The sequence below is a fragment of the Paraburkholderia strydomiana genome (genome assembly GCF_046030495.1).
Classification (GTDB): Bacteria; Pseudomonadota; Gammaproteobacteria; order Burkholderiales; family Burkholderiaceae; genus Paraburkholderia; species Paraburkholderia strydomiana_A.
In genome coordinates this window covers 1-56,634 of sequence record NZ_JAQQCJ010000015.1, presented here as the reverse complement: position 1 = coordinate 56,634, position 56,634 = coordinate 1, and the positions used below count along the sequence as shown (strand labels likewise).

General features: G+C 64.5%; 52 protein-coding genes and 1 pseudogene (1 of these 53 only partly in view). 28 read left to right on the top strand and 25 right to left on the bottom strand.

The annotated features are described in order from the left end of the window. Nucleotides 1-1,910, top strand: partial view of an alpha/beta fold hydrolase gene (locus PQQ53_RS20445; RefSeq protein WP_408325740.1) — the 3' portion only. 1,510 nt of this gene lie to the left of the window's left edge; only the last 1,910 of its 3,420 coding nucleotides appear in the window; the start codon falls outside the window, past its left edge; the stop codon is at nt 1,908-1,910. Between the two features lie 193 nt (nt 1,911-2,103). Continuing rightward, nucleotides 2,104-2,886: a substrate-binding domain-containing protein gene (locus PQQ53_RS20440; RefSeq protein ID WP_408325737.1), complete on the top strand. Its 783-nt coding sequence runs from the start codon at nt 2,104-2,106 to the stop codon at nt 2,884-2,886. 90 nt (nt 2,887-2,976) lie between these two features. Here PQQ53_RS20440 and PQQ53_RS20435 read toward each other — a convergent pair whose 3' ends face one another. Together PQQ53_RS20435 and PQQ53_RS20430 are read right to left on the bottom strand one after the other, a co-directional pair. Then, on the bottom strand, nt 2,977-4,413 hold the full coding sequence (locus PQQ53_RS20435) for an FAD-binding oxidoreductase (protein WP_408325734.1): 1,437 nt from the start codon (nt 4,411-4,413) through the stop codon (nt 2,977-2,979). Then, entirely contained in the window at nt 4,410-5,399 is a 990-nt protein-coding gene (locus tag PQQ53_RS20430) for an isopenicillin N synthase family dioxygenase (protein WP_408146689.1), read from the bottom strand. Before PQQ53_RS20430 ends, PQQ53_RS20435 begins: the two co-directional genes overlap by 4 nt. Before the next feature lie 287 nt (nt 5,400-5,686). Between PQQ53_RS20430 and PQQ53_RS20425 the strand changes: the two genes are divergently transcribed. From PQQ53_RS20425 to hutC (PQQ53_RS20405), 5 genes are all read left to right on the top strand, one after another. Continuing rightward, nucleotides 5,687-6,514, top strand: coding sequence for a transporter substrate-binding domain-containing protein (locus tag PQQ53_RS20425; protein WP_408154851.1), 828 nt, complete (start codon nt 5,687-5,689; stop codon nt 6,512-6,514). A gap of 83 nt (nt 6,515-6,597) precedes the next feature. After that, nucleotides 6,598-7,248, top strand: coding sequence for an amino acid ABC transporter permease (locus PQQ53_RS20420; RefSeq protein WP_408146685.1), 651 nt, complete (start codon nt 6,598-6,600; stop codon nt 7,246-7,248). A 24-nt stretch (nt 7,249-7,272) separates the two neighbouring features. Beyond that, the gene (locus PQQ53_RS20415) at nt 7,273-7,935 is read left to right on the top strand and encodes an amino acid ABC transporter permease (RefSeq protein ID WP_408146683.1); all 663 of its coding nucleotides are present in this window, start codon (nt 7,273-7,275) and stop codon (nt 7,933-7,935) included. 13 nt (nt 7,936-7,948) lie between these two features. Continuing rightward, the gene (locus PQQ53_RS20410; protein ID WP_408146681.1) at nt 7,949-8,818 is read left to right on the top strand and encodes an amino acid ABC transporter ATP-binding protein; all 870 of its coding nucleotides are present in this window, start codon (nt 7,949-7,951) and stop codon (nt 8,816-8,818) included. A 62-nt stretch (nt 8,819-8,880) separates the two neighbouring features. Then, entirely contained in the window at nt 8,881-9,684 is an 804-nt protein-coding gene (hutC, locus tag PQQ53_RS20405) for a histidine utilization transcriptional repressor HutC (protein WP_408325731.1), read from the top strand. A 41-nt stretch (nt 9,685-9,725) separates the two neighbouring features. On the opposite strand, the gene hutC (PQQ53_RS20400) is transcribed toward hutC (PQQ53_RS20405), so the two are convergent. The 9 genes from hutC (PQQ53_RS20400) to PQQ53_RS20360 form a co-directional block, all read right to left on the bottom strand. Next, nucleotides 9,726-10,532 (bottom strand): histidine utilization transcriptional repressor HutC, encoded by an 807-nt coding sequence (hutC, locus tag PQQ53_RS20400; RefSeq protein WP_408325728.1) that lies wholly within the window; start codon nt 10,530-10,532, stop codon nt 9,726-9,728. Between the two features lie 91 nt (nt 10,533-10,623). Beyond that, nucleotides 10,624-12,273 (bottom strand): HAL/PAL/TAL family ammonia-lyase, encoded by a 1,650-nt coding sequence (locus PQQ53_RS20395; protein ID WP_408325726.1) that lies wholly within the window; start codon nt 12,271-12,273, stop codon nt 10,624-10,626. A 38-nt stretch (nt 12,274-12,311) separates the two neighbouring features. Further along, a complete protein-coding gene (locus PQQ53_RS20390; RefSeq protein ID WP_408154841.1) occupies nt 12,312-13,103 on the bottom strand; it encodes an ABC transporter ATP-binding protein in 792 nt (263 codons plus the stop codon). A 47-nt stretch (nt 13,104-13,150) separates the two neighbouring features. Beyond that, nucleotides 13,151-13,906, bottom strand: a complete 756-nt coding sequence (locus PQQ53_RS20385; protein WP_408146671.1) for an ABC transporter permease — start codon at nt 13,904-13,906, stop codon at nt 13,151-13,153. Between the two features lie 14 nt (nt 13,907-13,920). Continuing rightward, the gene (locus PQQ53_RS20380) at nt 13,921-14,643 is read right to left on the bottom strand and encodes an ABC transporter permease (protein ID WP_121321560.1); all 723 of its coding nucleotides are present in this window, start codon (nt 14,641-14,643) and stop codon (nt 13,921-13,923) included. A gap of 88 nt (nt 14,644-14,731) precedes the next feature. Then, nucleotides 14,732-15,556, bottom strand: coding sequence for a transporter substrate-binding domain-containing protein (locus PQQ53_RS20375; RefSeq protein WP_408155055.1), 825 nt, complete (start codon nt 15,554-15,556; stop codon nt 14,732-14,734). 312 nt (nt 15,557-15,868) lie between these two features. After that, on the bottom strand, nt 15,869-16,549 hold the full coding sequence (locus tag PQQ53_RS20370; protein WP_408154839.1) for a methyltransferase family protein: 681 nt from the start codon (nt 16,547-16,549) through the stop codon (nt 15,869-15,871). A 33-nt stretch (nt 16,550-16,582) separates the two neighbouring features. After that, nucleotides 16,583-17,419: an arylamine N-acetyltransferase family protein gene (locus PQQ53_RS20365; RefSeq protein ID WP_408325723.1), complete on the bottom strand. Its 837-nt coding sequence runs from the start codon at nt 17,417-17,419 to the stop codon at nt 16,583-16,585. 206 nt (nt 17,420-17,625) lie between these two features. Continuing rightward, nucleotides 17,626-18,306, bottom strand: a complete 681-nt coding sequence (locus PQQ53_RS20360) for a hypothetical protein (RefSeq protein ID WP_408146665.1) — start codon at nt 18,304-18,306, stop codon at nt 17,626-17,628. 345 nt (nt 18,307-18,651) lie between these two features. On the opposite strand from PQQ53_RS20360, the gene PQQ53_RS20355 reads away from it, so the two are divergent. From PQQ53_RS20355 to PQQ53_RS20330, 6 genes are all read left to right on the top strand, one after another. Beyond that, on the top strand, nt 18,652-20,175 hold the full coding sequence (locus PQQ53_RS20355) for a carbohydrate porin (RefSeq protein ID WP_408325720.1): 1,524 nt from the start codon (nt 18,652-18,654) through the stop codon (nt 20,173-20,175). Nucleotides 20,176-20,275: 100 nt separating this feature from the next. Then, nucleotides 20,276-21,427, top strand: a complete 1,152-nt coding sequence (locus PQQ53_RS20350; RefSeq protein WP_408325718.1) for a hypothetical protein — start codon at nt 20,276-20,278, stop codon at nt 21,425-21,427. A 44-nt stretch (nt 21,428-21,471) separates the two neighbouring features. Next, nucleotides 21,472-22,785, top strand: coding sequence for an iron uptake transporter deferrochelatase/peroxidase subunit (gene efeB, locus PQQ53_RS20345; protein ID WP_408154831.1), 1,314 nt, complete (start codon nt 21,472-21,474; stop codon nt 22,783-22,785). Nucleotides 22,786-22,847: 62 nt separating this feature from the next. Further along, the gene (locus PQQ53_RS20340; RefSeq protein WP_408146657.1) at nt 22,848-23,879 is read left to right on the top strand and encodes an iron ABC transporter substrate-binding protein; all 1,032 of its coding nucleotides are present in this window, start codon (nt 22,848-22,850) and stop codon (nt 23,877-23,879) included. Next, nucleotides 23,880-25,484 carry an ABC transporter permease gene (locus tag PQQ53_RS20335; protein WP_408146655.1) on the top strand — a complete coding sequence of 535 codons (1,605 nt, stop codon included), beginning with the start codon at nt 23,880-23,882 and terminating at the stop codon, nt 25,482-25,484. A 58-nt stretch (nt 25,485-25,542) separates the two neighbouring features. Next, nucleotides 25,543-26,598, top strand: coding sequence for an ABC transporter ATP-binding protein (locus PQQ53_RS20330; RefSeq protein WP_408325716.1), 1,056 nt, complete (start codon nt 25,543-25,545; stop codon nt 26,596-26,598). 40 nt (nt 26,599-26,638) lie between these two features. On the opposite strand, the gene PQQ53_RS20325 is transcribed toward PQQ53_RS20330, so the two are convergent. Next, nucleotides 26,639-27,514 carry a LysR family transcriptional regulator gene (locus PQQ53_RS20325; protein ID WP_408325714.1) on the bottom strand — a complete coding sequence of 292 codons (876 nt, stop codon included), beginning with the start codon at nt 27,512-27,514 and terminating at the stop codon, nt 26,639-26,641. 101 nt (nt 27,515-27,615) lie between these two features. Here PQQ53_RS20325 and PQQ53_RS20320 point away from each other — a divergent pair, with 101 nt between their 5' ends. Beyond that, nucleotides 27,616-28,536 carry a DMT family transporter gene (locus PQQ53_RS20320; RefSeq protein WP_408146649.1) on the top strand — a complete coding sequence of 307 codons (921 nt, stop codon included), beginning with the start codon at nt 27,616-27,618 and terminating at the stop codon, nt 28,534-28,536. Nucleotides 28,537-28,701: 165 nt separating this feature from the next. Here PQQ53_RS20320 and PQQ53_RS20315 read toward each other — a convergent pair whose 3' ends face one another. After that, entirely contained in the window at nt 28,702-30,000 is a 1,299-nt protein-coding gene (locus PQQ53_RS20315) for an MFS transporter (protein WP_408146647.1), read from the bottom strand. Between the two features lie 191 nt (nt 30,001-30,191). Between PQQ53_RS20315 and PQQ53_RS20310 the strand changes: the two genes are divergently transcribed. The 8 genes from PQQ53_RS20310 to mdcH are packed head-to-tail and all read left to right on the top strand — an operon-like array spanning nt 30,192 to nt 37,318. After that, nucleotides 30,192-30,965 carry a GntR family transcriptional regulator gene (locus PQQ53_RS20310; protein ID WP_408146645.1) on the top strand — a complete coding sequence of 258 codons (774 nt, stop codon included), beginning with the start codon at nt 30,192-30,194 and terminating at the stop codon, nt 30,963-30,965. 8 nt (nt 30,966-30,973) lie between these two features. Beyond that, a complete protein-coding gene (gene mdcA, locus PQQ53_RS20305) occupies nt 30,974-32,644 on the top strand; it encodes a malonate decarboxylase subunit alpha (RefSeq protein WP_408146643.1) in 1,671 nt (556 codons plus the stop codon). Between the two features lie 2 nt (nt 32,645-32,646). Beyond that, complete coding sequence (locus tag PQQ53_RS20300; protein ID WP_408325711.1) at nt 32,647-33,681, top strand: triphosphoribosyl-dephospho-CoA synthase; 1,035 nt, start codon at nt 32,647-32,649, stop codon at nt 33,679-33,681. Next, nucleotides 33,669-33,983, top strand: coding sequence for a malonate decarboxylase subunit delta (locus tag PQQ53_RS20295; protein ID WP_168664006.1), 315 nt, complete (start codon nt 33,669-33,671; stop codon nt 33,981-33,983). The genes PQQ53_RS20300 and PQQ53_RS20295 overlap by 13 nt, the downstream gene beginning before the upstream one ends. After that, complete coding sequence (locus PQQ53_RS20290) at nt 33,980-34,864, top strand: biotin-independent malonate decarboxylase subunit beta (RefSeq protein WP_408325708.1); 885 nt, start codon at nt 33,980-33,982, stop codon at nt 34,862-34,864. The genes PQQ53_RS20295 and PQQ53_RS20290 overlap by 4 nt, the downstream gene beginning before the upstream one ends. Then, nucleotides 34,861-35,676, top strand: coding sequence for a biotin-independent malonate decarboxylase subunit gamma (gene mdcE, locus PQQ53_RS20285; RefSeq protein WP_408325706.1), 816 nt, complete (start codon nt 34,861-34,863; stop codon nt 35,674-35,676). The genes PQQ53_RS20290 and mdcE overlap by 4 nt, the downstream gene beginning before the upstream one ends. After that, nucleotides 35,676-36,386: a malonate decarboxylase holo-ACP synthase gene (locus tag PQQ53_RS20280; RefSeq protein ID WP_408146635.1), complete on the top strand. Its 711-nt coding sequence runs from the start codon at nt 35,676-35,678 to the stop codon at nt 36,384-36,386. The genes mdcE and PQQ53_RS20280 overlap by 1 nt, the downstream gene beginning before the upstream one ends. Next, entirely contained in the window at nt 36,386-37,318 is a 933-nt protein-coding gene (mdcH, locus tag PQQ53_RS20275; RefSeq protein WP_408325703.1) for a malonate decarboxylase subunit epsilon, read from the top strand. The genes PQQ53_RS20280 and mdcH overlap by 1 nt, the downstream gene beginning before the upstream one ends. 32 nt (nt 37,319-37,350) lie before the next feature. On the opposite strand, the pseudogene PQQ53_RS20270 reads toward mdcH, so the two are convergent. Then, nucleotides 37,351-37,572 (bottom strand): annotated as a pseudogene (locus tag PQQ53_RS20270) (carboxymuconolactone decarboxylase family protein); the annotation flags it as partial. Then, entirely contained in the window at nt 37,508-38,836 is a 1,329-nt protein-coding gene (locus PQQ53_RS20265; protein ID WP_408325700.1) for an MFS transporter, read from the bottom strand. The gene PQQ53_RS20265 and the pseudogene PQQ53_RS20270, both read right to left, overlap by 65 nt. 196 nt (nt 38,837-39,032) lie before the next feature. On the opposite strand from PQQ53_RS20265, the gene PQQ53_RS20260 reads away from it, so the two are divergent. Continuing rightward, nucleotides 39,033-39,995, top strand: coding sequence for a GlxA family transcriptional regulator (locus PQQ53_RS20260; protein ID WP_408146793.1), 963 nt, complete (start codon nt 39,033-39,035; stop codon nt 39,993-39,995). A 266-nt stretch (nt 39,996-40,261) separates the two neighbouring features. Here PQQ53_RS20260 and yjfF read toward each other — a convergent pair whose 3' ends face one another. The 5 genes from yjfF to PQQ53_RS20235 form a co-directional block, all read right to left on the bottom strand. Further along, nucleotides 40,262-41,371: a galactofuranose ABC transporter, permease protein YjfF gene (gene yjfF, locus PQQ53_RS20255; protein ID WP_408146631.1), complete on the bottom strand. Its 1,110-nt coding sequence runs from the start codon at nt 41,369-41,371 to the stop codon at nt 40,262-40,264. Beyond that, entirely contained in the window at nt 41,368-42,411 is a 1,044-nt protein-coding gene (locus tag PQQ53_RS20250) for an ABC transporter permease (RefSeq protein WP_408325697.1), read from the bottom strand. Before PQQ53_RS20250 ends, yjfF begins: the two co-directional genes overlap by 4 nt. Further along, a complete protein-coding gene (locus PQQ53_RS20245; protein WP_408325694.1) occupies nt 42,408-44,042 on the bottom strand; it encodes a sugar ABC transporter ATP-binding protein in 1,635 nt (544 codons plus the stop codon). The genes PQQ53_RS20250 and PQQ53_RS20245 overlap by 4 nt, the downstream gene beginning before the upstream one ends. A 196-nt stretch (nt 44,043-44,238) precedes the next feature. Next, a complete protein-coding gene (locus tag PQQ53_RS20240; RefSeq protein WP_408146625.1) occupies nt 44,239-45,225 on the bottom strand; it encodes an ABC transporter substrate-binding protein in 987 nt (328 codons plus the stop codon). Nucleotides 45,226-45,438: 213 nt separating this feature from the next. Next, nucleotides 45,439-46,038 carry an alpha-ketoglutarate-dependent dioxygenase AlkB family protein gene (locus tag PQQ53_RS20235; protein ID WP_408146623.1) on the bottom strand — a complete coding sequence of 200 codons (600 nt, stop codon included), beginning with the start codon at nt 46,036-46,038 and terminating at the stop codon, nt 45,439-45,441. Nucleotides 46,039-46,201: 163 nt separating this feature from the next. On the opposite strand from PQQ53_RS20235, the gene PQQ53_RS20230 reads away from it, so the two are divergent. Next, nucleotides 46,202-46,786, top strand: coding sequence for a malonic semialdehyde reductase (locus tag PQQ53_RS20230; RefSeq protein ID WP_408325691.1), 585 nt, complete (start codon nt 46,202-46,204; stop codon nt 46,784-46,786). 58 nt (nt 46,787-46,844) lie between these two features. Here the strand turns inward: PQQ53_RS20230 and PQQ53_RS20225 are convergent, their stop codons facing one another. Beyond that, nucleotides 46,845-47,186, bottom strand: coding sequence for a hypothetical protein (locus tag PQQ53_RS20225; protein ID WP_408146619.1), 342 nt, complete (start codon nt 47,184-47,186; stop codon nt 46,845-46,847). A gap of 375 nt (nt 47,187-47,561) precedes the next feature. On the opposite strand from PQQ53_RS20225, the gene PQQ53_RS20220 reads away from it, so the two are divergent. Then, the gene (locus PQQ53_RS20220) at nt 47,562-48,725 is read left to right on the top strand and encodes a metallophosphoesterase (protein ID WP_408146617.1); all 1,164 of its coding nucleotides are present in this window, start codon (nt 47,562-47,564) and stop codon (nt 48,723-48,725) included. A 32-nt stretch (nt 48,726-48,757) separates the two neighbouring features. Here the strand turns inward: PQQ53_RS20220 and PQQ53_RS20215 are convergent, their stop codons facing one another. Next, complete coding sequence (locus tag PQQ53_RS20215) at nt 48,758-49,282, bottom strand: hypothetical protein (RefSeq protein ID WP_408154803.1); 525 nt, start codon at nt 49,280-49,282, stop codon at nt 48,758-48,760. A 639-nt stretch (nt 49,283-49,921) separates the two neighbouring features. On the opposite strand from PQQ53_RS20215, the gene PQQ53_RS20210 reads away from it, so the two are divergent. Next, nucleotides 49,922-50,629, top strand: a complete 708-nt coding sequence (locus PQQ53_RS20210; protein WP_408146614.1) for an MgtC/SapB family protein — start codon at nt 49,922-49,924, stop codon at nt 50,627-50,629. Between the two features lie 162 nt (nt 50,630-50,791). Beyond that, nucleotides 50,792-51,046 (top strand): GlsB/YeaQ/YmgE family stress response membrane protein, encoded by a 255-nt coding sequence (locus tag PQQ53_RS20205; RefSeq protein WP_084585457.1) that lies wholly within the window; start codon nt 50,792-50,794, stop codon nt 51,044-51,046. Between the two features lie 58 nt (nt 51,047-51,104). Here the strand turns inward: PQQ53_RS20205 and scpC are convergent, their stop codons facing one another. From scpC to PQQ53_RS20190, 3 genes are all read right to left on the bottom strand, one after another. Then, on the bottom strand, nt 51,105-52,619 hold the full coding sequence (scpC, locus tag PQQ53_RS20200; RefSeq protein WP_408325924.1) for a succinyl-CoA:acetate CoA-transferase ScpC: 1,515 nt from the start codon (nt 52,617-52,619) through the stop codon (nt 51,105-51,107). A 197-nt stretch (nt 52,620-52,816) separates the two neighbouring features. After that, nucleotides 52,817-53,041, bottom strand: coding sequence for a hypothetical protein (locus tag PQQ53_RS20195; RefSeq protein WP_408146611.1), 225 nt, complete (start codon nt 53,039-53,041; stop codon nt 52,817-52,819). 156 nt (nt 53,042-53,197) lie between these two features. Further along, nucleotides 53,198-55,378: an FUSC family protein gene (locus PQQ53_RS20190; protein WP_408325688.1), complete on the bottom strand. Its 2,181-nt coding sequence runs from the start codon at nt 55,376-55,378 to the stop codon at nt 53,198-53,200. Nucleotides 55,379-55,577: 199 nt separating this feature from the next. Here PQQ53_RS20190 and PQQ53_RS20185 point away from each other — a divergent pair, with 199 nt between their 5' ends. Further along, nucleotides 55,578-56,573: a LysR family transcriptional regulator gene (locus PQQ53_RS20185; protein ID WP_408325685.1), complete on the top strand. Its 996-nt coding sequence runs from the start codon at nt 55,578-55,580 to the stop codon at nt 56,571-56,573. Nucleotides 56,574-56,634: the final 61 nt, after the last annotated feature.

Here is a 56,634-nt window from a genome sequence, read left to right as displayed (position 1 = left end):
AACGTGGGGTGGTCGATCACCTGGGCCGCGTGTTCAGCGGCACGGCGGGCAATGCGGTGCATGACGGCCTCTATGTGATGGACGGCGCGGTGATGCCGATGTCGCTCGGCGTCAATCCGCTTCTGACCATCTCCGCGCTCGCCGAACGCAATTGCGCACTGCTCGCGGCCGCGCACGGCTGGTCGATCGACTATCAGTCCAAGGGCAGCGCGGCGACGCCGCCTGCCGAAAAAATCGGCCTGCGCTTCACGGAAACGATGGTCGGCACATACACGCCGAACGGCCCCGGCCTCACAGGCGAGCCCGCCACGAGTCCGATTGAGTTCACGCTGACTGTCGAATCGGACGACCTCGCCGATATGCTTGGCAATCCGCAGCATCTCGCCCGCACCGCCGGCACGCTGACCTGCCCCGCGCTCTCGGCACAACCGATGACGATCACGGACGGTACGTTCAACCTGTTCGTCGTCGACAGTTCGGACGTGGACGAGCGCGACATGAACTATCGCATGACGCTCAACGCCGCAGACGGAAAAACGTACTACCTCGCCGGTCAGAAGATCATCACACGCACGTCGCCGGTCAATCTGTGGGAGCAGACCAACACGCTCCATGCCGAGCTTCGCGACGCGCCGCAAGCCGACGCGCCGGTGATCGGCAAAGCCACGTTGATCATCACGCCGGAGAACTTCCTCAAGCAGCAACGCACGCTCGAAGTGACCCACGCGCCCGATCTGGAGACCCGCCTCGAATGGACGCTGAAGTTCGGCAAGTTCTTCGCGGGCGTGCTGTTCACCGAATACGGCGGCGTGGCCGGGCCGTTGCAATACTTCGACCCGAAGACGACCCCGCGTCTGAAACGGGCGCTGCGCGCGCCGGCGCCGCAGATCTTTTTCTTCGATACACCCGACGGCACGACCCTGCGGCTCACGCGCTATGTCGATCCCGCGCGTAAAACGGCGCGTCCGGTGCTGCTGATTCACGGCTCGGGCGTGTCGAGCCGCATCTATTCGACCGATCTGATCGCGACCAACATGGTCGAGTATCTTTGCGCGGCCGGCTACGACGTGTGGCTCGTCGATCTGCGCGTCAGCATCGAGATGCCGAGCGTGCTGGTGCCGACCAATGTCGACAAGGTGGCTCGCGAGGATATCCCCGCTGCCGTCGCGAAGATCCGCGAGCTGACCGGCGCGCAACAGATACAGGCGGTCGGCCATTGCCTCGGCGGCCTCGCGTTGAGCATGTCGCTGCTGTCCGGACTCGAAGGCGTGCGCTCGGCGGTCATCTCGCAGGTATCGACGCATCCGGTGCCCGGCACGTTGCAGAAGATCAAGGCCGGCCTGCATATCCCCGACATCATGCAGTATCTGAAGGTGCGCGATCTCACTGCGTACACGCAGGACGACACGTGGCCCGGGAATCTGCTCGACGAAGCGCTGCGGCTTTACCCGATCGATCACGACGAAGGCTGCGGCAACCCGATCTGCCATCGCGCGACCTTCCTGTACGGCCTGCTCTACGAGCATGAAAAACTCAACGAGACACTGCATGCGAATCTGCAGGAATTGCTCGGCGTGCATGACGTCGAGGTCTTCAAACATCTGGCGACGATGGTGCGCGCGGGCAAGGTCGTCGATGCCGACGGCAAGGATGTCTACCTCACGGGCACCGACGGCATGAAGGGGCTCGCGGGCATGCGCCTGCCGATCGGCTTCATCCATGGCGAAAGAAACGAAACCTATCTGCCGCAAAGCACTGAGCTGACTTTCGATATGCTCGTGAAGCACTTTCCCGAACAGCCCTACGAGCGGCATCTGATTGCGGGTTATGGGCATATCGACTGCATCTTCGGCAAGAACGCGTCGGTGGATGTTTATCCGGTGATTGCGCGGTATCTCGACGCGCATTGACGGCGATCGGGCGAAGCGTCTTCGCCGCATCGACCCTGCCTGTTCCGTTCCTGCACGCCGCCTGATCGCCGTGCACGGGTTCTCCTGCTGCTTCCATTCAGGTATGGTTCATCCTGCGCGGCATCAGCCGCCGCAGGATGCGCGCCGCGTTTCATTCCGCTTTCACCACCTTCGCACCACCCTACCTGTTCCGATGAAAATCTTCTTACTGTCCATGTTGACCGCCGGGCTGCTAGGCAGCGCGGTCGCCGCCCCGAACGTGCAGGCGGCGGAGCTTCGCGTCATGAGTTCCGGCGGGTTCACCGCCGCCTACAAGCTGCTCGGCCCGCAGTTCGCGGCGTCGACCGGCAATACGCTCGACACCATCCTCGGGCCGTCGATGGGCAAAGCGCCCGAAGCCATTCCCAATCGGCTCGAACGCGGCGAAGCTGCGGACGTGGTCATCATGGTCGGTTACGCGCTCGACGAGCTGATCAAACAAGGCAAGGTGATTCCCGGCTCGCGCGTCGAGCTCGCGGATTCGCGCATCGGCATGGCCGTGCGCACCGGTGCGCCGAAACCGGACATCGGTTCGGTCGACGCGTTGAAAGAGACGTTGCTGCACGCGAAATCGATCGCTTACTCGGACAGCGCGAGCGGCGTGTATATCCAGCGCGAATTGTTCAAGCGCCTCGGTATCGAAGATCAGGTGAAGGCCAAGGCGACGATGGTGCCGAAGATCCCGGTCGCGTCGGTCATCGCCAGCGGCGACTACGAAGTGGGCTTCCAGCAGGTCAGCGAATTGCTGCCGGTACAGGGCGCCACGTTCGTCGGCAAGATCCCGGAGTCGGTGCAATCGGTTACGCGATACGCGGCGGGCATTCCTGTCGGCGCGCAGCACCCGAAGGAAGCGAAAGCGTTGCTCGACTATCTCGCCTCGCCGGCTGCGCAGGCCACCGTCCGCTCGACCGGACTCGACTCCGTCAGCACGCATTGACGATTCACGCGGCGTGTGCCGGGCAGCCTCGGGCGTGTCCGGAACGCGCCGTGCGCTGTCCTGCCTCTCTGGTCAACCAGGCCCCCGCGCTCAGAACAGCTTCCCCGGATTCAGAATGCCATGCGGGTCCAGTGCATGCTTGATTGCGGCCATCGCCGCCAACTCCGCCGGCGACCGCGAGATCGGCAGAAACTCGCGCTTGAGCAAACCGATGCCGTGTTCCGCCGACACCGAGCCGTGCAACGGCCCGAGCATCTCGTAGACGAACGCGTAGACCGCATGGTGATCGACACCGGCGATCGAATGGCCGTCGACGGTCACATGCAGATTCGAATCGCCGATATGCCCGAAGAAATACGACGCGTTGCCGGGCCAGCGTCGATCGAGCGCCGCGCGGCAACGCTCGACGAACGCGCCAATCTCGCCGATCGGCAGGCTCACGTCGAAGTTGATCGCGTCGAGGCGCACCGGAAACTCAGCGGTGCATTCGCGAATCGCCCACAGTGCGCGCACGTCGGCCACCGATTGCGCGATCACCGCGTCGCGGATCGCACCCGCATCAAGCGCTTCGGTCAGTGCGGCGGAGAAGCGTTCGCCGTCGTCGCTCGCATCGAAGCTCGCGTGCTCGATCAGCGCATAGAGTGGATGCGCGTCGGCGAACGGCGAACGCGCGCCGGTCAGCTTCACGCCGAAATCGTAGAAGTCCGGCCACATGATCTCGAACGCACCGATGTCGTTGCCGAAGCGCATCGACAAACGGCGCAGCAGGTTCACGGCGGCGTCGTAATGGTCGAGCGCGACGAGCGCCGTATGACGCGCCGCGCGCTGCGGATGCAGCCGCAACACCGCGCGCGTGATCACCCCGAGCGTGCCTTCCGAGCCGATGAACCAGTGCTTCAGATCGTAGCCGGTGTTGTTCTTGACCATCTTGCCGAGCGACGTCAGCACGTCGCCATTGGCGAGCACGACTTCGAGACCGAGCACCTGATCGCGCGCGGTGCCCGACTGGATCACACGATTGCCGCCCGCGTTGGTCGCGAGATTGCCGCCGATCTGGCATGAGCCGCGTGCGCCGAGATCGAGCGCGAGTTCGAAGCCGGCGTCGGCGGCGGCTTCCTGCGCGGCCTGCAACGTGGTGCCCGCGCGCAAGGTTAGCGTGGCCGATGCGGTGTCGATCTCTTCAATGCCGCTCAACCGTTCGAGCGACAGCGCGATATCCGTAGCCCGCGCAATCGCCCCGCCCGCGAGGCCGGTCATGCCGCCTTGCGGCACCACCGGCTGATGCGCCGCGTGACAGATGGCGAGCGCGCGCGAGACCTCTTCGGTGGTGCGCGGCAATAGCAGCGCGGCGGGACGCGTCGGGTCGTGACGCGTCCAGTCGGTCAGCGCGCGTTCGCCGATCTGTTCGCCGACGCGCACCGAGTCGTCGCCCAGTGCCGCGCGTAACGCGTCGAGTGTCGATGTGAGCGATGCGGCGCCGCGAGTGTCTTCATGCGTTGCGCCATGCGCGCTGCCGTGATCTGTCATGCAGGGGTTCCTTGCGTTCCTTGAACAGCGTGTTTCTTCCGGTAGCCCATCGAATCGTTGATGCGCCCGAGGATATAGTCGCCCGCGGCGACAGGCTGATATTTGAGTTCGGCGTCGCTCGCCCCAAGCTCGCGCGGATCGACCGTCGCGCCGTAGGTCGGATCATAGAACGTTGCGATCGAATAGCGCTCGCGCCCCGACGCATTGATCACGCGATGCAGCGTGGAGCGAAAGCGGTCGTTGGTCCAGCGCGCAAGCAGATCGCCGACGTTCACGACGAAGCTGCCCTCCACCGGCGGCGCCTCCACCCAGGTGTCGTTGGCGATCTCGCGTACCTGCAGGCCGCCTACCTGATCCTGCCACAGCAACGTGATGCAGCCATAGTCGGTATGCGGCGCAACACCGAACTGATCGTCGTCCGACTGGGGAGGCTGCGGCGGATAGTAGACCATCTGCGTGCGCTGCATCCGTTTCGTATAACGCGGCGCGAAGAAATTTTCGTCGACGCCGAGGCTGAGCGCCACCGCGCGCAGCAGATCGGCGCCGCACGCCGCTACGGCCTCATAGTAGCCATACAGCGCGGGACGCAGCTCCGGCATGAAGTCCGGCCAATTGTTCGGCCCGCGCAGCGCCTGGCCCGCGAGTACGTCGGGATCGTCTTCGGGCAACTCCAGGCCGATGCTGAAAAACTCTTTATAGTCGGGCCGTTTCGCCTGATACATGGTGGCATCGCCGAGCGCGTTGAAGCCGCGATGCCGATGATTGACGGCCGCGCGCCGCTTGGTCTCCGGGGGGAACGCGAAGAACCGGCGCGCCGCGTCGGCGGCGGCATCGATCGACGCTTGCGGCACGCCGTGATTAACGATGTAGAAGAAGCCGATCGTCGTACACGCTTCACGGATTTGCGCCGCGACTCGCTGCAAGGCCTGCGGGTCGCCCGCGCGCACGCCGGCGAAATCGATGATCGGAATGCGGGTGACGGGCATCGCGTTGCTCCCTGAAGGGCGGTTGAATCGACGGACGAAACACGCGCATGAAGCGCCGCGCAGTGAGCGCGCCAAAGCGTTCGCGCGCTCACTGCATTGCCGTTGTATATACCGCCAAAAGCGTGCTCGCAAGCTGCATTTCGTCCGTTCATATAAGGGCTTTTCTCTAGCAGAACGTTTATTTGTTTTACGCGAAAAACGCGGTATATACTGCCTCGCATGACTCGCGCCGAACCCGTCGAACGCACTGCTTTCGCGCGACACCGCTTTGCCAACCGGAGAATCCCATGAGTATCCTTGCAGGCTGGAAGTGTCGTCTGGTCATGGTGGCGTTGTGCGCGGCAAGCGTCGCCGCACACGCGGAAGATCAGCTCGCCAAAGTGAAGAAAGCCGGCGAACTGGTGGTCGGCACCGAGATGCAGTTCGCGCCGTTCGACTTCCTCGAAAACGGCCAGCAAGCGGGCTTCAACAAGGACCTGTTCGCCGAGGTCGGCAAGGAAATGGGCGTGAAGGTGCGCTTCATCGACCTGCCCTGGCCGAGCGTGCTGCCGGGTCTCGAAGCGGGCAAGTTCGACATGGTGGGCGGTCCGCTGACGGTCACGAAGGCGCGCATGGAGCGCTACACGTACACGCTGCCGGTCGCGGACGCCACCGACGCGCTGCTCAAACGCGCGAACGATGCATCGCTCAAGCAATCGGCGGATATCGCGGGCAAGACGGTCGGCGCGGGCAAGGGCTCGGCGCAGCTCGATCAGTTGAAGGCCTACGTGGCCACGTTGCCGAAGCCGCCTGAAATCCGCGAATACGTCGACAACAATCAGGCTTATGCCGATCTCGCCGCCGGCCGCATCGCGGCGGTCGCGAACTCGATGACCAATATCGCCTACGTGGCCAAGCAGCGACCGGAGACGTTCGCCGTCGTGCAGCCGCCGTTCGGCGCGAAGGTGTACTTCGCTTACGCGTTGCGCAAGGATGCGGACAGCAAGCCGCTCGCCGACGCGTTCAACGCCGCGCTCGTGAAGATGCACAACGACGGGCGCCTCGCGGCCTTGCAGAAGAAATGGTTCGGCGTCGCGATGGACGCGCCGACCACGATGCCCGTTCCGAACTATTGACCGTCTCACGCGGCCTCTGACGCACGCGATGCGCGCCTCGATGCGACGCATCGCCCTCCATCGTTCCAGCGAGTGCTCCGCCTATGTTCAGCACGACCGTCTTCGTTCAGGGCTTGCCATTGCTGCTGCACGCGGCGCTCGCCACCATCGGCATTTCGCTGACGGGGCTCGTGATCGGCTTCTTCGTGGCGATCGGCGTGTGCGCGGCGCGGCTCTCGCCGAAGCGCGCGGCGCGCATGGCCGGCGGCGCTTACGTGTTCTTCTTTCGCGGCGTGCCGATGCTGGTGCAGTTGCTGCTCGTGTACTACCTGCTGCCGTTCGCGGGCATCAACGTGTCGCCGGTCGTCGCGGCAATCAGCGCGGTGTCGCTATGTTCCGCGTCATATATCGCCGAGATATTGCGCGGCGGCTTTCTCAGCATTCCGCCGGGTCATCTCGAAGCCGCGCGCATGCTCGGGCTCTCGCCGTTCGACATGCTGCGGCGCATCCTCGTGCCGCAGGCATTTCGTCTCACGCTGCCGTCGCTCGTCAATGAAATGGTGCTGCTGATCAAGGCTTCGTCGTTGATCTCGGTGGTCGGCGTAGCCGAGTTGACGCGCACCGCGCAGAACATCGCCGCCAGCACGTACCGGCCGCTGGAAGCGTATCTCGCGGCCGGGCTGATCTACTTTGTGATCTGCGGTGCGCTCGCGCTCGTCGCGCATACCGCCGAATATCGTTTGCAGCACGCCTGATTTCGCGCCCACGCCACCCACGCCATGCAAACGCTCGACCCCACCGTCATCACGCACAACCTGCAGCCGATCGCCGCCGGTCTCGCGACGACGCTCGGCACCTGGGCCGCGGGCGTCGCGATCGGCCTCGTCATCGGCTTTCTGATCGCCGTGCTGCAACTGTTCTGCGGACGCTGGGTGCGCGGCGTCCTGCGCATCTATATCGAACTGTTTCGCGGCACGCCGTTTCTCGTGCAGCTGTTTCTGCTGTACTACGGCGGCCCGTCCATCGGCCTCACGCTCGAACCGATGACGGCCGGCGTGCTCGGCCTCGGCCTCTACGGCAGCGCGTATTTCGCCGAAGCATTCCGCTCCGGCTTCCAGTCCGTGCCGCCGGGACACCTCGAAGCGGCGTCGTGTCTCGGCCTCACGCGCTGGCAAGCCGTGCTGCGCATCCAGGTGCCGCAGATGCTGGTGCTGATCGTGCCCGCGCTGACCAATCTGATCATCGTGCTGAGCAAGGAGACCGCGGTGCTGTCCATCGTCACCGTGCCGGAGCTGACCTTTGTGCTGACCGGCATCGGCTCGGCCACCTTTGCTTTCGTCGAAACGCTGCTGGTGCTGTGCGTGTGCTACCTCGCGCTGGTCGAGCTGACCTCGCGCGCGGGCATGTGGGCCGAGACCCGCATCGCACGCTTCATCGCATGAAACCGGAGCCCTTATGAACGCCATCGCCGACATGCCCTCCTCCGCCTCCGCCGCCGGCGTGGCCACGCCGCCCGGCGCACCGCTGATCGAAGTACGCGATCTGCGCAAACGCTTCGGCGATGTCGAGGTGCTGCGCGGCGTCGATCTGCAGATCGCGCGCTCCGAAGTGGTGTGCATCATCGGCCCGTCGGGCTCGGGCAAGAGCACGCTGTTGCGCTGCCTCGCCGCACTCGAAACGTACGATCAGGGCGACGTGCGCATCGAAGGCGAACTGCTCGGCTATAGCGAGCGCAACGGCAAACGGGTGCGCGCTTCGCAGGGCGAAATCAATCGCGTGCGGCGCAATGTCGGCATGGTGTTTCAGCAGTTCAATCTGTGGCCGCACATGAGCGCGCTCGGCAATGTGATGGAAGCCTTGCTGCGCGTGCGGCATCTGTCGCGCGACGAAGCACGCCGCCGCGCCAACGCGATGCTCGATACAGTGGGCCTCGCGCACAAGGGCGACGCGTATCCGGCGAAGCTCTCCGGCGGCCAGCAGCAACGGGTGGCGATTGCGCGAGCGCTCGCGATGGAGCCGCACATCATGCTGTTCGACGAGCCGACCTCGGCGCTCGATCCGGAACTGGTCGGCGAAGTGCTGCAAGTGATGAAACAGCTCGCACGCGACGGCATGACGATGGCGGTCGTCACGCACGAAATGGGGTTTGCCGCGCAGGTCGCGGACAAGGTCATGTTCATCGACCAGGGGCGCATCGCCGTGCAAGGCAAACCGCGTGAGGTGTTCCACGATGCCGGGCAGCCGCGTCTGCGGCAATTCCTGCAAAACTACTTCGACCGCAACGCGTTCTGGACGCGCGATGCCGACGACGCGCCGCCGCTATGAACGCGCGCCACCCGTCGCCCGTGCCCACGCCCGCGTCACACAACCGCTAGCGAGCGCCGCCGATGACCTCCACGGTTCGCAGCAAGGCTCACGACAAGCCGCTCGCCGCCGCGGCGCTGAAAACCGCGCGCGCCGCCGACGAGATCCCGGCCGCGCGCTACGAACAGGTCAAACATCACATCCGCCAGATCATCGAATCGGGCGCGCGCCAGGCGGGCGATCGTTTGCCATCGGAACTGGATCTCGTCGCGACACTCGGCGTGTCGCGTATGACGGTCAATCGCGCGCTGCGCGAACTGGCCGACGCGGGGCTTGTCACGCGTGTGTCGGGTGTCGGCACCTTCGTCGCGCAAAGCAAGCCGCAATCCACCCTGCTGATGATCGCGCATATCGGTGATGAGATTCGCTCGCGCGGTCACGAATACCGTTGCGATACGGTGCTGTCGCAACGCGAGACGGCGTCGGTGAGCGTGTCGAACGCGTTGGGACTCGCGCCCGGCGCCTCGGTGTTTCATGTGACCTGTGTGCATCGGGAGAACGGCCTGCCCGTGCAGTTGGAAGACCGCTATGTGAATCCGGCGATTGCGCCGGACTTTCTGCAGCAGGACTTCTCGGCGCTCAGGCCGTCGGAGTATCTGTTCGAAATCGTGCCCGCGCACGACGTCGAGCATGTCGTCGACGCGGCGCTGCCGACGCGCGCCGAAGCCGAGCTGCTGGAGATTCGCGTGGAAGAGCCGTGCCTCACGCTGATGCGCCGCACGTGGACGAGTGGCGTGGCGGTGACGTTCGCGCGCTTCGTGCATCCGGGCTCGCGTTATCGGCTGGGTTGCCGCTTTTCGCCGGACATGTCGCAGCGCCAGGGGTAACGCCCCGCGCGCTGCCTCGAGGCGCTCCGATGCAAAACGCGCTAGACGTTCCCCGCCAGATGAAAACGCGACGCCGGATGCCATAAGCGCACCGACGTCGCCACGTCGTCGCCGACCCACGTGCGACGCCAGAGCTGCAAGCACGGCTCACCGATATCCATCGTCAGATGCCGGCGCACATGGGCGTCTGGCTTCTGCGCGTAGATGCGAAACTCCGCGCGCTGGATGGGTGCAAGCCGCACCATGTAGTGATTCGGCGTTTCGACCGTGAAGTCCTGCTGCAAATATTCGGGGAATACTTTCGGATTGACGTAGCGGTCCTCGTACTGGATCGGCTCGCCTTCCTCGCTGTGCACGATGCACGAATGAAACGCCGGGCCGCTCGCGAGTCCGAGCGCTTCGAGCGCCTGCGGATCGTCGCTCGGTTCGAGCGTCAGCACGCGCGCCGCATGACGATGGCCGCGCGCGGCGATTTCGTCGGCGATATTGCGGATTTCCAGCACCGTCGATTCATAACGCTGCGGCGCGACGAACGTGCCGGAGCCTTGCACGCGTGTGAGCACGCGCTCGGCGGTCAGCTCACGCAGCGCGCGCGACACCGTCATGCGCGCGACGCCGAACTCCTTGACCAGTTCCATTTCCGATGGGATCAACCCGTTTGGCTTCCAGTCGCCTGCGCTGATGCGTTTGATCACGTAGCGCTTGATCTGCTCATAGGCAGGCATCGCCCTGACCGGTATCTCGCGGTGGCGCCCGGCGTGGCTCTGCGTCTGCGCGCCCGGCGCTGCAGGTGCGTTCGGTGCGTTCGGTGCGTTCGGTGCGGTTTGCGCGTTTGTAGTTGTGTTCACTCCGACCTCGTGGGTGGTACGCGGTGGTACAGGGTTGTGCACCGTAGCCGGTTAGCCGGCGGGTCAGCCCGCTCACCGGCATTGTTTTCCATCATGCCATGTGGGCGGCGGCCTGCCCGTCGTTGACCGCGGCGCTCGCGGCTGCACGGACGTTGCCCGCGGCCGCCAGATTCGTCACCGTGACGCGTGCGAACTGCTGCGCGCCGTCCACGGAGGTGGCCGGGCGAGGCCCAATGTTACCCGGGTTCGGCAACGGCGGCGGCGCCTCGTCGGCGATCATCCGGAACGCTATGCTCATGTCGTCCGCGAGCGGACGGTCGTCGCGATAGGTCGGCACGACGCGCCGCACGCGTTGCCGCAACGCTTCGGTGTGCGGCGCGCGCGGCGCGTCGATACTTTGCAGATCGTAGGCTTGCGCCGCCGCCAGCAATTCGATCGCGACGATGCGCCCGGCGTTGTCGATGATTTCCAGTGCCTTGAGCGCGGCCGGCGTGGCGTGGCACAGGTGATCCTCCTGCAGGCCCGACGTGATGCCGCCGTCGAGGCTCGCGGGCATCGCGAGGCGCCGGTTCTGCGCCACCAGCGAGGCCGCCGTGTACTGCGCGATCATGAATCCCGAACAGGTGCCGCCCGGCTCCGCGAGAAACGCCGGCAAGCCGCTGACCAGCGGATTGACGAGACGGTCGAGGCGCCGCTCGGCCATCGCGGCGACCTGGGCGATCGCGGTGGCGAGGCTGTCCATGGCCAGCGCGATCGACGCGCCCACCGCATGTGCCTGCGAATAGACGCGCGGCGCATCCGGCGTGCCGGCGACGATCGGGTTGTCGGTGATGGACGCGAGTTCGCGATTGACCACGTCGGCGGTTGCGGCCAGCACGTCGCGCGCGGCGCCGTGCACGTGTGGGATGGTCCGCATGCTCAGCGGATCTTGCGTGCGTTGACCGACCACCGCCGCGAGAATGCCGCTGTCGGCGAGCGTGATGCGCATCCGCTCGCCGACCAGATTGAGGCCGGCGGAAATGCGCAACGCAAGCGAGTCTTCATCGAAGGCCGCGAGCTGGCCGCGCAGATTCTCGAAGCTCATCGCGGCGACCATGTCGGTCCAGTCGAGCAGACGTGCGGCGCGCGCCATCGCCAGCGCCGCGAGGCCGGTGACGCACGGCGTGCCGTTGATCAGGCTCAGCCCTTCCTTCGCTTCGAGCACGAGCGGTTCGAGGCCGAGCAATTGCAACGCGTCGCGTCCCTTGAGCCGCTCGCCGCGATAACGCACATGCCCCTCGCCGATACAGACCAGGGCGATATGCGCCATGTGACTCAGATAGCCCACCGAGCCGAAGGCTGGCACCTCGGGCAAACAATCGGCATTGAGCAAGGCCACCAGTTGCTCCGCGACTTCGAGGCGAATTCCAGAATGCCCGTGCGCGAAGTTGTTGACGGCGGCGGCCATGATCGCGCGCGTCTCGGCGGCCCCGAGCGGCGCGCCGACGCCGACCGCGTGGCTCATCAGAATGTTGCGCGACAGCGTGCGCTGTTCGGCCGGCGACACGATCACGTCGCACAGCGCGCCCACACCGGTATTCACGCCATACGCGCGAATCCCGCGCGCGACGATCTGCTCGACGAGCACACGCGCCGCCATCACGCGCGCGCGGGCATCGCTGCAAAGCTCGAGCGGCTCGCCGGCGGCGACTGCCGCCACCTGAGACCAGTCGAGAGGACGTTCGGAACGGATCACGGCCATGATAGTGCTCTGCTCGGTCAATTACCTGGTGATACTGATCAGTGAGTGCTGCGGTCCTGATGGCTAGACACGAATTGCCGGAAGCGCTCGGACTTGCATTCGACGAACACTTCGTCCGGCGTGCCGTCCGCTTCCACCTGCCCCTGATGCAGGAACATCACGCGGTTCGACACATGACGCGCGAAACCCATCTCGTGCGTGACGACCAGCATCGTGCGGCCCTCTTCGGCGAGCGAGCGCATCACGCGCAGCACTTCGCCCACCAGTTCGGGGTCGAGCGCCGAAGTGGGCTCGTCGAACAGCATCACCTTCGGATGCATCGCGAGCGCGCGTGCAATCGCGACGCGCTGCTGCTGACCACCCGACAGATGCGCCGGATAGTGGCCGCGCTTTTCCGCGAGACCGACTTTGGCGAGCAACGCCTCAGCCTCTTCGACGGACTCGGCGCGGCTACGCTTTTGCACACGCATCGGCCCTTCGATCAGATTCTCCAGCACCGTCATGTGCGACCAGAGATTGAAGTTCTGGAACACCATGCCGAGTTGCGAGCGCACACGGTCCACCTGGCGGCGGTCGCTCGGTTGCAGCTTGCCGTCGCTGCGGCGCTTCATCTTCAGTTCTTCGCCGGCGAGCGCGACCGAACCGTCGTCGGGCGTTTCGAGCAGGTTCAGGCAGCGCAGGAACGTGCTCTTGCCCGAGCCGCTCGCGCCGAGAATCGAGATCACGTCGCCCTGGTGCGCATCGAGCGAAATGCCTTTGAGCACGTGATGCTCGCCGAACGATTTATGAATGTTCTTGACCGACAGTGCGACGGGTGCCGTAGCGTTCATGGAATTCTCCAGTTTCAATCCAGATTCAAGCCAGACAGGCCGGTCATTCAGGACGCGGCGCGGCGTGTTTCAGTGGAGCCCGAGACCGGGCGGTTCGGCGCGCGCTGCGCGGGTGCCGCGCGCAAATGGCGCGACAGACGCGTTTCGAGCAGCCCGAGCGCACGCACGATCACGAAGTTCAGAAACAGATAGATCAGCGCCGCACAGATGAACACTTCAGTCGTGCGATAGCTCTGCTGGATGATCTGCTGCGCAACGCCGGTCACCTCCCACACCGTGACGAGGCTCGCGAGCGCGGTCGACTTGACGAGCAGCACGGCTTCGGTCGAATACGCGGGCAAACACTGGCGCAAGGCAATCGGACCGATCACGCGGCGCAGCAGCGCGAAGCCCGACAGCCCGATCGCATGCCCCGCCTCGATCTGCCCGACCGGCACGGCCATCAGGCCGCCGCGAATGATCTCGGCGGTGTATCCCGCTGTACACAGCGCGAGTGATAAAACCGCGCACAGGTACGGCTCGCGCAACACCGGCCATAGGAAGCTCTCGCGAATCACGCCGAACTGGCCCATGCCGTAGTAGACGAGGAACATCTGGATCAGCAGCGGCGAGCCGCGAAACACGAGGATATAAGCGCGTGCGAAGCGGTTCGGCAGCCAGTGCGGCGAGACGCGCATCGTCACGATCACGAGCGACAGCAGACCGCCGAGTATCAGCGAGCAGAAGAACAGCCCGAGCGTGGTCGGCACCGCGGCGAGCAGTTGCTTGAGCGTGTCGAGCAGAAAGTCGAAATCGAAATGCATGGTGGCCGCTCCCGTCAGTTGCGCGCGAAGTTGCGCTTGAAGGACCGGCCCACGCGCGCCTCGGCGTGGTTGAAGACCCGGTTCGAGATGCTGGTCATCAGCAGATACAGCGCGCCGCCCACTACGAAGAACGTGAAGTACTGATGAGTGGAGCCGGCCGCCACCTGGCTCGTGCGCAGCAACTCCGCGAGCCCTGTCACGGAGATCAGCGCCGAATCCTTCAGGCTCAGCTGCCAGACGTTGCCGATGCCCGGCAGCGCGAAACGCAGGACTTGCGGAATCAGAATGCGGCGCGCCATCGTCAGCGTCGGCATGCCGATCGAGCGCGCGGCTTCGAGTTCGCCGCGCGACACGGCCAGCACCGCCGCGCGATACACCTCGGCCTGATACGCGCCCGAAATCATGCCGACCGCCAGTGCGCCGACCACGAACGGCGGCACGCCGACGAAACCCTCCGCGCCGAACCACTGGCCAACGGTGGTCACGAGCGTCGAGCCGCCGAAATAGAACAGATAGATCACGAGCAGCTCGGGGACGCCGCGAAACACCGTCGTGTAGATATCGCCGATCACGCGCAGCGTGCGAAAGCGCGACAGCTTGGCCGCCGCCACCAGCGCGCCGAGCACGGCGCCTACCGCGAGCGCGGCCAGCGTGAGCGCGACCGTCATCAACGCCGCGAGCAGCAGCACGCCGCCCCAGCCTTCCGGCCCGAAGCCGAGCATTTCTATCAGAGCCATTCCCTACTCCTCGTCCATGACCGCGGATCGAACCAGCCGGCGTGTGCACGCTCGTTGCGCGCGCCGCCTCTACCAAGCGCTCAGCGCATCAAGGCGTGACGTCGGTCTTGAACCACTTTTCGGAAAGCTTCCTGACGGTGCCGTCGGCAAGCGCTGCGCCGATCGCGGTGTCGAACTTCGCCCTCAGATCGGCGTCCTGCTTGCGAAATGCGAGTCCTTCGCCCGGCCCCCAGATCGGGCCGCCGATCTTCGGACCGGCCATCGTGATCGACGCGGTTTCCTTCTTGTCGATGTTGGCGGCGTAGTACGTCACGTCGTCGAACGAAGCGTCGATGCGGCCGTTAGCCAGATCCAGATCGCGCTCGGGCGAAGTCTTGTAGACACGGATGCTGGCGACGTCCTTGAAGCCGTCGTTGATGAATTTGGTGTAGACCGTGCCCGACTGGATGCCGATGGTCTTGCCCTTCAACTGCTTGCGCAGCGCGTCGATGGCCGGCTGGTCGGCCTTCGGGTCGCCCGAGAGCTTGACGATGGCGGCGCTGGGCGCCGCCTTCGGCAAGATCTTCGCATCGGCCACGGCGAACGTGGCAGGCGTCGCGGCGTAGGGCCGCGAGAACGCGATGACTTTTTCACGCTCCGGCGTGATCGAGATCGCATCCATCAGGACGTCGAACTTTCCGGCTTGCAGACCGGGAATCATGCCGTCCCAATCCTGCGCGACGAGGTTGCATTGCAGCTTGGCGCGCTCGCACAGATTGGCGACCAGTTCGGGTTCGAAGCCGCCCAGCTTGCCGCCCGGCAAAGTCAGATTCCACGGCGCGTAGCCGCCTTCCAGCGCGATCGTCACCGTCTTCCAGTCTTTGGCCTGCACCGGGGCCGCGAAAATCGCCACGGCGCCGAGAACGGCGCCCATCAATGCGTTTGCTGCCGTTCTGCGCTTCACTTTCACGTCGAAACTCCTTTGATTGAGGAAACCGTCGAGCTGGGTGTTTTAGCTTTTGTAGTTCGCGTTGATTTGTATAGACAAGCTTGCACGAGTCAAAAAGCGGCTGCAAGTGGATTCAATGGAAATTGCCGGAATCATCGGGCAAACCCCTATGCATCACCGTACGATAAGGCTCTGCGAGGTGTTATTCGTGACCGGATGTCGCGTGACGAAGCTGCCGCGCGCATGATGCGCGAATCACTTTGTCTAGACAGGTTCGCATGCGAAGCGGAATGCGCGCTACCAGATGAACGGCACGAAGCGATAACGCACGCGCGCCATGTACTCGCTGTAACCCTCGAGTTGCTCCGCGAGGACGCGCTCCTCGCGCACCGCGCGCCAGCCGATGCCGAACACCATCACGGGCACGAACGCGAGTCCCCACCATGACCCGAGCAGCAACGGCGTGCCGACGAGCAGCAGCAGCGCGGCGGCATACATCGGATGCCGGATGTGCGCGTAAGGACCGGTGTCGATCACCTTATGGCCGCGGCTTGTCTGGATCTTCACGACCGGCGCGGCATAGCTATTCGCCTGAAACACGAAGCGGCACATGAAGATGCATAGGAACACGCCCAGCGAACCGAGACTGACTAGCCAGACCGGCAGCGGCGCGGACCATTGGAAGCGCATCGCGTCGAACCCCATCGCGATGAGCCAGGCGCACCACACCAGCGCGACGCAGATCATGAAGACACGGTCCCAGCGGCTTTGCTGCGCCTGCACGAACGGCGCGAGACGTTCGGCGAGAAGCCCCGGATCATGGCGCGCGAGCCACAGCCCGATCCACAGACTCAACGCGCCCAGTTCGATCAGATACCACCAGGCGGCCGGCCACGCGAAGGTGCCCGCCGCGCCGAACAGCAGCGCGCCCATAGCTGCCAGCCAGACCACCGTTTGCAGGATGAGGCGCTTGATCATGGCGACGGGCCGTGGCACGTATTACGCCACACGTTACGCGCTTTGCACCGGTGTGCGCACGCGTTCGAACACCTCGGCGAGATCGACGTCGCCGGTGTCCAGACCGAAGCGCTCGCGCAGGCATACGGCGAGTTCGTCGGCGCTGAAGAGCTGGCGCTCGCTAACGATCTGTCCGTTGGCTGCTCGCTCGTTCAGCTGATCGTTGAACAGCGTCAGACGTGCTTGCGGCAACACGCGGCACACGATCAGGTTGCCCGCGAAAATCGAATCGGGCGAGGTCGACGTGTACCAGTTCGAGGTTTCGTAATCGATCCACTCCACCGGCTGCAAGTCGAAGCGGTAGACGCGCGCCCAGCTTTCGTCGTGAGCCCGCACTTCGAGATAGAGCGCGTCGCGCGATGCGTCGGCGAGACGGAACGTGCCGAGCGGCGTCTGCTGCGCGAGACCCGCCGTCAACCGCAGCGGCGCGGTCAGCGTGACGCTGCCGAAGCCGACGTCGGCCATCCACGCATCGGTGCCGATGTCGACGCGCAACACCATGTGCGTGCGAGGCGGCACGGCATCGAACTCGCGGCCCCATAGCACGCGCCCAAGCAGCGGTGTGACTTCGAAACCCAGTTGCATCAGCACGTTGGCGAACAGCGCATTCTGCTCGAAGCAGTAACCGCCGCGCCGCGCGGTGATGAGTTTGCTCTCGACCGATTCGAGATCCAGCTCGACAGGACGCCGCGTGAGCGGGTTCAGGTTCTCGAACGGGATCGCGGCCGGCTGCAGCCGGTGAATCGCCTGAAGAACTTCCAGCGTTGCCGCGCGCGGGCCTTCGTAGCCGATGCGGGCGAAGTAGTTTTCCAGATTGACGGTGTGTGGCATCGGCGTGGTCCCGGTAGGATTTTGAGCTGGACGCTGACGGACCTGCACACTTGCGCCCGCTACGCGGTCCGGCGGTTTCGGGACAAGATCATAGCCGCATTTGCCACGCTTGCTTGCCGCTTGCCCGATGCGCCCGCCTCGAGCGTTTTTCCGTCACTGCGTCAGGCGCCGCCCGACTGAGCGGCGCCCAAAGCACTTGCCGCGTGCTACTGGATACCCTTCAATGCCGCGGTCGCGATCGACGGCACGGTAATGCCATTGCTCGACGCGAACTGCACCGCCGAACTCAGCGTCGACATCAGCGATTGCAACTGACCCGGCGCCGATTGCGCGATGTACGACGCGCTCTGCGCCGTCTGCGGATTCAGCCCCGACTGCAACAGCGAAGACGGACTCATCTGCCCGATGCTGCCGAGTCCCGACTGCAGGCTCGAATACTGGCTCACACCCTTGCCGAGCGACGACAAGCCGTCCGTGAACGCCTGCTTGTTGACCGGCGCTGCCGACGCGCCACCGCTTGCATGACTCGCGAACGCATCGGTCAGCTTCTGCGAGAGCGACTGCTGCGTGCTGCCCACCTGCGTCAACTGACTCACCGACGGCGTTCCTCCGCTCAGCAGACCTGCGGCCTGCTGCGCCTGCCCTGCGGCACTGCTCATGCCCATCGCCGACGCGAGGCTCGACTGGCCGCTGAGCACCTGCTGGTTCGCGCCCACATAGGTTTGCAGCAACTGCGACATGCTGCCTTCGGAGGCCGGCGCGGCGCCCGCCGAACTATTGCCGCCGCCAAGGCCGAACTGCTTCAAATTCAGTTGCGCGTTTGCAACGCCGCTCCCAAACAAACTGCCGCCGACCAGCATCGACATCAAAAGAATGCGGGTTTTCATCTCTCTCTCCTTACTGTATTGGGCTTCGGGTTGATCGTGCGCTTCGACACGTCACTCGCGAGTACGTTCGATCTGACCACACCCATACGATTCAATTACGTTTTCATTCGGTTCAAATTACGTACAAATATCAATTAGTACCAATACGTAACGTACAAAATTACATGTCAGTAATATTGATGAGAATCGTTCTCATTTAAATTGACGCCCGCAATACGCATGAGTACGATTCGCGTTATCTGCTGCACGGCGTCGCGGGCTGTGACTGTGACGGCAAATCGCAGGTTGGCGACATCGCCGGTCCGTGAAGAATTGGTCAATCGAAACATACGAATAAGGATTTCGATGAAGTTCGCCCGACTCCAGGCACGCGCCGCTCAGGCGCACCCGCCTCGCGACTCCGCGGCGCGTGCCGTCACAATTTATCCTACGCGTTTGCCCGCAATGCGGCATGCGGCGCTCTGCGCCGCGTTCGCCTGGGCTTCGCTGACGGCTTCTGCGGCGATGGCCGAAGCCAATCCCGATGCCACACCGGAAGCCCCCGAAGCCGATCTGAACATCAAGGCTGCCCAGACCAGCCAGTGGACCGGCTTCTGGAACCGTGAGCAGATGCTCGGCGACATCGGCGGCCTGCGTCCCTGGCTCGGTAAGTACGGCGTGACATTCACGCTCACCGAGACCAGCGAAGTGCTCGCCAATCTGCGCGGCGGCCTCGCGCGCGGCGCGGACTACGACGGTCTGACGACCGCCACCGTGCAGATGGATACGCAAAAAGCGTTCGGCCTGCCCGGCGGCCTGTTCAACGTCAGCGCGCTGCAGATTCACGGCGCCAACCTGAGCGCGAACAAGCTCGGCACGCTGAATACGGCAAGCGGCATCGAAGCCGACGACACCACCCGCCTGTGGGAGTTGTGGTACCAGCAGTCGTTTCTGAACAAACGAGTCGACGTGAAGATCGGTCAGCAAAGTATCGACCAGGAATTCATCACCAGCCAGTACTCGGCACTGTTCCTGAACACGATGTTCGGCTGGCCCGCACTGCCCTCGTACAACATGCCGTCCGGTGGTCCGGCGTATCCGCTGGCGGGCCTCGGCGTGCGCGTGCGCGGCCAGATCACGCCTTCGTTGACGGCGTTGGCCGGCGTGTTCTCCGGCGACCCGCTCGGCAACAACCCGGACAACCTGAGCGGCACCAACTTCAATCTGCACAACGGCACGTTGTGGATCGGCGAGTTGCAGTACGCGATCAACCAGCCGGCCGACGGCGAAATGGTCGGCACGGGCAACAGGGCGTTGCCGGGCACCTACAAGATCGGTGTCTGGTACAACAACAACAGCTTCGCGGACCAGCGCTACGACAACAACGGCTTGTCGCTGGCGAATCCGGCCTCGACCGGCGTGCCCGCGAATCATCGCGGCAACTACAGCATCTACGCGGTAGCCGACCAGATGGTTTGGCGTCCTGATCCTGACGAGCCGCGCAGTCTCGGCGTGTTCGCGCGTGTGATGGGCGGCCCCGGCGACCGCAACCTGGTGAGCATCGCGGCCAACCTCGGCGTCGTGCTGAAAGCGCCGTTCGCCGGCCGCGACGACGACAGCGTCGGCCTCGCGCTCACCTACATCAAGGTCGGCAATCACGTGCACGGACTCGATGAGGATTTCCGGACCTTCACCAACGGACCCTACGGCGTGCGCACCAGCGAAACCGCGCTCGAGGCGACCTATCAGTATCAGGTCAATCCGTGGTGGCAACTGCAAGCCGACGCGCAATACACGTTCAATGCCGGCGCCGGCCAGAATCCGAACGACCCGACGCAGCCGCTGCGCAACACGTTCGTCATCGGTGTACGGACCAACATCAATTTCTGATGCGGTTCGCGCCCAACCCATACGCTATCGACAAACCGGAACCCATGCTTTCGATCATGACCGACACCACCGCTTTGTGCGCAGGCACGGAGGCTCAATCGTGAACCATCCCACGCGCAAATTTTCGCCACGCGCCGCGCGGGCCCTGATCGCCGCCGCTGCCGGCGCGGCCGCCTTCGCGACGGCCCCGGCTGCGTATGCCGAGCCGCAAGGTTTCCTCGAAACCATCAAGCACCACACGACGCTGATCAACACCGTGCCCGACAACGGCGACCAGAACCCGTACGCGGTAGTGGTCGCGCCGGTCACGGCGGGCACCATCAAGCAGGGCGACGTGCTGGTCGGCAACTTCAACAACTCGACCAATCTGCAGGGCACCGGCAGCACGATCATCAACTATCGTCCGGACACCCAACAGATGTCGGTGTTCGCCACCGTGCCGCGCGATCTGAAGGAATGCCCCGGCGGCATCGGCCTGTCGACCGCGATGACGATGCTCAAGTCGGGCTACGTGATCGTCGGCAGTACGCCAAGCAACGACGGCACGACCGGCACCAAGGGAGCCGGCTGTCTGATCGTGCTCGATCCGCAAGGCAAGGTCGCGTCCACCATCACCAGCCCGAACATCAACGACCCGTGGGGCAACATGGCCGTCGTCGACAACGGCACGAGCGCGACGCTGTTCCTCAGCAACGCGGGCTTCGGCGTGGGCGGTGCGCAAGGCACTCCGCCCGTGTTCAAGCAGGCCACCGTGCTGCGTCTGGACCTCGACATGCCGGCCGGCCGGCCGCCCGTCGTGAAGAAGGAAACCGTGGTGGGCAGCGGCTTCGGCGCGCAGGCAGACAAGGGCGTGTTCCTCGTCGGCCCGACTGGTCTCGCGCTGTCGAACGATCAGAAGGTGCTGTACGTGTCCGACGCGATCGGCAACCGCATCACCGAAATCCACGATCCGATGACGCGCGACACCAGTGCCGGCGTAGGCCGGCAGCTCACCGCCGACGGCCTGCTGCATCGCCCGCTCGCGATGGTCACCGCGCCCAACGGTCACCTGCTCGTGACCAATGCGCTGAATGGCCAGATCGTCGAGATCGATCCGGCAACCGGCAAGCAGATCTACGCACGCTGGATCGACACCGACAAGGCGCAATCGCCGCCAGGCAACGGCGACCTGTTCGGCCTCGCGATGACGCCCGAAGGCGACGGCTTCTACTACGTGCAGGACGACGTGAATACATTGGTGCTCGCGAAGTGAGCGTCACGCGCTCTCGCGACGATGAAGGCGAAGGTGAAGTAACCATGAAAGACGATCAACCCCCACGGCCTCCGCGGCCATCAAGGCGCGGTTTTCTGAAGGCGGGCGGCGCCGCGGTCGCCGCCGGCGCGAGTCTCGGCGCAGGCCTCGCCGCGCCCCAGAGCGCGCTCGCGAAAGCCTCGACGCGCAGCACCGATCCGCAGATGGCCGTCGAGCCGTTTTACGGGCTGCATCAAGGCGGCATCGTCACGCCGCAGCAGAGTCACACGTACGTCGCCGCACTCGATCTGACGACCGACAAACGCGACGACGTGATCGCGCTGCTGCGCGCGTGGACCGATGCCGCCGCGCGTCTTACGCAAGGCAATACGGCCGCCGCGTTGCCGACGGGCGATGCCGGCGACAACAAATCCGCGCCCGATTCCGGCGACGTGCTCGGCCTCGGCCCCAACGCGCTGACGATCACGTTCGGCTTCGGCGCGGGCCTCTTCACGAAAGACGGCAAGGACCGCTACGGCCTCGCCGCGCGCCGCCCCGCCGCGCTCGTCGATCTGCCGCGCTTTAACGGCGACCAGCTGATCCCCGAGAAAACCGGTGGCGACCTCTTCATTCAGGCGTGCGCGAACGACCCACAGGTCGCGTTTCACGCGGTCCGCCAGTTGACGCGAATGGTCTACGGCAACGCAGCGATGCGCTGGGGCCAGGCCGGGTTCCTGTCGGGCCCGCGCGGGCAGACGCCGCGCAATCTGATGGGCTTCAAGGACGGTACTAACAACCCGTCGATCGCGAAGCCGCAGTTGATGAACGAATTCGTCTGGGCCGGCGCTTCCGCCGACGCGCCGTGGATGGAAGGCGGCACCTACACCGTCGTGCGGCGCATCCGCATCACGCTCGAACACTGGGACAACATGGAGCTGGGCTTCCAGGAACAGGTGTTCGGGCGACACAAGTACAGCGGCGCACCGATCGGCAAGAAGAACGAGTTCGACGCGGTGGACCTGAAGGAAGAGGACAAGGACGGCAATCCGGTGATTCCGGAGAACTCGCACGTGCGTCTGTCGAATCAGGCGAGCAACAAGGGCGCGCAGATTCTGCGCCGCTCGTACTCGTATAACGACGGCACGAACTTCTATATCGAACGCTGGCCGCCGTGGCGCCAGGAAACCGAATACGACGCAGGGCTGATTTTCATCGCGCATCAGAGCGACCCGCGCGCCGGCTTCATTCCGATCAACGACAGGCTCGCGAAGTTCGACATGATGAACCAGTTCACGACCCATGTCGGCAGCGCGATCTTCGCGGTGCCGCCGGGGGCGAAGCCGGGTTCGTATATCGGCGCGGGGTTGTTCGAGACGTAACGCACAGCCCTGAAGCACACCACTTAGATCAACCAACCTCATCACAACGGGATTTCTGGAACATGGCTCATTCTCGATTTGGCACCCGCCTGCGCCTGCTCGGCAGCGTGGCCGCGCTTACGCTGGCCGCTTTCGCGACGGTGCCGTCGGCGGCGCACGCCGCTTCGATCACGCTGTACAACGCGCAACACGAGCAGGTCGTCAATCTGCTCGCGAAAGACTTCGAGAAGCAGTCGGGCATTTCGGTGAAGATCCGTAACGGCGAAGGCCCGGCGATGGCCGCGCAGATCGTCGCGGAAGGCGCCGCGTCGCCCGCCGACGTGTACTTCACCGAGAACTCGCCTGAGCTGATGCTGCTCGAAGAAAAAGGCCTGCTCGCCAAGGTGGATAGCGAAACGCTCGCCGCCGTGCCGACGCGTTTCAACTCGCCGGGCGGCGTGTGGGTGGCGGTGACCGCGCGTGAAAACGTGCTCGCGTACAACACGACCAAACTGCAGCCCTCGCAATTGCCGCAATCGCTGTTCGATCTCGCCAAGCCGGAGTGGAAAGGCAGGATCGGCATCGCGCCGAGCGACGGCGACTTCCTGCCGCTCGTGAGCGCCGTGCTCGCGCTCAAGGGCGAAGAGCAAACCGTGCAATGGCTCAAGGGTCTGAAAGCCAACGCGCAGATTTTCGACGACGACGAAGGCGTGGTGGCCGCGGTGAACCGTGGCGGCGTCGCGACCGGTCTGATCAACAATTACTACTGGACGCGCCTGCATGCCGAACTCGGCGACGCGAAGACCCGCAGCGCGATCCATCACTTCGGCAACGGCGACGCCGGCGCGCTGGTGAACGTGTCGGGTGCGGCGGTGCTGAAGACCGCGCACAATGCGGACGGTGCGCAGAAGTTTCTCGCGTACCTGGTCGGCGAACGCGCGCAACGGTTGATGGCGAACAGCCACGTGATGTTCGAATATCCGCTGCATGCGGGTGTGGCACCGGACCCGATCCTGAAACCGTTCACCGAATTGAGCCCGCCCGCGCTGACGATCCAGCAACTCGGCGACGACAGCCAGGCCGGCAAGCTGCTGCGCCAGGCCGGTCTGCTGTAAATGAGCGAAGCGCTGTCAGCCGGGCCACCGGCTGTCTCCCCCGCCCCGGCGCGCACCCGCTCGCGCGCGCCGCGCGGTTTATTCGCGGCGGCCGCGCTCAGCGCTTTGCTGGTGCTGCTGCCGATTGCGTTTACGTTCTGGCGCGCCGCGAGCTTCGGCGCCGCCGAGGCGCTCGATCTCGTGTTCCGCCCGCTGGTCGGCGAACTGCTGGTCAACACGCTGATGATCACCGTGGCGACGACGCTCGTGTGCGCGGTGGTCGGCACGGCGGCCGCATGGTTCGTCGAACGCACGCATTTGCCGGGACGCCGCATGTGGGCGGTGCTCAGCGCCGCGCCGCTCGCAATGCCCGCTTTCATTTCCAGCTATGCATGGGTCTCGCTCAGCGAGGATCTGCAGGACTTCAACGGCGCGCTGCTGGTGCTGAGTTGCGCGTATTTCCCGCTCGTCTATCTGCCGGTCGCCGCCGCGCTGCGCGGCATGGACCCGGCGCTCGAAGAAAGTGCGCGCGCGCTCGGCTGCAATCGCTGGAGCAGTTTCGTGCGCGTGGTGCTGCCGCAATTGCGGCCGGCGTTGCTCGGCGGCATGTTGCTGGTGGCGCTCGGCGTGCTGTCCGAATTCGGCGCCTTCACGCTACTGCGCTTTCGCACCTTCACCACGCAGATCTACGCGGATTTCCGCACCAGTTTCGATGGCGGCGGTGCTTCGCTGCTCGCATGTCTGCTGATCGTGATCTGCCTGATCGTGCTGGCGTTCGAGTTTCGCGTGCGCGGCGCGGCGCGTTACGAGCGCGTCGATCGCGGCACGCGGCGCGCGGTGTTGCGCTATGACCTCGGCGCATGGCGCTGGGTCGTCGTCGCGGGCTTTGCGCTGTTGACGATCACCACGCTCGGCGTGCCGCTCGGCATGATCGGCTACTGGCTCACGCAGCCGGGCGCGGCGGCTGTCACGCCGGCCGACGTGTCGCCCGAACTGCTGTTCAACGCGACGCTGTCGTCGCTCGGTTTCGGCCTCGCGGCGGCGCTGCTGACCACCTTGCTCGTGGTCCCGCTCGCGTTCCTGCTGGTGCGTTATCCGGGCCGCTTCGCGACGCTGTTCGAGCGCACGGTGTTTCTCGCGCAAGGCGTGCCGGGTCTGGTGATCGCGTTGGCGATCGTGTCGCTCGCGGTGCACGCGCTGCAACCGCTTTATCAAAGCGCGACGCTGCTTGTGATCGCCTACGCGATGCTATTCATGCCGATCGCGCTGGTGAGCGTGCGCGCCGCGTTCATGCAGGCGCAGCCGCGTCTCGAGGAAACCGCACGCGCGCTCGGCCTGAACTGGTCGCAAACGCTCTTTCGCGTGATGCTGCCGCTCGCCGGGCCTGGACTGGGCGCCGCGGCGGCGATGGTGTTCATCTCCGTCGTCACCGAATTGAACGCGACGCTGCTGCTCTCGCCTCTCGACACACAAACGCTCGCCACCCAGGTGTGGGCCGATACGTCGACGATGGCCTTTGCCGCGGCCGCGCCGTATGCGGCATTGCTCACCGGTATTTCGCTGCTTGCGTCGGGGCTGTTGTTCGCGCTGCTGGGCAGGTCGGCGCTGCTTGGCGAGCGGGGTTGAGGTGGTCGATGTCGCTGAAGATACCGCTGAACCCACGCCCTTTTAACATCGGATTTTCATGAGCGAACTTCGTATCCGCGGGCTGCGGAAATCGTTCGACGGCCAGCCGGTGCTGCACGGCATCGACCTGTCGGTCGAGCGCGGCACGCTGCTCGCGCTGCTCGGCCCGTCAGGCAGCGGCAAGACCACCTTGCTGCGTCTGCTGTGCGGTTTCGAACGCGCCGATGGCGGCAGCGTCGACATCGACGGACGCCGGGTCGCCGACGACAACCTGCATATGCCGTCGGAGCAGCGCCGCATCGGTTACGTGCCGCAGGAAGGCGCGCTGTTTCCGCATCTGTCGGTCGCCGACAATATCGTGTTCGGCTTGCCGCGCATGCAGCGACGCGCGCGGCATCGGGTGGCCGAGTTGCTCGAACTGGTCGGCTTGCCGGCGGAGTTCGGCACGCGCGCGCCGCAGCAGTTGTCGGGCGGTCAGCAGCAGCGTGTCGCGTTGGCCCGGGCGCTGGCGCCAGCACCAAAGCTGGTGATGCTCGACGAGCCATTTTCGTCGCTCGATGCCGCGTTGCGGCTCGAAACCCGGCAAGCGGTGGCGAGCGCATTGGCCGCCGCCGGCGCGACGGCCGTGCTGGTCACACATGATCAATCCGAGGCGTTGTCGCTCGGGCACGAAGTGGCGGTGCTTTGGAACGGCCGGCTGATCCAGACCGCGACGCCGGAGATGCTGTACCAGCGGCCGGTGACGCGCGAACTGGCGTCGTTCGTCGGCGAGGCGGTGTTGCTGCCGGGGCTGGCCGAGCGCGATTGCGTGAGCTGCGAACTCGGCGAACTGACACTGGCCGCGCCGATAGGCAACGGCATGGTCGATGTGATGCTGCGGCCCGAACAGATCCGCCTGCTGCGCGCCGATGAGAGCACAGCCGATGGCATGGCTTATGAGGCCATCGTCACCGATGTGATCTTTCAGGGGCAGGACGCCGCTGTGGCGCTGCAATTGCAGTCGGCGCCGCGGACGATGGTGCGCGCACGCGTGCCCGGTTATCTGTGTCCGCGTCCGGGAGAACAGGTGCGGCTCGCGGTGGATGGGAAGGTGACGGCTTATCTGCGGGGTTAGGAATGGCCGGGTTGCGGACGGCCCCCATCGCACTTGTGATCTATACCCCACGCGTCGGCGCCCGCAACGACAGATCCTGCACCATCTGCGCAGCCAGATAATCGCAGGTCGGCCGGTCCGATTTGGCGCTGCGCGCCACCACGATTTCCAATGGCGCGATCTTCGGCAAGCCTTGCGCTTCGCCGAGAATCGCGAGCCGCGCCGGCACGCTGCAACGCGTGAGCGCGATCACCGACAACCCCGCATCCACGGTCGCCACCAGACCCATCAGGCTCGCGCTGCTGAACGCCGCCCGATAGCGGATCCGCGCGCCGTCCAGAGCGGCCAGCGTATGCTGGCGCGCGACGCAACCGGGCTCATAGAGTCCCACCGGCAACGGCGACGCCGCCAGCACCGGCGTATCCACCGATGCCCCCACCCACACCATCGGCTCGCTGCGCACGAATTCGCCGCGCAATTTGCGGTCGCGCGTGACGAACGCGAGATCGATCTTGTTATCGGCCAGCATCGGCGCGAGCGACGTGCTTTGCGCACAGACGATCTCGATCTCCACATGCGGATACAGGTTCGAGAACCGCCGCAACACCGGCGACAGCAGCGACGAGACGTAGTCGTCCGGCGCGCCGAGCACCACGCGTCCCGTCACCTCGGGCCGCACGATCGCCGACCACGCCTCCTCGTGCAACGCGAGCACGCGCCGCGCGTATTCCAGCAGCGTATTGCCGGGCCGAGTGAGCGACAGATTGCGTGTATTGCGCGCGAACAGCGTGGTGCCGAGCATGGTTTCGAGCCGTTTGATCTGCATGCTGACGGCCGCCTGCGAGCGATGCACGGTGGTCGCCGCTTTGGTGAAGCTGCCTGTCTCCACCACCGCGACGAAGCTGCGCAACAGGTCGACGTCGAATTCGGGGTGCATGATTTATCAATCCGGCTGATGGAATTACTCAATTTAATTCGTTTGTCGGTGCCACGCAAGCCGCGCAATACTCGGAATATCCCGTCTCGGAGCCGCTTCGCATGTCCCTCACCCAACGTCAACAAGGCGCGATCACTCTCGCGAGCGGTGGCCTGCTGATGGGCACGCTAGGCGTCTTCGTCGAAGAGGCGCGGCTCGGCGCGCTGACGCTCGTGTTCTTTCGCTGCCTGTTCGGCTTTCTGTCGCTTGCCGCGTATTGCGCGTGGAAGGGCTTTTTCACGCGCTCACATTTCACGCGCCGGACCGTCGCACTCGCGTTGCTCTCGGGCGTGCTGATGGTCACGCAGTGGGTCGGCTTCTTCGACGCGATCCATCGCACCAGCATTGCCGTGGCGACGGTGGTGTTCCACGTGCAGCCGTTCTGGGTTGTGCTGATCGGCGCGGCGCTGTTCAACGAGCGGCTCGGCATGGATCGGCTCGGCTGGATCGCGACCGCCTTCATCGGACTCGTGCTCGCCTCGGGCGTCGCGGCCACCGGGAATCTGCAGGGTCATACGGGTTATCTGATCGGAATTGGCGAGGCGCTGGTGGGGTCGCTGCTGTATGCGAGCGTCACGCTGATCGCCAAAGGGCTCGGCAATCTGCGGCCGCATCTGCTGACGCTCGCGCAATGCGCGGTCGGCGTGGTGTGTCTGCCGTTCATTGCGCCGCTCGGCGCGGAGCATATCGGCCCGATGCAGTGGTTCTGGCTGGTCGGCATGGGCGTGCTGCATACGGGGTTGGCGTATGTGCTGATCTACGGCGCACTGCCCAGGCTGAGCACGCCGGTGATCGCGGTGCTGCTGTTCGTCTACCCGCTCACCGCGATCGTGGTGGATGCGGTGGTGTACGGCCGGGCGCTGTCGCTGCCGCAACTCGCGGGCATGGGGCTGATCGTGGTGGCGAGCCTCGGGGTCAATTTGGGCTGGCCGCTGCTGTCGTTGCTGCGCACTCGTGGGCAGGCGCGGCGGCACGCGGATTGAGATCCCGTCTCACAGCACATAGGTACCGGCTGACCGCAAAGTCATCAGGATACCGAACCGATTCTATAAAACGCGATGGATTCAGACAACGCTGTGCTGAATCCACTCACGCAGGCTGGCCGCCATAATTCGTGCTGAAGACCTATTCACGCCACCCGGCCAACCTCACTGCGGCAACACCTCCCCCTTCGTCTCAGGCGCGAACGGAATCACGAACAGACCAATCACGAACACGAGCGCCGTCAACGCGACCGGCACGCCGAGCGTATGCATGCGCAGCACCGCAGCACCGAGCAGAAAGTTGACCCCCGCGCCGACAAACCGCCCGAACGACGTGCAGAATGCGAACGCCGTGGCCCGCACGCGGGTTTCGAACTGCTCCGGCAGCCACAGGCTGAACAACGCGAAATTGCCGCCAAAAAAGCCCAGCACGCAGAGCCATGCGATGAACGGCGCAAGCCCGTTCGGCAGATAGAACGCCCAGCCGAAACTGCCGGCGATCGACACCGCCATGCCGGCGAAGTAAATCGCCAGAGTCTTCTTGCGGCCGATGCGCTCGGCGAGCGGCGGCAACGCGAGACAGCCGATGATCGTCGCGATGGACAGGAGCCCCGTCGCCACCGACGCCATCCTGATCGAATCGGCCTTCGCCATGCCGGCGCGGGTCGCCAGCTGAATCACCGCGGACGGCTCGTACACCGCACCCGCCCACAAGCCGATGATCGCAATCGTCAACAGGATGCACGCTACCCAGGTCCTGCGCCGATAAGCCGGTCCGAGGATTTCGCGAAGCGGTTTGCTGCGCACGGCGTTGGCTTCGGCCTTCTGCCACTTCTCCGGCTCTTTCACGCGCAGCAGGATCAGAATCGCGACCACCACCGGCACGGCGCCGGTGAGGAACATCGCGCGCCAGCCGAAGTGCACGCCGATCGTGTAGTTGAGCGCCGCCGCGAGAAAGAAGCCCGCGTAGTAGCCCGTTTGCAGATAACCCGCGCCCATCTTGCGGCGATCCTCCGGCCACGCCTCGGCTACATAGGTGCCCGCCAGCGCCCACTCGCCGCCGATGCCGACGCCCGCAATGAAGCGATAGATGCCGAGTTCCCACACGTTCGAAGACGTCGCGGCGAGCCCCGTGAAAATCGCGAACGTGAAGATGGTGCCGGCCAGCACCTTGGTGCGTCCAAAGCGGTCGGCGAGCGGCCCCCAGATGAACGACAGCCCCCACCCCACGAGGAACAGCGCAAACAGGATCGAGCCGGCGAGACCCACGTTTGCCGGCGTGGCCGCAAAGCCGGAGCGCGGCAACAGCTCGGTCAAGGCCGGCGTCAGCACGAGCGCGTAGATGAACGAGTCCATCCCGTCGAGCGTCCAGCCGGCCCATGCTCCCCAGAAACCTACGATCTGCGAACGATTGAGCGGCGTGCGGCGCCGCGCGACCGGTGTACCGTCGGTCAGTGAATTCATCATGCTCCTCCGGCCCTATGGCGGGCGTACGTAATCGGAACTACCGGGAACGACATGGAACGGCGCGCGCAGGTGAATGGATACGGGCCGCCCTCGTACGACGGAGGAGCGGCCTGCGGGTCGACCCGGCAGAAATTTTTCGGGTTTGTCCGCGTGTAAAGCGCGTCTTTTTATATATAATATTCGATACTATGAGCGACACAATAGATGGTTTTCCCCTGGACGCCCCGGCACGCGGTCCGCTTTTACCCGCGGCGGCGCCGCGCGAGAGCACTTCGCGTGTGATCGCGGAGGCCCTGCGCACGGCGATCGTCGACGGCACGCTGGCGCCTGGCGCGCCACTGCGCCAGGACGCGATCGCGCGGCACTTCTCCGTCAGCGCGATTCCGGTGCGCGAGGCGCTGCGCCAGATCGAGAGCGAAGGCTGGGTGAGAGGCGCGGTGCATAAAGGCGTAACGGTCGCGCCGTTGTCGGCGGACGAAGCGCGCGAGATCTACGAGATCCGCTCCGCCCTGGAGAGCCTCGCGATCGGCCTTGCGATTCCCAACCACAGCGCCGCGACGCTGCGCGAAGCGGCAAACCTGTGCCACGCCGCCGAACGCGAGCCTGAGCCGTCGCTGTATGTCGCGCGCAATGTCGCGTTTCACATGAGCCTGTATGCGCCCGCCGGGCGTCCGCAACTCGAGGACATGATCGGCATGCTGCATCGGCGCGGCGAACGCTATCTGCGCCTGAAATTCGGCTTGCCCGCGTACAAGGGCGAGTCCGACAATGAGCATGCCGCGCTGCTCGACGCCGTGCAGCGCCGCGACATCCCGATGGCCCAGTCGCTCGTCGTCGCGCATCTGCTCGGCACCGGCGAGCTGCTTCATCGTTTTCTGACCGAACGCGCGCAGGCGGAAGCCGCGCTTGCGAATCAACCGAAGCCGCGCGGCAGACGCCCGCGCACTACCACCGGGAGTTGACCGAGCCGATGAACCGCCCCGCCGAAGCCTCTGCGTCATTACCCGCCGCCCGTTCATGGACCACGCGCCGCGACGAGAAGAACCGTCGCCTCGCGGCCATTGCTCCATGGCTCGAAGACGGCATCCTGCCGACCCACCGCATCGTCGATGCGCTCGAAACGCTGATCCAGCCCGGCGACCGCGTCGCGCTCGAAGGCGACAACCAGAAGCAGGCCGACTTTCTGTCCCGCTCGTTCGCCCAGGTCGATCCGCAAAAACTGCATGACGTGCATCTGCTGATTTCAAGCATCAGTCGTCCTGAGCATCTGACGCTGTTCGAGCGCGGCATCGCGCACAAGGTCGACTTTTCGTTTGCCGGGCCGCAGAGCTTGCGGGTCGCGCAACTGCTCGAAGACGGCCAGCTGGAAATCGGCGCGATCTATACGTACGTCGAACTGTACGCACGCATGTTCGTCGATCTGACGCCGCACGTCGCGCTGCTGTGCGCGGAAAAGGCCGACCGCCACGGCAATCTGTACACCGGCCCGAATACCGAGGACACGCCGACCATCGCCGAGGCCGCCGCGTTCCGGCACGGCATCGTGATCGTGCAGGTCAACGAGATCGTCGACGAACTGCCGCGCGTCGACATTCCGGGCTCATGGGTCGACGTGATCGTGCAGGCGGACCGGCCGTTCGCCGTCGAACCGCTGTTCACGCGCGATCCTCGCCACATCGGCGATCTGCAGGTGCTCACCGCGATGATGGTGATTCGCGGCATCTATGAGCCGTATGGTGTGACGTCGCTGAATCACGGCATCGGCTTCGATACCGCGGCGATCGAATTGCTGCTGCCGACCTACGGCGAATCGCTCCGATTGAAGGGCAAGATTTGCCGCAACTGGACGCTCAATCCGCATCCCACGATGATTCCCGCGATCGAATCGGGCTGGGTCGACAGCATTCATTGCTTCGGCAGCGAAGTCGGCATGGAGGCGTATATCGAGGCGCGTCCCGACGTGTTCTTCACCGGCAACGACGGAAGCCTGCGCTCGAATCGCGTGCTGTGCCAACTGGCCGGGCAGTACGGCGTCGATCTGTTCATCGGCTCGACCTTGCAGATCGACGCCGACGCGAATTCGTCGACCGTCACGCGCGGACGTCTCGCCGGCTTCGGCGGTGCGCCGAACATGGGCCACGATCCGCGCGGCCGGCGTCATTCGAGCGAAGCATGGCTCAAGCTGCTGAAGGATCAGGGCCCGGTGTCGCGCGGCCAGAAGCTGGTCGTGCAACTGGCCGAGACCTACAAGAAAGGCGGCGAACCCACTTTCGTCGATGAACTCGACGCGGTCGCGGTCGGCGCGAAAAACGGCATGCCGGTTGCGCCGGTGATGATCTACGGCGACGACGTAAGTCACGTCGTCACCGAGGAAGGCATCGCGCATCTGCACAAGGCCGAAGGCATCGACGAGCGGCGCGCGGCAGTCGCGGCCGTGGCCGGCGTCACGCCGATCGGCTTGCGCGCCAAGCCTGAAAAGACGGCCGAGCTGCGCCGGCGCGGCATCGTCGCGTATCCGGAAGATCTCGGCATCCGGCGCGGCGAAGCCAAGCGTTCGCTGCTGGCCGCACGCAGCATCGACGATCTGGTGACGTGGTCGGGCGGTCTGTACGCGCCGCCGGCGCGCTTCAGGAGCTGGTGACGATGGCGCCCGCTGCCTGGGTGAAGCGTGCGCAGCAGCGATCGTCCGCGCTGGAGGGCAACGCGGCATCGCCTCGCGCGGGTGTGCCTGCCACGCGCGCCGATGCGCGCCGCACCGTGCCGCCCACCTTGCCGTCCGACGCGCAACTGGCCTATTACGCGATCACCGCGCTGATCGAAGAAGCGCAGCTCACGCCCAAGCCCGCGCTGGTCGACCGGCGCGGCAGCGGCGCGCATCACGACCTGGATCTCGCGATGATGCTGCGTTCCGCACGCGCGCTCGAACCGACTTTCGCCGCGCTCGCGCGCACAGCGCGCCGCCGCGGCGAACCGTCGGCGCTGCTGCGCACCGAACTCGCGCAGATCGGCCGCGCCGGCGAGCAGGATATGTTGCGGGCCACCGGCGGTAGCAACGCGCATCGTGGCGCGATCTGGATCGTCGGTTTGCTGGTCGCGGGGGCGACAATGGGCGGATGCGCGGTTGCGTCCACACTGTCGTCCGAGGCTCCATCCACCCCTGGCAATACTGAGCATCCAGACGCATCGCCGATCTGCACGCGCGCCGCGCAAATCGCCTGCTTCCCGGACCGCTTCGCCGCCCCCTCCGACAGTCACGGCGAACGCGCAAGACAGCGCTACCAGGTCGGCGGCGCTCGCCGCGAAGCGCAAGACGGCTTCCCGCACGTGATCGATGTCGGCCTGCCCGCCCTGCTCGCGGCGCGGGCCAAAGGCATCGACGAAAACGCCGCGCGCGTCGATGCCTTGCTCGCGATCATGGCCTCGCTCGACGACACCTGCCTGCTGCATCGCGCGGGCTTGCCCGGTCTGCACGCCGGACAGCACGGCGCGCGCCGCGTGCTGCAAGCCGGCGGCAGTTCGACGCCGGCGGGCCGCGCCGCGCTGGCCGCGCTCGACCACGAATTGCTGTCGCTCAACGCATCGCCCGGCGGCGCAGCCGATCTGCTCGCCGCCACCCTTTTTCTCGACATGCTGGCGCACCACCACGCCGGCCGGAGCCCAGACCCATGGAACATCTGACCTTCGACTATCCGGCGCAACGCGCCGTCACGACCCGCGCGCATGTCGGCGTGGTGGGTTCGGGCGATCTGGAGGTGCTGCTCTCGCCCACCGATCCCAGCGGCTCGCTCGCCGCGCATGTGGTCGTGCGCACCAGCGTCGACGGCTACAGCCACATCTGGAAGAGCGTGCTCGACCGTTTCTTCACCCGCTACGACGGCGCCGCGCAAATCGAAATCAACGACTTCGGCGCGACGCCCGGCGTGGTCGCGTTGCGGCTCGCGGAAGCGGTCGAAGCCGCTGAAGAAGGAGACGACGCATGAACACGAGTGCAAGCGCCCATTGCGCGCCGCTATTGCGCGACAGCTTCATCGAATTGCCCGCGCGCGAACGCGCCCGCTCGCTGCTCGACGCGGGCAGCTTTCGCGAATTGCTCGGCCCGTTCGACAGGATCGAGTCGCCGTGGCTGCCACTGCAAGGCGTCGTCTGCCAGGCCGACGACGGCTGCGTGATCGCGCGCGGCACGATCGACGGCGAGCCCGCCGTCGTCGCCGCGATCGAGTCCGCGTTCCAGGGCGGCAGCATCGGCGAAGTGTCGGGCAGCAAGATCGCCGCCGCGCTCGAGATGGCGCTGCGCGACTGCGAGCGCGGCAAGCTCGTGCGTCCCGTCGTGCTGTTCGAAACCGGCGGCGTCCGGCTTCAGGAAGCGAACCTGGGTCTCGCGGTGATCGCGGAGATGCAGGCGGCGATCGTCGCGTTGCGCCGGCACGTGCCGGTGGTCGGCGTGATCGCGGGGATGGTCGGCTGCTTCGGCGGCATGTCGCTCGCAGCGGCGCTGTGCTCGTATCTGATCGTGACGAAGCAGGGCCGGCTCGGTATGAACGGTCCCGAAGTGATCGAGCAGGAAGCCGGCATCGACGAGCTCGATGCCAGCGATCGCCGTCGCGTGTGGCAACTGATCGGTGGTGAACAGCGCACAGCGAGCGCGCTCGCCGATCACCTGGTCGACGACGATACCGATGCGCTGCGCGCCGCCGTGCATGCGGCGTTCAAGCACGGCGTGCCGGCCGCGCATCGCAGCGAACAGGTCGACGTGTTTCTGAACCGGCTCGCGCAGATCGACCCGGCCGACGTCACACCGCAGAGCATGCGTGACGTGTACAACCCCCATGTTCAGCACGCCGCGCGCAAGGAGCAAGCATGAGCGACACTCAATTGAGCCGGGGCGCGCGCTGGTTCCACGCACTCGTCGGCGATTCGTCCGGTCAGGCGCCGGTATGGAGCGGCGATGCGCCGCTCGGCGGCGAAACCGCGCGCTTCATCACGGTCGTGCCCGATCCCGCGAACCGCTTCCCGCGTGCAACCGACAACGTGGTCGGCCTCGAACAGGGCTGGCACCTTGCGCGCGCCGTGCGCGAAACCATCGCGCAGGACGACGCGAGCGGCACGCGCCGGCCGATTGTCGCGATCGTCGATGTGAAGAGCCAGGCGTATGGCTATCGCGAGGAAATGCTCGGCATCCATCTCGCGTGCGCGGCCGCCGTCGATGCGTATGCGTCGGCGCGCGACGCGGGTCATCCGGTGATCGCGCTGATCGTCGGGCCGGCGATGTCGGGCGCGTTCCTCGCGCACGGCTATCAGGCCAACCGCATCGTCGCGCTCGACGCGCCCGGCACGATGGTCCACGCGATGGGCAAGGAAGCGGCCGCGCGCGTCACGCGCCGCACGGTCGAAGCACTCGACGCGCTCGGCGAAACGATCGTCCCGATGTCGTATTCGATGGCGTCGTTCGCGAAGCTCGGGCTGCTCGATCAGCTGATCGAGGGTGTCGATGCGGATGCGCCGGATGCCGCGCAGATCGAGCGTGTGCGCCAGGTGTTGTGCGCGCAGATTCGCAGCGCACGCGACGGCGGGCACACGCTCGCGCATCGGCTGGAATCGGCGGCGGCGCAGAAGAACCGCGCGGCGTCGATTGAGGTGCGGCGGCGGCTTGCGCAACAATGGGATGACGTGTGATGCGAGTCTGCGCGGCACCGCCGTTCGTTGCCGAACACGCGTTGTCGTGCGATACGAGGTGGCGTCCGCACGACTTGCTGGGTTTGCAGCAACTGCGTGTGTTCGATGACGAGCCGGCATGGGTTCGTGAGGCATTCGAGCGCGCGCCGTATGCGGTCGTCAGACGCGCGCCGGTTGCCGAGGGGTTCGTGGCGGTCGGCGTGCGCGGTGTCGAGCGGGCGCAGCGCTATGGCACGTGGGTGCGTGCGGCCGATGTCGTGACTGTGGTCTCGCCGGAGAGCTTGGGGCAAACCGAGCCGCCGATGGGTCGCGATACGTTGCCTCCTTTCGCTGCCCTCGCTTTTTTGCTGAGCGACACGGGCAGTCCGCTGGCGGGTTTTGTCTGGGGCCCGACGGGCAGCGCGGGTTTTGAACTGGCCTCGCGCGTACCGACAGTGAGCGAATCGAGCGATCTCGATCTGCTGATTCGCTCGCCGGAACCGCTCGCGCGAGACGGCGCCCACGCGTTACTCGATCAACTGCAGGCGCTTGCGAAACGCATCGGCATCCGTGTCGATGCGCAACTCGAAACGCCGGCGGGCGGTGTCGCGCTGGCCGAGTGGGCTGCGGGCAAAGCGCGCGTGATGGCACGCCATGCAAGCGGGCCGCAATTGATTGCCGATCCGTGGGCACACGCAGTCCCTCGCACAAGTCAAAGCGGTGCCGTCTGATGCTCGCGCTGCTTTTTCCCGGCCAGGGCGCGCAGACCGATGGCTTCCTGCACAGTCTGCCGCAGCATCGCGCGGTGCGTGACACACTGGAAGAAGCCTCGCACGTACTCGGCGTCGACGCGTTGACCCTGGACACGCCGGACGCGCTCCGTTCGACCGTTGCCGTGCAGGTCGGCTTGACGATCGCGGGCGTGGCCGTGACGCGCGCGTTGGCTGACGAACAGCTCGCGCCGGAAATCAGCGCGGGGCTGTCGGTCGGTGCGTATGCGGCAGCGGTCAGCTGCGGCGCAGTGCGGTTCGCTGACGCGTTGAAAATGGTGCGGCGGCGTGCCGAACTGATGGAAGCGGCATATCCATCCGGATATAGCCTCGCGGCGATCTCGGGTTTGACTGAGCATCAACTGGAAACACTCGCCGCGCGGCATGCGGATGAGAACCGGCAACACGTCTACATCGGCAATGTGAATGCCCCCCGCCAGATCGTCGTGGCGGGTGCAAACGACGCGCTGGACGCATTCATCGTCCGCGCGCTGGCCGCGGGTGCGCGTAAAGCCACCCGGCTCGCCGTGAGCGTGCCGTCGCATTGCGAGTTGCTCGCGCAAGCCAGCGACGAACTGCTCGCCTACGCCAGCCAGGTCCCCTTTCAAGCACCGCGCAGCACCTATATCGGCAATCGCGGCGGCCGACCGTTGTATACGGCCGACGCGATCCGAGACGATCTCGCGACCAACATGCGCTACACCGTGCGCTGGTTCGACGCGCTCACCGCGATGCAGGAAATGGGCGCGCGCGTGCTGATCGAAACGCCGCCTGGGCAGGTATTGACCGACATCACGCGCGAGCATTTCCCGGGTGCCGCCGCGCTGGCGGCCAGCGGGCTTTCGTTCGACAGACTTGTGGCGACGGCCCGGCGGCGGTTGGAGAGTGGCTAACCAGGCCGTGAACCGCGATGTGGTCCGCAACCGCTTTGCACCAGCGCCAGCTTTCCCACCTTCAGCCCATTGCTCAGCAGATCGCGCGTGTGCATATCCGGACAGCAGGCGCACTTGTTAGTCTGTGAAATCCGCAGTTAGGCGGGGTCGACGAGAATGGGTGAAAGACCACGTTGCATCGCGTATCCATCAACGTTCCCCAAGGCTTTGATGCCTGCCGGTGCGACTTGTGTTTGGTCGAGACGTCTTGTCATCTCGCTCTCCTTGTTTAACTGTTCGGGCCAGCCTGTTCATGCGGTCAACGGAGAACACAGGCCGCCGCAAGAACTCAGACGGCCTCGGTTTCACGACCGGCCGTTGGCCGATGCCCGACACGGGGCGCTCGATGCAACGATGCGCGGCCTCCGCCAGGATAAAGGCTAGAGCAATGAGACCTGCCGCAACGATGCCAAGATAACGAACACCCAGCGACTGAAGCACCGTGCCACCGACCACGCTGGAGCCCGCGAGGCCTACGTAAGTGGCCGTGTTGTTCAGCGCGAGTAAAAGCGGCGCTGCCTTCGGCGTGATTTGCACGAGGCGGTGTTGTTGCGGGACGATCAATCCCCATCCGCAAATTCCCCAGATGCACAGCGCGGTTAAGGCGCTGAGTGCATGCGCGGAGGTCCAGGGCAGCGCGCCGAAATTGATGATCGCGAGCCAAAGCATGGCGTTGATGATGCTACGACTCTCGAAGCGATCGACGAGCCGCCCGGACAGCACATTGCCGACCGTTGCCGCCACGCCCCACAGGAGCAGCATGCCCGCGAGGATGCGCTCGTCGCCGTGCGTTACCCGTGCAAGGACCACCCCCGCATAGGTGTAGACCATCAGGAAGCCGCCGAAAGCGAACAACGAAGTGAGCAAGGTGAGCGCGATCCGCACGTCCCGAACCGGCACGAGCCGCTCTCTGAGCTTGACCGTCGCCGGCCGTGCAACAGACGGCAGCAATGTCCAGACGCCGATCATGGCCACGATGCCGAGCATGGCGACAAACCAGAGCGTCGTTCTCCAACTTCCGAATCCGCCGATAAACGTACCGATCGGCGAACCCAGCGCGGTTGCCCCCGTGAGGCCGACCGTTACCGTCGAAAGCGCGCGACCGCGCTTCTCGGGCGTTGCAAGCGCGGCGGCAACGCCTAGTGCCGTCGGAGAAAAAAGCGCGGCGCCGAACCCCGCCATCACCCGGCTCAGCAGTACCCAGTGCAAGTCGGTGGCGAGCGCACTGATCGCGTTGCCGGCGACGAAAATGCCGAGCGCCGACACCAGCAGAAGCTTGCGCGGCCATCCACCGGCGACTGCCGCCATGACGGGCGCCGCGACCGCATAGGTCAAGGCGTAAAAAGTCACCATGAGGCCGGCCAAGCTGACCGAGGTATGCAGTGATGCCGCGACGTCCGGAAGAATGCCGGCGACGACAAAGTTGTCCGTCCCCATCGCGAACATGCCCAGAGCGAGTATCAGTAGTCGACGATCCATACGAAAGTTGTTTCAAACGCGATTAGGGGTGGCCTCACGGAGCCGCCGTGACAGCGCGGCGGAAAGCTCACATCTACGGCATTGCCCCGGTCGGCCAAGGACTGCTCGAACGGTGCATAGTCAAAGGATAAGCGCGCTTGACCATGTCTCAAATGTCATATATACCGGCGATTCAGGACATGACACAGGACATGCAATGCACACGATCGGCTTCGTCGTATTTCCGAATTTCTATCTGCTGGGCTTGGCGGCGGTCACCGCGTTCGAGCTGGCGAACGTGGTTCTGGAAGCGCGGGCTTACGACGTCGCGGTGCTGTCCGAGCATGGAGGGCTTGTCGTGTCCTCGGCAGGCATCCGCGTCGAGACGGTCGCCTTCAGCGACGCGACATTCGATACGGTCATGTTCGGCTCGGGCGTTGAACTGGACATGGTTTCCAGCCCCTTGACCGCGTTCGTCAGGCGCGCGCTCACGACGTCGAGACGAATCGCGGCGCCCTGCACGGGCGCTTTCATCCTTGCGGAAGCGGGTGCTCTGGACGGCAGGCGCGCCACCACCCACTGGCGCTTCGCCCACGAACTGCAGCGCCGTTTCCCGAAAGTCGCCGTCGAGGATGACCAGATTTTCATCGTGGACGGCCCGGTTTGGACGTCCGCAGGCATGACGGCCACGATCGACATGGCGCTCGCGATGATCGAGAAGGATCATGGCCCGGACGTCTCGCGCTCGGTGGCGCGCAGGCTTGTCATCTACCACCGGCGCGCGGGCGGCCAGTCGCAGTTTTCGACACTGCTAGACCTCGACCCCAAGTCCGACAGAATCCAGAAGGCGATCGACTACGCGAGCGCCAATCTGCGTAGCGCGTTGACCGTCGACGAACTGGCTTACGTGGCCGGGCTGAGTCCGCGCCAGTTCAGTCGCGCATTCAGCACAGAGACTGGACAATCACCGGCCAAGGCGGTCGAACATCTGCGCGTGGAAGCCGCGCGGCTGATGCTGGAAAAAGGGCGTCTATCGATGGACGTGATCGCGGCCGAGGTCGGCTTTTCGGACCGCGAACGAATGAGGCGGGCGTTCCTGCGCACCATTGGACAGCCGCCTCAGGCAGTTCGTCGTATTGGCAGGGAAAATCGTGGACCGGTTCTTCAAGGCAACGAGTAAAGCGCGCGTTGAGCGTCGTTCGTATCGCCTTGAAGCTGAGGGTGCATTGTGTCTTATTGCGGCCGTTGTCCGTCGAGGATGCGAGTGGCCGCAACGTGCATCGACTCGCGATTGACCACCTATCGCGAACCATCACGCCCGGCCATGCAATCGCCGTATTTACCGCAGTCGCGCATGGCGTGGTAGTCCTCGCTGCGCTGACGCTACCCGAAACCAGAGGCAGGCAGCTCAGCGCCTGAGTCAGGCCACGCGTGCGCAGCCCCGCATCACGCCTGCTCCGGCGCCCCTCGGCCAAGCACCTGCGAATCCGACGCCGTGGCCGACGTTTCGCCATGCGCGTGTCCGTGCCCATGCCCCGGCGTCGTCACCGCGGCAGTGCCGCCCGGCCGCCGCACCGACTTCGCGTGCCGCTCGATCAATCGTTGCAACAGACAGAACGCGCACAACAGCGCACCGATCACGATGCGGGTCCACCACGAACTGAGCGTGCCGTCGAACGTGATCAGCGTCTGGATCGTGCCGAGAATGCCGACGCCGAACAGCGAGCCGATCACATAACCTACACCGCCCGTCAGCAAGGTCCCGCCGATCACGGTCGCCGCGATCGCGTCGAGCTCCATGCCCTGCCCCTGCAAGCCATAGCCCGAGAGCACATAGAACGTGAACACCGCGCCGCCCAGCGCGGAACAGAAACCGCTCAGCGCATATACACCGATCCTCGTATGCGCGACCGGCAGGCCCATCAGCAGCGCCGAACGCGGATTGCCGCCCACCGCATACACATTGCGGCCAAAGCGCGTGAAATGCGCGACGAAGATCGCGGCCAGCAGCGTCACCATCGCAATCAGCACGTTCGCCGTGACCGAGCCGATGCCGATGTCGAGACGAAACGCAGAGATCTTCTGGAACGTCGGATCGGTGATCGTGATCGATTGCGTCGTGATCAGAAAGCACAAGCCGCGTGCGAAGAACATGCCGGCCAGCGTGACGATGAACGCCTGCAGACGGAAGAAGTGAATCAGCGCGCCCTGCACCGCGCCGAACACGGTGCCCATCAGCAGCACGATCGGGATGATCACCCACACCGACAGATGCATGTGTTCGGACAGGACCGCCTCGACAATGGTCGTCAGCGCGACGACCGAGCCCACCGACAGATCGATCCCGCCCGACACGATCACGAACGTCATGCCGATCGCGACGATCAGCAGGAATGCGTTGTCGACCAGCAGGTCGAGCAGCACCTGCCATGAGAAGAAGCCGGTGTACATCACCGAGCCGAAGCCGAACAGCGCGCAGAACAACAGGATCGTGACGGCGATCGGCAACGTGCGCGGATCGACGACATGCGCCAGGGCATCGAGAAGTCGTCTCATCGTGCCACCCCGCGTTGCTTTAAGACCGACGCGCCAGCCGACATCGCGAGAGCGCGCGCCGCCGGCGACTGGATCACGCTGACCGCGAGCACCACGGCCGCTTTGACGACGAGCGTCGCCTCAGGCGGCACGCCGATCGAATACGTCGTGTACGTCAGCGTCTGGATGATCAGCGCGCCCAGCACCGTACCCGCAAAGCTGAAGCGTCCGCCGAGCAGCGACGTGCCGCCGAGCGTCACCGCGAGAATCGCGTCGAGTTCGAGCAGCAGGCCGGCGTTATTGCCGTCGGCGCTGCGCACATTCGAGCTGATCAGGATGCCCGCCATCGATGCGGTCAAGCCCGAGAAGCCGTACACCGCGAACACGAGCGCCTTGGAGCGCAAGCCGACCAGACGCGTCGCCACGGGATTGACGCCGATCGCGCGAATGAAGAGCCCGAGCGCCGTGCCTTCGACGAGCGCCGCGGTCGCCAGCACGACCACCGTGGCGATCCACACCGAACACGGCACGCCGAGCCAGTAACCGCCGCCCACGAACAGATAGCCGGGCGCGCCGATCGGAATGATCTGCCCGGCCGTCAGCAACTGCGCGATGCCACGGCCGGCAACCATCAGGATCAACGTGGCGATGATCGGCTGCATGCCGACAAAGGACACCAGCACGCCGTTCCACATGCCGCTCAACACGCCGACGATCAACGCCGCCACGAGCGCCTGCGCGACCAGCCCCGCGCTCGGGACGGGCTGCGTCGCGAGAATCGTGGCCGCGGCGGCACCGGCGATCGCCACCACCGCGCCGACCGAAATGTCGATGCCGCGCGTCGCGATCACCAGCGTCATGCCGATCGCGACGAGCACGAGCGGCGCGGCGCGATTGAGCACGTCGATCGGCGCGCCGAACAGATGGCCGTCGAGCATGCGCAGCGACAGGAAATGCGGATTCACCCACAGATTCAGGCCGCACAGCAACGCGAGCGTGACGCACGGCCAGATCAAAGGACGTTCGACGCCGTCGCGCGCGAACCAGTTCGATAGCTTCATTCGCCGCTCCCCGCGATGAGTCGATAGATGTTGTCTTCGGTCGACGCCTTGCCGGCGACTTCGGCGATCTTGCGGCGGTCGCGCAGCACCGCGACGCGATGGCTCACGCGCAGCACCTCGCTGATCTCCGACGAAATGAACAGGATGCTCAGACCGTTCGCGCACAGCGCCAACAGGCGGTCCATGATGTCGAACTTGGCGGCGACGTCGATGCCGCGCGTGGGTTCGTCGAGAATCAGCAGCTTGGGGTCGGTGGCGAGCCAGCGCGCGAGCAGCGCTTTCTGCTGGTTGCCGCCGGACAGCAGGCCGATCGGCTGTTCAGCGTCCGAGGCCTTGATGCCGAGCCGCTCGATCCACAGATCGGCCAGTTCGCGCGCGCGCTGCCGGCTGATCTTGCGCCACCACCCGCGCCGCGCCTGCAGCGCAAGCAGGATGTTTTCGCGGATCGACAGTTCGGCGACGATGCCCTCTTTCTTGCGGTCTTCCGCGCAATAGCCGATGCCGTGGCGCACCGCGTCGCGCGGCGAGCGCAGCCGCACCGCCTTGCCGCCGACGAGAATCGTGCCGCTGTCCGCGCGGTCCGCGCCGAACAGCAGGCGCGCGGTCTCGGTGCGGCCGGAGCCGAGCAGGCCGGCGAGGCCGAGAATCCGGCCGGGCTGAACGTCGAGATCGATCGGCTGCAGCGTGCCGCGCCGGCCGACGCCGCGCAGTTCCATGAACGGCTGCGCACCCTGCGACGCCGGCACGCTCTCGTCAGACTCGTGCGCCGCTTGCGCCACCTGTGCTTCGTGCGCGGCTTCGCGCAAACGCGCGCTCATGCGCTCGTGGCCGACCATCTTCGAGACGAGTTGATCGGCGGGCAGATCGCGCGCGAGGTATTCGCCTTCGCGTTCGCCATTGCGCATCACCGTGATGCGGTCGGAGATCGCATAGGTTTGTTCGATGAAATGCGTGACGAACAGAATCGCGATGCCCGATTGCTTAAGATGCCGAAGTATTTTGAAAAGCTGCGCGACTTCGCTGTCGTCGAGACTCGAAGTCGGCTCGTCGAGAATCAGCACGCGCGCGTCGACCGATAGCGCTCGCGCGATCGCCACCATCTGCTGCACGGCGATCGGATACGCGTCGAGCGAGCGCGTGACGTCGAGCGACACGTCGAGGCGCGCCAGCGCGGCCTGGGCGCGCCGCTTGATGTCGGGCCAGTCGATCGCGCCGAAGCGCCTCGGCTGCCGGCCCGCGAAAATGTTCTCGGCCACCGACAGGTTCGGACACAGGTTCACTTCCTGATACAGCGTGCGCACACCAGCCGCTTCGGCCTCCTGCGGCGAGGCGAACGCCACCACTTCGCCGCCGAGGCGGATCGTGCCGGCATCCGGCGCGACCACGCCGGTGAGCACGTTGATCAAGGTGGATTTGCCGGCGCCGTTCTGCCCCATCAGCGTGTGAACCTCGCCGGGAAAGAGACGAAAATCGACTCCTTGCAGCGCCTTCACGCCGGGGAATGTCTTGCTGACGCCGGCGGTGGCCAGGATGGGTTCGGGCGCGTTCGCGGGGCCTGTTGCGCCGTTCGCGCCGTGGGTGCCGTGGGCACCGATAGCCGGCTGATTCGGTTCGGAAGCGGGATGGGTCATGGACCTCGCTCGATCGGCTATGCGTGGGTTCGGCAGGCTCCAACAGCGTCCATCTGAAAAGAGACCGCCCGCTGCCGAAGCAGCCCGGGCGGCCAGGCACCACTGGAGAAACCTGTTCGATCTATCCGTACTGCGCGTCTCCTCTTCTCTGCGCCGCGACGCGGCGCACATCATGAGGATAGCTGAGTACTTCGCTTCAGTACTTACGTGTCGGCAGAGTCTGCGCCGCGACGCTCATCGGGAAGACGGTCTCTTCCGTGAGGATGCGCTTGGGCAGCGGCTTGCCGGCCACGACATCCTTCACCGCCGACATCAGTTGCGGCCCCAGCAGCGGGCTGCACTCCACGTCGACGTTCATCTTGCCTGCGGCCATCGCCTGGAAGCCGCCCTTGGTTGCGTCGAACGACACGACGACGACGTCCTTGCCCGGATGCATACCGGCCTCTTCCATCGCCTGGATGGCGCCGAGCGCCATGTCGTCGTTATGCGCATAAACTACATTTATTTTATTTCCATAAGTTTTAATAAACGCTTCCATGACCTGCTTGCCGCCGGCCAGCGTGAAGTCGCCGCTTTGCGACGCGATGATCTTGAATTTGGGATCGTTCTTGATCACTTCCATCAGACCGGAGTGCCGGTCATTGGCAGGCGCCGAGCCGACCGTTCCCTGAAGTTCGGCGATGTTGACGGGGCCTTGGCTGCCTTTATAGTGCTCTTCGAGCCAATGACCGCCGCGCCGGCCTTCTTCCAGGAAGTCGGAGCCGATCATCGTCACGTACAGCGACGTGTCTTTGACGTCGATGTTACGGTCGGTGAGAATCACCGGAATTTTCGCGGCCTTGGCTTCGCGCAGCACCGGCTCCCAGCCGGATTCGACGACCGGCGAGAATGCGATCACATCGACTTTCTGCGCAATATACGAGCGGATCGCCTTGATCTGGTTTTCCTGCTTCTGCTGCGCATCGGAGAATTTGAGCTTGATCTTCGCGTCCGCTGCGGCGGATTTGACCGACTCGGTGTTGGCGGTTCGCCATGCGCTTTCCGCGCCGACTTGCGCGAAACCGAGGGTAATCTGTTTGTCCTGCGCATAAGCGCCGGGCGCGGTCAGCGTCAGCGCGCCGATGCCTGCGGAAAGTGCGAGCGCGCCCAACGCACGACACGCGGCACGTCGTGTATTCGCCATGACTGTCTCCTGATGTTGTTGTGTAGACGACCCAGCGAACCTGCCCAGCCCTCGCGGCCCTCACGGTGCGTGGATCGTGATGTAGCGTACTGTGCGGCGCGTTAACCGTCCAATCATATGATTCGCACCGGCGATATCAATTCTGGTATCGCGTGCGCGATTGGCTTGCGCTGGGCACATGAGAGCGGATCGTCAGGCGAATTGGCGGACGAACTAGCGCGCGGCCACTTTCGGCGTGACCCAGCGGAACGTCAGATTGATGCGCTCGCCGGTCACGCGCGGCTCCTTCGGCACCCGATGCCGCCACTGCGCCTGGGTGTTGCCCTTCATCACGAGCAGGCTGCCGCCCTTCAGCGAAAACGACTGCACGACGCCTGTCCTGTTGTGCCGCAAATCGAAAGTGCGCGCGACGCCCAGGCTGACCGACGCGATCACGGGCCGGGGGCCCAACTCGGGTTCGCGGTCCGCATGCCAGCCCATGCTGTCGGCGCCGCTGCGATAGCGGTTGAGCAGCACACTGTTGAAAGGCATGCCGCAGACTGCCTCAGCGGCCGCCTTCAGTTGCGCGACGGCCGGCGTCCACGGCTGCGGCACGTTGCGAATCCCCGAATAGACGTACACCGCATCCGGCTCGCCCTGCCACGCGGTCAGACGCGGCAGCGCGACACGCCCCGCGGGCGTGCCCATCGTGTCCTGACGCCACTGCACTTCGTCGATCAGCTGCGTCAACGCCTGCCCCGCCGTGGCAGGCGTGAGCCAATCGGGATACCAGTCGACGTCGGGCGTCGGCAGGTCGTCGAAAAGATCGCTCATACCGTTACCTGAATACCTGTGTGCGATTGCGCGAGCAAAACCCTGCGCGGGTGAAAACCCTGGCTATTATGGTGGCAATGACGCATACGCTCGGCGCGGCGCGTTGCGCTGTCATTCCAGTCAATCACGCCGTCTTTCATTTCTATTTTAACGAACCTTCATCATGACTCTTTCCGATCAGGCGCTCGATCAACTCTTTCGTGAGGCGCGCACGCATAACGGCTGGCTGCCGAAACCCATCGACGACGCCCTCCTCAGGCAACTGATCGAACTGACGCTGCTCGGCCCGACCTCGGCCAATTCGAGCCCGGCCCGGTTCGTCTTCGTCAAGACGGCGCAAGGTAAGGAAAAGCTGCGTCCGGCGTTGTCCGCGGGCAATCTCGACAAGACGATGGCCGCGCCGGTCACGGTAATCGTCGGGATGGATATGGCGTTCTACGAGCAGCTGCCGAAACTGTTTCCGCATGCGGACGCGCGCAACTGGTTCGCCGGCAATGAGCGCGCGATCGCGGATACGGCATTTCGCAATTCGACGCTGCAAGGCGGCTACCTGATTCTCGCCGCCCGCGCGCTCGGTCTGGACACCGGCCCGATGTCGGGCTTCGACGCGGCCAAAGTCGACGAAGCGTTCTTTACCGGCACAACCGTGAAGGCGAACTTTCTCATCAATCTCGGTTACGGCGACCCGTCGAAACTGTTTGCGCGCAGCCCGCGCTTCTCGTTCGACGAAGCCGCCCGGATTGTGTGACGTTGCCTGACGCTGTCCGACGCGCGGCGAGCGGTCCGCGCGCGCGTCCAACTTGTTTTCAGGTGAGCAGCGCCACGTAGAACACCACGGTGCCGATCAACGCGCCGATAAAGCAGAAGCCCTCGTCGGCGTCGTCGTCACTCGAATTCGAAGTCGAACGCAACCAGGCACCGACGACGCCGAACAGTCCCGCGATACCCAGCGCGACGCACAGCATCACCACGCCGAATAGCGCGCTCCTGCCGAGCTCGGAGAAGTCGATGTTGCGCACGCCGAAGTACACGCCGAGCGCCATCAGCGAAATGACGACGAGCGGCAGCATCACGTGACTGCCTTCGTATCCGACGTGGTGCGCATGATGCGCGTGGCGTATTTGTTGGCTCGATCTGAGCAGCTTCATGATGTGCCTCCCCCTCGCCCTCTCCCGGCGATCAAACTCATCGCTACCGAACCGCAGCGGCCCCGTTGCGACCGTCAAACGAACCGGTTCCTTTTGAGCATAGTCCACGCGCGAACACAATTCAAAGCCCATTTAATTAGGTTGCGCAACGCGTTTCGGTGCGCTTTCTCGAGTCGCGCGAATTGCTGCAATGCACGACTCTGTGGACACCCTCAAGCACCGGATCGAACGCGTCGTTTCCGCTAATTTTGCGCTGCCGGCAAGCGCCGGTACATGCCGGTAGAATGGGTCGCCCGGCCGCGAACCGCATCGCCGCCGACGATTCGCCGCCACCCTTCTGCTCCGTGTCGGCCCCTTCCCGCCCTGATCCTCTTTATGCGCCGCTCATCCTTTCTTGTTCGCATCATCCTGATTGGCATCCTGCTGCATATCTACGTCGGCTTGCGTCTGATTCCAGACATGCCGATCGACACCACCGGCCGCTGGCTGAGCGTGTTATGGCTCGTGCTGTCGATATTCCTGATTCCGTTGGGCATGATGGCGCGCAGCATCAAGCGCCAACCGCTCGGTGACCGGCTCGCATGGGTCGGGCTGCTGGCGATGGGCTTCTTTTCGTCGCTGCTGGTGCTGACCTTCGCACGCGACCTCGCGCTCGCCTCGCTGCTGACCGTGGATGCGATCTGGCCGAACACCATCGCGATCGCGCATTGGCGGACCGGCTCAGCGGCAGCGGTGCCGTTGCTTGCGCTGCTCTCGACGCTGATCGGTCTGTTCAATGCACGTCGCCGGGCGCGAGTCGTGACGATCGAGGTGCCGATCGACGATTTGCCCGCGGCGCTCGACGGCTTCACGATCGTACAGATCAGCGATATCCACGTCGGCCCGACTATCAAAGGCCGCTATGTGGATGCGATCGTCGACGCGGTGAATCGATTGAAGCCGGATCTGATCGCAGTGACCGGCGACGTGGTGGACGGCAGCGTGCCGCAACTGACCAAACATACGCAGCCGTTATCACGGCTCAGCGCGCGTCACGGCGCATTTCTCGTGACGGGCAACCATGAGTACTACGCCGGCGCGAATGCGTGGATCGACGAATTCCGCAGGCTGGGATTGAACGTGCTGCTTAACGAGCACGTGATCGTCGATCACGACGGCGCACGCGCAGTGATTGCCGGTGTGACCGATTATTCGGCGGGTCATCACGACCCCTTGCACCGCAGCGACCCCGTCGCGGCGCTCGCAGGCGCGCCCGGCGACGTGCTGATCAAGGTGCTGCTCGCCCATCAGCCGCGTTCCGCCGAAGCGGCTGCGGCGGCGGGCTTTACGTTACAGTTGTCCGGCCATACGCACGGCGGCCAGTTCTTCCCGTGGAATTTCTTCGTGCGGTTTCAGCAACCGTTCACGGCCGGTCTCGCACGTCTGGACGGATTGTGGGTGTACACGAGTCGAGGCACCGGCTACTGGGGACCGCCGAAGCGCCTGGGCGCTCCTTCTGAAATTACGCGCTTGCGACTCGTGCCCGGCGAGCCGGACTGATCTGAATGAGCCGAACGTGGCGGCGTTGACCGCTACTGGGCTGGCTCCACGGCCACGTTCACTTGCGGCGCGTAGGTCACCGACACTTGCATGCCCGCCGCCAGATTGGCGACCGCGGCCGGCGCACGGCTCTGGATATGGAATACCGAGCCATTCGCGCCTCTGAGCGCCAGCACGCCGGCTGAACGATCCACCGCTGTGACTTCGGCAGTCACATTCTGTATCGTGTCGCGTGGCGTTCCCTGAGCAAGCTTGCCTTTACCGTCCGCGCCCTCCGTGACCCGGATCACCGCGTTGCGGATCATCTGGATATGGACCTTGCTGCCCGGCCGGAGTTGCGCGAGGTTGCGAACATCCGTGACGGTGAACGAGCCTTCGCCACCTTGCGCGTCGAGCACGGTCAGCGACTGTTTCGCCTGGTCGATCGATTTGACGACGCCGTCCGCCTGCAACAGGCTGCGGCCTTCGAACGGTGCGGGCAGGCCCACGGCGAACGACACCAGCGGAGCGGCCGCAAGCAACGCGCCGGCAATCACACCGGAAGCTTTAACTTTCATACATTCCTCGATTGGGCTGAACAGCGGGAGAGCGACGACGTCGTGCTGATGAATGGCGCAAGCGGAACAGGAAAAAGAGCGACGAAAAGCAAACTTGATTTGAGCAGCGCGACAGCACGACGCGTTCCGAAGTATTCAGACAGTTTGTTTTCCGGGATAGGGTCCGTCAATATTCGGAGTCCGTATTTGAGCGAGGATTGTTCTCCGACGTCGTCGGAAATTTCCGAAACGACGTGCCATGGGATTCGGCCGTCCCGTTCGATCCGGCTTGACTTGACTTTGCACCGCCGCCTAAAATGCGCCCACTTCTTTTAACCGGAATAACGATCTTGGACAGTAGCAGTCGTCCCCGAGCTTCGCTTCTCCCGCTCGCCTGATCGGCAGGATTTCCGCGTCAGTCTTATCTGCCGCCGTCTTGCCTTCTGGCCTGATGGCGCGCTTCGCTCAATACCCTCGCATTGGCGGCGGTGAAACCCGGCATGGCGCTTTGCCATGCCGATGCTCCGCGCCTTTACGCTTCGCGAGCCCTGGCTCGCGTGCATCGTCACGACTGATCCACGCGCGTCCATGACCGGTGACGCGCTGCTGTCACGCGTCGTATTCACACTGCGCGAATCCGCGCTTCAATCTTACTGAACGATGACACTCGAATTCGTCTGGCGGCTCCTTGCCGCTTTCGCCTGCGGCGTCGCCATCGGCCTCGAACGGCAGATACGTCAGCGCAATGCAGGGCTGCGTACCATTACGCTGGTCGCGAGCGGCGCATGCCTGTTCGTCACGCTCGGCGTGCTGACCGGCACCGGCACGGCCGGCGTCACCCAGATCGCCGCGTATGTGGTGTCCGGCGTCGGCTTTCTGGGCGGCGGCGTGATCATGCGCGACAAAGGCTCGATTCAGGGGATCAACACCGCCGCGACGCTATGGTGCTCGGCGGCGGTGGGCGTGTTGTGCGGCGCGGGTCATTACGGCCCGGCGCTCGCCGGCACGGCGGTCGTGTTGCTGACCAATACGGTGCTGCGTGAAGTTAGCCGTACTATCAATGCAACGCCGGTTTCAAACGCCGACCTGATTCGCGAGTACGTATTGACGGTAGTTTGCCGCGAGGCCGACGAGATTCACATTCGCACCGCCATCTCCAATTCGATGTATTCGACGCCGCTGTCGTTCCAGAGCCTGACGAGCGAAGACGTCGAGAGCGATTCCGGCCGTATTCGCGTGACGGCGACGCTCAAGCTGCATCCGAAAGATCAATCGAAGCTCGAACAGATGGCTAGCCGCCTGAGCATGGAAAAGAGCGTGTCCAGCGTCAGCTGGACGGCGCGTGAAGCCGAGCCGACGCCGGAGTGACGCGCGACTCGCCGGCTCCCCAAGTTGGCACGCATCGTCTACACTTACACGGCAATAGATTCAAACAATGTCAATTCCGCGTCCGCAACATGGACTGTCCCATCACCTTCGACTAAGCTCTAGCCGCGTGATTTTCTCTCACTCAACCTTGGAGTCTCGAATATGGAACACGGCATCATTGCATGGCTCATCATCGGCGCGATCGCGGGCTGGCTGGCCGGCGTGCTGGTCAAAGGTGGCGGTTTCGGCCTGATCGTCGACATCATTGTCGGGATTGTGGGCGCGTTCATCGGCGGCTGGCTCGCCGGTGTGCTGCATATCTCGCTCGGCGGCGGCTGGATCGGTTCGATCATTACCGCTGTGATCGGCGCGGTCATTCTATTGTTTCTTATCCGGCTGGTTCGACGAGGCAGCTGAGCGCAGCAGTCGATACCCGAAGGCGTCAGGAGCGAACGCCACCTGACGCCACGCTGCTTTAAAGCACTGTTTCCATTACCGGCAACATCGAGCCGGTGTCACGCAGCCGCGTATGCCAGGCGAAAGCCTGGTCCAACCGATGCGGCGTCTGCCCTCCTCCTTGCAACGCGTCCCGATAGTAGTCGCGCAGCAGATCGCGATACACCGGATGCGCGCAGTTTTCGATGATCAACGTCGCCCGCTCGCGCGGCGCCAGGCCGCGCAGATCGGCGAGCCCCTGCTCCGTCACGACCACGTCGACGTCGTGCTCGTTGTGATCGCAATGCGGCACCATCGGCACGATGCTGGAAATGCGGCCGTCCTTCGCGGTCGATTTGGTGGCGAAAACCGCGCACGACGCGTTGCGCGCAAAGTCGCCCGAGCCGCCGATGCCGTTCATCATGTGCGTGCCGCCCACATGGGTGGAATTCACGTTGCCGTAGATGTCCAGTTCGAGCGCAGTGTTCAACGCGATCAGCCCGAGCCGGCGAATCACTTCGGGATGATTGCTCACTTCCTGCGGACGCAGGACGAGACGATCGCGGTAACGTTCGAGTTCACCGAATACCTGCGCCTGACGCGCGGCCGACAGCGTGATCGACGCACCCGAGGCGAACGTCACCTTGCCTGCGTCCATCAGATCGAAGGTCGAATCCTGCAGTACTTCTGAGTAAATCTCGAAGGCGTCGAAGGGCGAATCGACGAAACTGGCCAGCACCGCATTCGCGATCGTGCCGATGCCGGCCTGCAACGGCGGCAACTGCCTGGGCATGCGAGCGCGCGATACTTCGTGCTGGAAGAATTCGATCAGGTGACCGGCGATCAGCTCGGTCTCCTCGTCCGCCGGCAGCACCGTCGACGAACTGTCGGCCATATCGGTGATGACGATCGCCGCAATCTTCTCGAACGGAATCTCGATGGCCGGCGTGCCGATGCGATCGTGCGCATGGACGATGGGCAGGGGCTCACGGTTCGGCCTGCGGCCCGGAATCCAGATGTCGTGCAGCCCTTCGAGCGCGAGCGGCTGCGCGAGATTGATTTCGACGATCACCTTGTCGGCGAGAATCGCGAAGCTGGCCGAATTGCCAACCGAGGTAGTCGGCACGATGCCGCCGGTCTCGGTGATCGCGGCCGCTTCGATAATCGCGACGTCGAGTTGGCCGAGCTGATTCGCGCGCAGCATCTCCACGGTTTCGGACAAATGCTGATCGACGAACATGACTTTGCCGCGATTGATCGCGTCGCGCAGGGTCTTGTCCACCTGGAACGGCAGACGGCGTGCGAGCACGTGCGCCTCAGTGAGCATGCGGTCCACGTCGTGACCGAGCGAGGCGCCCGTCATCAACGTAATACGCAGCGGCTTGCCTTCCTGACGGGCCCGTTGCGCAAGCGCAACCGGCACGGCCTTCGCATCGCCTGCGCGCGTGAAGCCGCTGGCGCCGACGCGCATGCCGTCCTGAATCAGCAACGCCGCTTGCGCAGCCGAGGTGATCTTTCCGCGCAGCGCGGCACAACGAATCCGGTCTTCGTACATGAAACCAAGTCTCTCCATAGTCATCGATTCAGTCTACCGGTGCGCACGTCTGCTGTGTGCTTCGCTCAGTAGCTGAATTGCCGCACCCGCCGCGGCGCCTCGAGGGGACGGCGCCGCGGGCTGGTGTTTCATCGCGTGCGACGTGCTCGCGACAGGTCTTGCAAATACTTCAGGTGTTGCAGCGGCGCACGCCTGGTTTAGCTGCCGAAATAGATGTTGCAGAAGCTCATGGGACCGACGCACTCGTCACGCCCGGCCTTCGGCGCGGTGCTGCGCTTCGGCGCGACGACGTTGCGGGTGCGCGGCGAGTCGGCTTGGGCAACCTGTTGCTCAGGTGCCGTGGGTGCCGCGGGCGCAGTTTGCGCATGAGCGACAGTGGCGGACAAGGAGCAGGCAATCAGGACAATCTTCAACACTTTCATTTCGTTCTCCGGTACTTACGGTGACTGCGTGGCAGTGATGAAACTATATGACCGCCACCTACGCGGATAAAGCGGCCTGCCCGAAAGTCATCCTTCCAGCTGGCGGAAGGATCAATGCGAAGCGGCGCGCACCGGCGAGTCGTGGAAGTGCGGCGTTCAACGCGTATGAAACGGCGCGTCCTTGTCGAGCAGCGCGGTACGGATGAAGTGCAGACAGCTCAGGATGCGCTGCAGGTCGTGGCGTCTGTCGCGATCCGCATGCACCGTTTGCAGCATGTCCTGGGCAATCCACGTGGCCGAGCGCACGGAGGTGAGCGCACGTTCGAGCGCGCGCGTGCCGGGCCGCTCGAAGAGTTGCGCGAGATCATCGCAGGTGCGCTCGATCGCGCTGCGCCAACGGGGATGGAGCGCATGCGCGTATCCCGCGTGCGCCGTTTCGTTGCGCAGATCGATCACGGCGCGACCGGCTTCGAGCGTGGCGAGCATCCAGCGCAATGCATCGCGGCGGCGGCGGGAGCGTCGCGTCAGGAGCATCCGTAATTGCGAGGTCAGATCATGCGTGCCCGACTGGAAGCGCTGACTGAGTCCGCGCAATTCGCCCTTGCAGGCGGACACCGCTTGCGCACGCAAGTCGCCCATGATCCGCGCGATGAGCCAGGGCATGTTGGCGGGAAAAACCACCGCAAAGACGATCGCGGCGAGCAGCATCGACGCAGTGAGCGCGATGCCGTTGTTGATGAGCAGATCCGGCGCATATGTGACGACATTGTCCGGGCCCGCCAGCAGGCAGAAGAACACCGAGAAGCCGATACCGTATCCGGCGGCATGCTTGCGTGTCGCGATGAACGCGCCTAGTGCGAGCACCGGCGTGAGCACCATGCATAGCAGCGGGAAGCCATCTATGTGGGGATACACGTAGCACGTGAAAAGATAGCCGGTCATCGTCGCGAACGTGGCGCCGACCGCCATCTGCAGGGCCATTTTCACCGCGTTCGGCGCGGTCGAGGTGAGCGCGCACGCCAGCGCCGCGCCGATCACGGCAAAGCCGCCGCTCGGCCAGTCGGTTGCAATCCAGAACCAGCCGACGATGGCCATCGTCACCGCGGAGCGAACAAACGCAAACGCGACGACGAAGCTGTTCGTCCGGTTCACATAGCGGTTGAAGTCGCGCTGCGAGCCGACCGGCTTGCGCCGCGCCAGCGACCCGTAGGTCTCCGAATAGCGAATCCACTCGTCGACGAAGCGGTATAGCAGCTCCGCTGCCGTATCGAAGTCCGCCAGCGATTCGGTGAGCCCAGGTTCTAGTGGCCGTCTCGCTTCGCGAACGCGGCGTGGCAGGGTCGTCTGGAAGAGGCGTAAGCGGGCCGCGACGCGCGATGCTTCAAGAGTTGATTCTAGCTGTGGTCTCAACAGCGTGGACAGCTCATCGAAGTACGGCCTGATTGCGGCGAGCGTCGGCGCCGATCCATTTGCGCGCAGACGTTTGAGCAGTTGATGCAGCGCGTGCAAACGCGCGCATGCATCCATGAATTCGCCGTTCAGGCGGCCGAGGTGCTGATTGCGGGAACGCATCGCGGGATCTTCGAAAGCGGCGAATGTGCGCGTCGCTTCGAAGCCCACAATTTCATCAACGATGTCCGCAAAGCGGCGCTCAAATTGACCACGCTCGATTCCGCAGCCTAGCACCTGCGCGGCGAACACCGTAAAATTCGCATACCGGATCTGCAAGGCGTGCCGCAGGGCGAGGCTGGAGCGCTGCGGCACGATCAGTGCACTCACCGCACTCGAGCAGATAATGCCGACCGCCACTTCCGCCGCACGTGTGAGCGCCGCAAGAAACAGCGCGTCCGGCGTGGTAACGTTCGGAATGCCAATCAAAGCTGCGGTGTAACCCGCGAGCACAAAACCGTACCATCTGAAATGCCGATATCGAACTGCTGCGGCAATGCACGTGCTCACCCACCCGATCATGCCGAGCATGTACAACTCGGGTTGCTGGACGAACAACGCACCAAGCACGATGGCCGCGACCGTCCCGACCGCCGTCCCGAGGATCCGGTAGAAACTCTTGGCGAGTACCATTCCGCTGAACGGTTGCATCAGCACGAACACCGTGGTCATCGCGATGCGCGGTTGCGGCAGGTCGAGCAGCATCGCGATGCCCAGCGCGAGCAAACCGGCGGTGACTGTTTTCAGCAAATGCAGCCAGGTCAGGCCATCGCTGTTCGCCCAGTCGCGAATGGCGGGACCGAAGGTTCGCCGGTTAAACGCTTGCCACATGATGCTCCACGAGCGGAAACAGTCCGTCGCCGGTTTGATCGCATGTTGGCGTTTCATCTGAAGGCAATGCGCCGCGGTTGGTCGCTGAAAGAAGCGCCGGCGAAGACTGCGCACACCGGCAGGCAAGGCGCCGATTTTAGGAGCATGCTATGTGCGCATTAAGGGCACCGGCACGGAACGTCTCTTCCAGAACGGACAACAATGCGGGTTCGAGACAGGCGGACAATACGGTTTCTGCCGTGAAATAGAAGGATCGATGGATACGTTACAAAATATGCGAGTGTTCGTGCGCGTGGTTGAGGCTGGTAGCTTTACCGCAGCCGCGCAGTCGCTCAATTCGACGACGGGCGCCATGTCCCGTGCGGTCTCTGAACTCGAGGCGCATCTACGTACGCGCCTGCTGAACCGTTCGACGCGACGGCTCGCGCTGACCACGGCCGGCGAGCGCTATCTGAAGCGCTCGCAGCAAATACTTGCGGATATCGACACCGCGGAAGAAGAAGCCAGTTGTGCGCACGAGCGCCCGGCTGGCGCATTGCGCATGCATAGCTTCGCGAGCATTGGTCAGCATTACGTGTTGCCGGCTATTTCGCGCTATCGCGCGCTTTATCCGGAGGTGACCGTCGAGTTGTCGTTGTCGCAACGCATGCCAGATCTTTTCGAAGGTAGCGCCGATGTCGCGGTGATCGGAGCGTCGACTCTGCCGAACTCGGACCTCGTATCACTGCCACTGGGGACGACTTTCAGCATTCTGTGCGCGTCGCCCGCCTATGTACGCGCGCACGGCGCCCCGCAAAAACCGGCCGATCTGGCGCATCACGAATGTCTGATTCTGCATACGCCGGCCTTTCCGCCGCACGAATGGGTGCTCGACGGCCCGCATGGCAGCGAGACGATGGAGGTGAACGGTCCTGTGCAGGTGAACATCGCGGAATCGCTGATCGTGGCGATTCGCGAAGGCATGGGAATCGGCATGGTGCCGCTTTACTCGGCTATTTCCGGCTTGCGTGATGGCTCATTAGTGCGAGTGTTGCCGAAATATACGCTGCAAAAGATGAATGTTTATGCGCTGTATCCATCGCGCAAATTCATCGATGCAAAGACTCGGACCTGGGTGGAGTTTTTGCGAACACATCTGCCGAAGGTGATTGCACGCGATGTGGGGTTGCTTGCTGAAGTTGGGCAAGCGGAGGTTGGTGATACTGAGTTTCCCGTTGCGGGAAGCGGCCACGGGGATATCGCGACTCAGTGATTTGAGGTGACGATGGGCGCCGTTGGCAGCGTGTTGGTGTGGCGGCGCCGAAGATATGTCC

Bases quoted from the DNA above. Each gene is read 5' to 3' on its own strand.
- PQQ53_RS20265 (WP_408325700.1), bottom strand. From the start codon at position 38,836: ATGGATCGTCGACTACTGATACTCGCTCTGGGCATGTTCGCGATGGGG.
- PQQ53_RS20230 (WP_408325691.1), top strand. From the start codon at position 46,202: ATGACTCTTTCCGATCAGGCGCTCGATCAACTCTTTCGTGAGGCGCGC.
- PQQ53_RS20430 (WP_408146689.1), bottom strand. From the start codon at position 5,399: ATGCCCGTCACCCGCATTCCGATCATCGATTTCGCCGGCGTGCGCGCG.
- PQQ53_RS20240 (WP_408146625.1), bottom strand. From the start codon at position 45,225: ATGGCGAATACACGACGTGCCGCGTGTCGTGCGTTGGGCGCGCTCGCA.
- PQQ53_RS20290 (WP_408325708.1), top strand. From the start codon at position 33,980: ATGAACACGAGTGCAAGCGCCCATTGCGCGCCGCTATTGCGCGACAGC.
- PQQ53_RS20250 (WP_408325697.1), bottom strand. From the start codon at position 42,411: ATGAAGCTATCGAACTGGTTCGCGCGCGACGGCGTCGAACGTCCTTTG.
- PQQ53_RS20385 (WP_408146671.1), bottom strand. From the start codon at position 13,906: ATGCATTTCGATTTCGACTTTCTGCTCGACACGCTCAAGCAACTGCTC.
- PQQ53_RS20370 (WP_408154839.1), bottom strand. From the start codon at position 16,549: ATGATCAAGCGCCTCATCCTGCAAACGGTGGTCTGGCTGGCAGCTATG.
- PQQ53_RS20280 (WP_408146635.1), top strand. From the start codon at position 35,676: ATGCGAGTCTGCGCGGCACCGCCGTTCGTTGCCGAACACGCGTTGTCG.
- mdcE (WP_408325706.1), top strand. From the start codon at position 34,861: ATGAGCGACACTCAATTGAGCCGGGGCGCGCGCTGGTTCCACGCACTC.
- PQQ53_RS20440 (WP_408325737.1), top strand. From the start codon at position 2,104: ATGAAAATCTTCTTACTGTCCATGTTGACCGCCGGGCTGCTAGGCAGC.
- PQQ53_RS20330 (WP_408325716.1), top strand. From the start codon at position 25,543: ATGAGCGAACTTCGTATCCGCGGGCTGCGGAAATCGTTCGACGGCCAG.
- mdcA (WP_408146643.1), top strand. From the start codon at position 30,974: ATGAACCGCCCCGCCGAAGCCTCTGCGTCATTACCCGCCGCCCGTTCA.
- PQQ53_RS20395 (WP_408325726.1), bottom strand. From the start codon at position 12,273: ATGGCCGTGATCCGTTCCGAACGTCCTCTCGACTGGTCTCAGGTGGCG.
- PQQ53_RS20355 (WP_408325720.1), top strand. From the start codon at position 18,652: ATGAAGTTCGCCCGACTCCAGGCACGCGCCGCTCAGGCGCACCCGCCT.
- PQQ53_RS20365 (WP_408325723.1), bottom strand. From the start codon at position 17,419: ATGCCACACACCGTCAATCTGGAAAACTACTTCGCCCGCATCGGCTAC.
- PQQ53_RS20410 (WP_408146681.1), top strand. From the start codon at position 7,949: ATGAACGCCATCGCCGACATGCCCTCCTCCGCCTCCGCCGCCGGCGTG.
- PQQ53_RS20340 (WP_408146657.1), top strand. From the start codon at position 22,848: ATGGCTCATTCTCGATTTGGCACCCGCCTGCGCCTGCTCGGCAGCGTG.
- PQQ53_RS20235 (WP_408146623.1), bottom strand. From the start codon at position 46,038: ATGAGCGATCTTTTCGACGACCTGCCGACGCCCGACGTCGACTGGTAT.
- PQQ53_RS20205 (WP_084585457.1), top strand. From the start codon at position 50,792: ATGGAACACGGCATCATTGCATGGCTCATCATCGGCGCGATCGCGGGC.
- mdcH (WP_408325703.1), top strand. From the start codon at position 36,386: ATGCTCGCGCTGCTTTTTCCCGGCCAGGGCGCGCAGACCGATGGCTTC.
- PQQ53_RS20360 (WP_408146665.1), bottom strand. From the start codon at position 18,306: ATGAAAACCCGCATTCTTTTGATGTCGATGCTGGTCGGCGGCAGTTTG.
- PQQ53_RS20210 (WP_408146614.1), top strand. From the start codon at position 49,922: ATGACACTCGAATTCGTCTGGCGGCTCCTTGCCGCTTTCGCCTGCGGC.
- PQQ53_RS20390 (WP_408154841.1), bottom strand. From the start codon at position 13,103: ATGAACGCTACGGCACCCGTCGCACTGTCGGTCAAGAACATTCATAAA.
- PQQ53_RS20435 (WP_408325734.1), bottom strand. From the start codon at position 4,413: ATGACAGATCACGGCAGCGCGCATGGCGCAACGCATGAAGACACTCGC.
- PQQ53_RS20225 (WP_408146619.1), bottom strand. From the start codon at position 47,186: ATGAAGCTGCTCAGATCGAGCCAACAAATACGCCACGCGCATCATGCG.
- PQQ53_RS20300 (WP_408325711.1), top strand. From the start codon at position 32,647: ATGGCGCCCGCTGCCTGGGTGAAGCGTGCGCAGCAGCGATCGTCCGCG.
- hutC (WP_408325731.1), top strand. From the start codon at position 8,881: ATGACCTCCACGGTTCGCAGCAAGGCTCACGACAAGCCGCTCGCCGCC.
- PQQ53_RS20295 (WP_168664006.1), top strand. From the start codon at position 33,669: ATGGAACATCTGACCTTCGACTATCCGGCGCAACGCGCCGTCACGACC.
- PQQ53_RS20245 (WP_408325694.1), bottom strand. From the start codon at position 44,042: ATGACCCATCCCGCTTCCGAACCGAATCAGCCGGCTATCGGTGCCCAC.
- PQQ53_RS20190 (WP_408325688.1), bottom strand. From the start codon at position 55,378: ATGAAACGCCAACATGCGATCAAACCGGCGACGGACTGTTTCCGCTCG.
- PQQ53_RS20420 (WP_408146685.1), top strand. From the start codon at position 6,598: ATGTTCAGCACGACCGTCTTCGTTCAGGGCTTGCCATTGCTGCTGCAC.
- PQQ53_RS20415 (WP_408146683.1), top strand. From the start codon at position 7,273: ATGCAAACGCTCGACCCCACCGTCATCACGCACAACCTGCAGCCGATC.
- PQQ53_RS20380 (WP_121321560.1), bottom strand. From the start codon at position 14,643: ATGGCTCTGATAGAAATGCTCGGCTTCGGGCCGGAAGGCTGGGGCGGC.
- PQQ53_RS20220 (WP_408146617.1), top strand. From the start codon at position 47,562: ATGCGCCGCTCATCCTTTCTTGTTCGCATCATCCTGATTGGCATCCTG.
- PQQ53_RS20195 (WP_408146611.1), bottom strand. From the start codon at position 53,041: ATGAAAGTGTTGAAGATTGTCCTGATTGCCTGCTCCTTGTCCGCCACT.
- scpC (WP_408325924.1), bottom strand. From the start codon at position 52,619: ATGTACGAAGACCGGATTCGTTGTGCCGCGCTGCGCGGAAAGATCACC.
- PQQ53_RS20375 (WP_408155055.1), bottom strand. From the start codon at position 15,556: ATGGGCGCCGTTCTCGGCGCCGTGGCGATTTTCGCGGCCCCGGTGCAG.
- PQQ53_RS20425 (WP_408154851.1), top strand. From the start codon at position 5,687: ATGAGTATCCTTGCAGGCTGGAAGTGTCGTCTGGTCATGGTGGCGTTG.
- yjfF (WP_408146631.1), bottom strand. From the start codon at position 41,371: ATGAGACGACTTCTCGATGCCCTGGCGCATGTCGTCGATCCGCGCACG.
- PQQ53_RS20310 (WP_408146645.1), top strand. From the start codon at position 30,192: ATGAGCGACACAATAGATGGTTTTCCCCTGGACGCCCCGGCACGCGGT.
- PQQ53_RS20260 (WP_408146793.1), top strand. From the start codon at position 39,033: ATGCACACGATCGGCTTCGTCGTATTTCCGAATTTCTATCTGCTGGGC.
- PQQ53_RS20325 (WP_408325714.1), bottom strand. From the start codon at position 27,514: ATGCACCCCGAATTCGACGTCGACCTGTTGCGCAGCTTCGTCGCGGTG.
- PQQ53_RS20320 (WP_408146649.1), top strand. From the start codon at position 27,616: ATGTCCCTCACCCAACGTCAACAAGGCGCGATCACTCTCGCGAGCGGT.
- PQQ53_RS20315 (WP_408146647.1), bottom strand. From the start codon at position 30,000: ATGAATTCACTGACCGACGGTACACCGGTCGCGCGGCGCCGCACGCCG.
- efeB (WP_408154831.1), top strand. From the start codon at position 21,472: ATGAAAGACGATCAACCCCCACGGCCTCCGCGGCCATCAAGGCGCGGT.
- PQQ53_RS20215 (WP_408154803.1), bottom strand. From the start codon at position 49,282: ATGAAAGTTAAAGCTTCCGGTGTGATTGCCGGCGCGTTGCTTGCGGCC.
- PQQ53_RS20185 (WP_408325685.1), top strand. From the start codon at position 55,578: ATGGATACGTTACAAAATATGCGAGTGTTCGTGCGCGTGGTTGAGGCT.
- PQQ53_RS20335 (WP_408146655.1), top strand. From the start codon at position 23,880: ATGAGCGAAGCGCTGTCAGCCGGGCCACCGGCTGTCTCCCCCGCCCCG.